Annotated in this window: 55 protein-coding genes (2 of these 55 only partly in view); 44 read left to right on the plus strand and 11 right to left on the minus strand. The window is 66.8% G+C overall.

Annotation, left to right across the window (positions count from 1 at the left end):
- Positions 1–4441 carry the final stretch of a filamentous haemagglutinin family protein gene (locus tag HAV18_RS00735; RefSeq protein WP_166951361.1) on the plus strand. 8435 nt of this gene lie to the left of the window's left edge, so only the last 4441 of its 12876 coding nucleotides appear in the window; its start codon lies beyond the left edge, outside the window; its stop codon occupies positions 4439–4441.
- Between the two features lie 103 nt (positions 4442–4544).
- Here the strand turns inward: HAV18_RS00735 and HAV18_RS00740 are convergent, their stop codons facing one another.
- Both HAV18_RS00740 and HAV18_RS00745 read right to left on the minus strand, forming a co-directional pair.
- Positions 4545–5876, minus strand: a complete 1332-nt coding sequence (locus HAV18_RS00740) for a substrate-binding domain-containing protein (RefSeq protein ID WP_166951364.1) — start codon at positions 5874–5876, stop codon at positions 4545–4547.
- Between the two features lie 168 nt (positions 5877–6044).
- Positions 6045–7388, minus strand: a complete 1344-nt coding sequence (locus tag HAV18_RS00745) for a substrate-binding domain-containing protein (RefSeq protein ID WP_166951367.1) — start codon at positions 7386–7388, stop codon at positions 6045–6047.
- Positions 7389–8029: 641 nt separating this feature from the next.
- Here HAV18_RS00745 and gspF point away from each other — a divergent pair.
- A complete protein-coding gene (gene gspF / locus HAV18_RS00750) occupies positions 8030–9247 on the plus strand; it encodes a type II secretion system inner membrane protein GspF (protein WP_166951370.1) in 1218 nt (405 codons plus the stop codon).
- A 13-nt stretch (positions 9248–9260) separates the two neighbouring features.
- On the opposite strand, the gene HAV18_RS00755 is transcribed toward gspF, so the two are convergent.
- On the minus strand, positions 9261–9707 hold the full coding sequence (locus tag HAV18_RS00755; protein ID WP_166951373.1) for a type II secretion system protein N: 447 nt from the start codon (positions 9705–9707) through the stop codon (positions 9261–9263).
- A 64-nt stretch (positions 9708–9771) separates the two neighbouring features.
- On the opposite strand from HAV18_RS00755, the gene gspG reads away from it, so the two are divergent.
- From gspG to HAV18_RS00785, 6 genes are all read left to right on the plus strand, one after another.
- Positions 9772–10251, plus strand: a complete 480-nt coding sequence (gene gspG, locus HAV18_RS00760) for a type II secretion system major pseudopilin GspG (RefSeq protein WP_279573888.1) — start codon at positions 9772–9774, stop codon at positions 10249–10251.
- Positions 10252–10270: 19 nt separating this feature from the next.
- Complete coding sequence (gene gspH, locus HAV18_RS00765; RefSeq protein WP_243771511.1) at positions 10271–10768, plus strand: type II secretion system minor pseudopilin GspH; 498 nt, start codon at positions 10271–10273, stop codon at positions 10766–10768.
- A 172-nt stretch (positions 10769–10940) separates the two neighbouring features.
- The gene (locus HAV18_RS00770; RefSeq protein ID WP_166951379.1) at positions 10941–11687 is read left to right on the plus strand and encodes a TonB C-terminal domain-containing protein; all 747 of its coding nucleotides are present in this window, start codon (positions 10941–10943) and stop codon (positions 11685–11687) included.
- A 6-nt stretch (positions 11688–11693) separates the two neighbouring features.
- Positions 11694–12242 carry an RNA polymerase sigma factor gene (locus HAV18_RS00775; protein WP_043177401.1) on the plus strand — a complete coding sequence of 183 codons (549 nt, stop codon included), beginning with the start codon at positions 11694–11696 and terminating at the stop codon, positions 12240–12242.
- Positions 12243–12253: 11 nt separating this feature from the next.
- The gene (locus HAV18_RS00780; RefSeq protein WP_166951382.1) at positions 12254–13249 is read left to right on the plus strand and encodes a FecR domain-containing protein; all 996 of its coding nucleotides are present in this window, start codon (positions 12254–12256) and stop codon (positions 13247–13249) included.
- A 257-nt stretch (positions 13250–13506) separates the two neighbouring features.
- Positions 13507–13758 carry a DUF4880 domain-containing protein gene (locus HAV18_RS00785; RefSeq protein WP_243771512.1) on the plus strand — a complete coding sequence of 84 codons (252 nt, stop codon included), beginning with the start codon at positions 13507–13509 and terminating at the stop codon, positions 13756–13758.
- 272 nt (positions 13759–14030) lie between these two features.
- Here HAV18_RS00785 and HAV18_RS00790 read toward each other — a convergent pair whose 3' ends face one another.
- Positions 14031–14855, minus strand: a complete 825-nt coding sequence (locus HAV18_RS00790) for a hypothetical protein (RefSeq protein ID WP_166951388.1) — start codon at positions 14853–14855, stop codon at positions 14031–14033.
- A 164-nt stretch (positions 14856–15019) separates the two neighbouring features.
- Between HAV18_RS00790 and HAV18_RS00795 the strand changes: the two genes are divergently transcribed.
- The gene (locus HAV18_RS00795) at positions 15020–16687 is read left to right on the plus strand and encodes a type II toxin-antitoxin system Phd/YefM family antitoxin (protein ID WP_166951391.1); all 1668 of its coding nucleotides are present in this window, start codon (positions 15020–15022) and stop codon (positions 16685–16687) included.
- A gap of 28 nt (positions 16688–16715) precedes the next feature.
- On the opposite strand, the gene gspK is transcribed toward HAV18_RS00795, so the two are convergent.
- Together gspK and HAV18_RS00805 are read right to left on the minus strand one after the other, a co-directional pair.
- Complete coding sequence (gspK, locus tag HAV18_RS00800) at positions 16716–17711, minus strand: type II secretion system minor pseudopilin GspK (protein WP_166951394.1); 996 nt, start codon at positions 17709–17711, stop codon at positions 16716–16718.
- Between the two features lie 33 nt (positions 17712–17744).
- Entirely contained in the window at positions 17745–18311 is a 567-nt protein-coding gene (locus HAV18_RS00805) for a hypothetical protein (protein ID WP_166951397.1), read from the minus strand.
- A gap of 806 nt (positions 18312–19117) precedes the next feature.
- On the opposite strand from HAV18_RS00805, the gene HAV18_RS00810 reads away from it, so the two are divergent.
- The 15 genes from HAV18_RS00810 (at position 19118) to HAV18_RS00880 (ending at position 33475) form a co-directional block, all read left to right on the plus strand.
- The gene (locus HAV18_RS00810) at positions 19118–20770 is read left to right on the plus strand and encodes a ShlB/FhaC/HecB family hemolysin secretion/activation protein (RefSeq protein ID WP_243771513.1); all 1653 of its coding nucleotides are present in this window, start codon (positions 19118–19120) and stop codon (positions 20768–20770) included.
- A 67-nt stretch (positions 20771–20837) separates the two neighbouring features.
- Positions 20838–22643 (plus strand): MotA/TolQ/ExbB proton channel family protein, encoded by a 1806-nt coding sequence (locus HAV18_RS00815; RefSeq protein ID WP_166951400.1) that lies wholly within the window; start codon positions 20838–20840, stop codon positions 22641–22643.
- 28 nt (positions 22644–22671) lie between these two features.
- Positions 22672–23082, plus strand: coding sequence for a biopolymer transporter ExbD (locus tag HAV18_RS00820; RefSeq protein WP_011354695.1), 411 nt, complete (start codon positions 22672–22674; stop codon positions 23080–23082).
- 4 nt (positions 23083–23086) lie between these two features.
- Entirely contained in the window at positions 23087–23785 is a 699-nt protein-coding gene (locus tag HAV18_RS00825) for an energy transducer TonB (RefSeq protein ID WP_166951403.1), read from the plus strand.
- Between the two features lie 92 nt (positions 23786–23877).
- Complete coding sequence (locus HAV18_RS00830; protein ID WP_166951406.1) at positions 23878–25689, plus strand: putative porin; 1812 nt, start codon at positions 23878–23880, stop codon at positions 25687–25689.
- Positions 25690–25701: 12 nt separating this feature from the next.
- Entirely contained in the window at positions 25702–26385 is a 684-nt protein-coding gene (locus tag HAV18_RS00835; RefSeq protein WP_166951409.1) for a hypothetical protein, read from the plus strand.
- A gap of 52 nt (positions 26386–26437) precedes the next feature.
- Positions 26438–27025 (plus strand): YbjN domain-containing protein, encoded by a 588-nt coding sequence (locus tag HAV18_RS00840; protein WP_166951412.1) that lies wholly within the window; start codon positions 26438–26440, stop codon positions 27023–27025.
- Positions 27022–27456 carry a hypothetical protein gene (locus HAV18_RS00845; RefSeq protein ID WP_166951415.1) on the plus strand — a complete coding sequence of 145 codons (435 nt, stop codon included), beginning with the start codon at positions 27022–27024 and terminating at the stop codon, positions 27454–27456. The genes HAV18_RS00840 and HAV18_RS00845 overlap by 4 nt, the downstream gene beginning before the upstream one ends.
- 44 nt (positions 27457–27500) lie before the next feature.
- Entirely contained in the window at positions 27501–28391 is an 891-nt protein-coding gene (locus HAV18_RS00850) for a peptidylprolyl isomerase (RefSeq protein ID WP_166951416.1), read from the plus strand.
- Positions 28392–28399: 8 nt separating this feature from the next.
- Positions 28400–29230, plus strand: a complete 831-nt coding sequence (locus tag HAV18_RS00855) for a hypothetical protein (protein WP_166951419.1) — start codon at positions 28400–28402, stop codon at positions 29228–29230.
- A gap of 46 nt (positions 29231–29276) precedes the next feature.
- Positions 29277–29660 (plus strand): hypothetical protein, encoded by a 384-nt coding sequence (locus HAV18_RS00860; RefSeq protein ID WP_166951422.1) that lies wholly within the window; start codon positions 29277–29279, stop codon positions 29658–29660.
- A gap of 76 nt (positions 29661–29736) precedes the next feature.
- Entirely contained in the window at positions 29737–31164 is a 1428-nt protein-coding gene (locus HAV18_RS00865) for a Do family serine endopeptidase (RefSeq protein WP_166951425.1), read from the plus strand.
- A gap of 64 nt (positions 31165–31228) precedes the next feature.
- Positions 31229–31708, plus strand: coding sequence for a YbaB/EbfC family DNA-binding protein (locus tag HAV18_RS00870; RefSeq protein ID WP_166951428.1), 480 nt, complete (start codon positions 31229–31231; stop codon positions 31706–31708).
- A 44-nt stretch (positions 31709–31752) separates the two neighbouring features.
- Positions 31753–32289 carry a type 6 secretion system effector deamidase TecA gene (gene tecA, locus HAV18_RS00875; protein WP_243771515.1) on the plus strand — a complete coding sequence of 179 codons (537 nt, stop codon included), beginning with the start codon at positions 31753–31755 and terminating at the stop codon, positions 32287–32289.
- A gap of 292 nt (positions 32290–32581) precedes the next feature.
- Positions 32582–33475: an IclR family transcriptional regulator gene (locus HAV18_RS00880; protein ID WP_166951431.1), complete on the plus strand. Its 894-nt coding sequence runs from the start codon at positions 32582–32584 to the stop codon at positions 33473–33475.
- A 66-nt stretch (positions 33476–33541) separates the two neighbouring features.
- Here the strand turns inward: HAV18_RS00880 and HAV18_RS00885 are convergent, their stop codons facing one another.
- The gene (locus HAV18_RS00885) at positions 33542–33844 is read right to left on the minus strand and encodes a DUF1330 domain-containing protein (protein WP_166951436.1); all 303 of its coding nucleotides are present in this window, start codon (positions 33842–33844) and stop codon (positions 33542–33544) included.
- A 144-nt stretch (positions 33845–33988) separates the two neighbouring features.
- Positions 33989–35068: a porin gene (locus HAV18_RS00890; RefSeq protein ID WP_166951438.1), complete on the minus strand. Its 1080-nt coding sequence runs from the start codon at positions 35066–35068 to the stop codon at positions 33989–33991.
- Positions 35069–35512: 444 nt separating this feature from the next.
- Between HAV18_RS00890 and HAV18_RS00895 the strand changes: the two genes are divergently transcribed.
- The 15 genes from HAV18_RS00895 (at position 35513) to HAV18_RS00965 (ending at position 49588) form a co-directional block, all read left to right on the plus strand.
- Complete coding sequence (locus HAV18_RS00895) at positions 35513–35830, plus strand: non-heme iron oxygenase ferredoxin subunit (RefSeq protein ID WP_166951441.1); 318 nt, start codon at positions 35513–35515, stop codon at positions 35828–35830.
- A gap of 1 nt (position 35831) precedes the next feature.
- A complete protein-coding gene (locus HAV18_RS00900) occupies positions 35832–36143 on the plus strand; it encodes a recombinase-like helix-turn-helix domain-containing protein (protein WP_166951443.1) in 312 nt (103 codons plus the stop codon).
- Between the two features lie 54 nt (positions 36144–36197).
- Positions 36198–37268 (plus strand): aromatic ring-hydroxylating dioxygenase subunit alpha, encoded by a 1071-nt coding sequence (locus HAV18_RS00905; RefSeq protein WP_166951446.1) that lies wholly within the window; start codon positions 36198–36200, stop codon positions 37266–37268.
- Positions 37261–38031: an SDR family oxidoreductase gene (locus tag HAV18_RS00910; RefSeq protein ID WP_166951449.1), complete on the plus strand. Its 771-nt coding sequence runs from the start codon at positions 37261–37263 to the stop codon at positions 38029–38031. The genes HAV18_RS00905 and HAV18_RS00910 overlap by 8 nt, the downstream gene beginning before the upstream one ends.
- A gap of 33 nt (positions 38032–38064) precedes the next feature.
- A complete protein-coding gene (locus HAV18_RS00915; protein WP_166951453.1) occupies positions 38065–38592 on the plus strand; it encodes a cupin domain-containing protein in 528 nt (175 codons plus the stop codon).
- Between the two features lie 18 nt (positions 38593–38610).
- On the plus strand, positions 38611–39522 hold the full coding sequence (locus HAV18_RS00920; protein WP_166951457.1) for an alpha/beta fold hydrolase: 912 nt from the start codon (positions 38611–38613) through the stop codon (positions 39520–39522).
- Complete coding sequence (locus HAV18_RS00925) at positions 39519–40376, plus strand: IclR family transcriptional regulator (RefSeq protein WP_166951459.1); 858 nt, start codon at positions 39519–39521, stop codon at positions 40374–40376. Before HAV18_RS00920 ends, HAV18_RS00925 begins: the two co-directional genes overlap by 4 nt.
- Positions 40373–41170 (plus strand): SDR family oxidoreductase, encoded by a 798-nt coding sequence (locus tag HAV18_RS00930; protein ID WP_166951462.1) that lies wholly within the window; start codon positions 40373–40375, stop codon positions 41168–41170. Before HAV18_RS00925 ends, HAV18_RS00930 begins: the two co-directional genes overlap by 4 nt.
- Positions 41163–42830 carry a thiamine pyrophosphate-binding protein gene (locus HAV18_RS00935; RefSeq protein WP_166951465.1) on the plus strand — a complete coding sequence of 556 codons (1668 nt, stop codon included), beginning with the start codon at positions 41163–41165 and terminating at the stop codon, positions 42828–42830. The genes HAV18_RS00930 and HAV18_RS00935 overlap by 8 nt, the downstream gene beginning before the upstream one ends.
- Entirely contained in the window at positions 42823–43650 is an 828-nt protein-coding gene (locus tag HAV18_RS00940; protein WP_166951467.1) for an aspartate dehydrogenase, read from the plus strand. Before HAV18_RS00935 ends, HAV18_RS00940 begins: the two co-directional genes overlap by 8 nt.
- A 72-nt stretch (positions 43651–43722) precedes the next feature.
- The gene (locus tag HAV18_RS00945; RefSeq protein WP_166951470.1) at positions 43723–45213 is read left to right on the plus strand and encodes an aldehyde dehydrogenase; all 1491 of its coding nucleotides are present in this window, start codon (positions 43723–43725) and stop codon (positions 45211–45213) included.
- An 18-nt stretch (positions 45214–45231) separates the two neighbouring features.
- The gene (locus HAV18_RS00950; protein ID WP_166951473.1) at positions 45232–46194 is read left to right on the plus strand and encodes a VOC family protein; all 963 of its coding nucleotides are present in this window, start codon (positions 45232–45234) and stop codon (positions 46192–46194) included.
- Positions 46191–47435: an NAD(P)/FAD-dependent oxidoreductase gene (locus HAV18_RS00955; RefSeq protein ID WP_166951476.1), complete on the plus strand. Its 1245-nt coding sequence runs from the start codon at positions 46191–46193 to the stop codon at positions 47433–47435. Before HAV18_RS00950 ends, HAV18_RS00955 begins: the two co-directional genes overlap by 4 nt.
- 30 nt (positions 47436–47465) lie before the next feature.
- Positions 47466–48866, plus strand: a complete 1401-nt coding sequence (locus tag HAV18_RS00960) for an MFS transporter (protein ID WP_166951481.1) — start codon at positions 47466–47468, stop codon at positions 48864–48866.
- Between the two features lie 170 nt (positions 48867–49036).
- Positions 49037–49588 (plus strand): GNAT family N-acetyltransferase, encoded by a 552-nt coding sequence (locus tag HAV18_RS00965; protein ID WP_166951483.1) that lies wholly within the window; start codon positions 49037–49039, stop codon positions 49586–49588.
- 15 nt (positions 49589–49603) lie between these two features.
- Here HAV18_RS00965 and HAV18_RS00970 read toward each other — a convergent pair whose 3' ends face one another.
- Positions 49604–50002 (minus strand): RidA family protein, encoded by a 399-nt coding sequence (locus tag HAV18_RS00970; RefSeq protein WP_166951486.1) that lies wholly within the window; start codon positions 50000–50002, stop codon positions 49604–49606.
- A 95-nt stretch (positions 50003–50097) separates the two neighbouring features.
- On the minus strand, positions 50098–51024 hold the full coding sequence (locus tag HAV18_RS00975; RefSeq protein WP_166951489.1) for an ADP-ribosylglycohydrolase family protein: 927 nt from the start codon (positions 51022–51024) through the stop codon (positions 50098–50100).
- Between the two features lie 515 nt (positions 51025–51539).
- Between HAV18_RS00975 and HAV18_RS00980 the strand changes: the two genes are divergently transcribed.
- The 5 genes from HAV18_RS00980 to HAV18_RS01000 all read left to right on the plus strand — a co-directional run bounded on the left by HAV18_RS00980 (position 51540) and on the right by HAV18_RS01000 (position 55896).
- Positions 51540–51773: a DUF3079 domain-containing protein gene (locus HAV18_RS00980; RefSeq protein ID WP_166951491.1), complete on the plus strand. Its 234-nt coding sequence runs from the start codon at positions 51540–51542 to the stop codon at positions 51771–51773.
- Between the two features lie 194 nt (positions 51774–51967).
- On the plus strand, positions 51968–53635 hold the full coding sequence (gene hcp / locus HAV18_RS00985) for a hydroxylamine reductase (protein ID WP_166951496.1): 1668 nt from the start codon (positions 51968–51970) through the stop codon (positions 53633–53635).
- Between the two features lie 13 nt (positions 53636–53648).
- The gene (locus HAV18_RS00990; protein ID WP_166951498.1) at positions 53649–54671 is read left to right on the plus strand and encodes an FAD-binding oxidoreductase; all 1023 of its coding nucleotides are present in this window, start codon (positions 53649–53651) and stop codon (positions 54669–54671) included.
- Between the two features lie 222 nt (positions 54672–54893).
- Positions 54894–55307 (plus strand): PPC domain-containing DNA-binding protein, encoded by a 414-nt coding sequence (locus HAV18_RS00995; RefSeq protein WP_166951500.1) that lies wholly within the window; start codon positions 54894–54896, stop codon positions 55305–55307.
- Positions 55308–55383: 76 nt separating this feature from the next.
- The gene (locus tag HAV18_RS01000; RefSeq protein WP_166951503.1) at positions 55384–55896 is read left to right on the plus strand and encodes a DUF4274 domain-containing protein; all 513 of its coding nucleotides are present in this window, start codon (positions 55384–55386) and stop codon (positions 55894–55896) included.
- 122 nt (positions 55897–56018) lie between these two features.
- On the opposite strand, the gene acnB is transcribed toward HAV18_RS01000, so the two are convergent.
- Positions 56019–57021, minus strand: partial view of a bifunctional aconitate hydratase 2/2-methylisocitrate dehydratase gene (gene acnB / locus HAV18_RS01005; RefSeq protein ID WP_166951506.1) — the final stretch only. 1583 nt of this gene lie beyond the right edge of the window; 1003 of the gene's 2586 nt are visible here — the last part of the coding sequence; its start codon lies beyond the right edge, outside the window; its stop codon occupies positions 56019–56021.

Genomic DNA, 57021 nt, shown 5'->3' on the forward strand with positions numbered 1-57021 from the left:
AAACAACGCGACTGGCGCGCAGGTGACATTGACGGGCAGCGACGCGGACCAGGCCTCGCTGTATAACGGCGTCACGGCGATCGGTTTCCCGGGGATGAGCAGCGCGTACTTCGTGCCGACGACCGCGAACGCCGATCATCAGAATTTCTACGGCGGAGAGATCGTCAAGGCGAGCGACGGTACGCTGTCGATGACGCCCGGCACGCTGATGGGATTCATTCAGAGCGGGCTCGGCGCCAACGGGCCGACGCTGCAGGGATCGACGGCGAATATCGCGAATTTCCGCGTGGCGCCGGGGATCGAGTTCGACAATCCGAGCACGGCGATCAACGGCGGCAACATCTCGATCCTGTCGAACTGGAATCTCGGCGCAGGGCTGCCGAACAACAACGGGGTGATCGTGCCTTCGTATCGCTACAACGGAACGATCGCGCCGATGCTGACGTTCCGGGCGACGAACAATTTCGATGCGGAAGCGAGTATCACCGACGGTTTTTTCCAGAGCCAGGTCGCGACGATTCTGGGGGCGGCGGGGAATGCGTCGGCTACAGGGACGTATGCGGCGGCGCTGGCGTTGTACAACAGCTTGATGTCGCTGGATGATCCGACGTCGATCACCGTGCAATTTACCGATGGATCAACCCAGTCACTGACGTCGATCAGTAAAGATTCGACGAATCCGCTATACGACCCGAACGTTGCATTGACTGCGCCACTCCAGAATCAGGCGCCTCTGTACTACTCCGACTATCTGCAGTACGGCAATTCATGGGGTTCGTATTACGGATACTGGGCAAGCGGAAACTATGCATTTCACATCATGCCTTATGTCCCGCTGCGTGTCGCCGCTCCGGTGCTATCGAACTATGCGTCATACCAGGATTATGCGAACGCGTACTTTGGTCCAGGTTCCTGGTTGTCTGGGTATGGAAATAACACCGTTGCCGGAATAGTGCGAAACGGCGTGGTTTTCTATGAGAAATTTGGTACGCCGACGCCGCCGGTCATGTCGTCAAAGCCTGACGATTACGGACAGTACATCGCTTTATACGGGAACTATCTGTCGCGATTGACTTTCACGAAATCGCCCAATTTTGCGTTCGTTGATCCAAGGAACGCGTATAGCTTCTTCTATGCGCCTGCCTCTCCGCTGTCGATCCCTAACACGGGCGTCAACATCGGCGCATTGCCAGGCAATACGACGGCCAACGTTGCAACGAAAGACAACCCGCTGCCGATCAGCTATGCCGCATTGCTGGGTGGTCAAAGCACGGCATATCGCATCGTTGGCGGCGCAGATCTGGCAAGTGCCAATCCGCTCGCCGTACAGCCGGCCGCCGCATTGAATGTCGGCGGCACGCTTGCCGGAAACGTAATCCTGAACCAGCACACTGCTTACGTCGATTCGAATGGACTGACGTTGCTTCAGCCGACGACGATCCGGACGGGAACGGGGTCGATCGACATTGCGGCAGGCAACGATTTCACGCTGGCAGATGCCACTGCACCGGGGGTGGTGTATACCGCGGGGGCGCCTGCACAGGGTTCGCCGGCATTGGGACTAGCTTCGGCGGTGATGCACGGTAACCAGCCGGGTCTGCAAGACATTCTGGTCACGCCTGCAGTGAACCCGGATTCGGCCGGCGACATTTCGATTCGTGTGCAGGGTGACATCAATGGCGTTCAGAACGTTACCGACGCGAATGGCGCAGTGACGGGCAGGGCGGGTAACAGCATCGGTCAGTACTGGTGGCAGTGGATGCAGATCACTGCGGGACACACCTCGGATGGCTTTTCCGTCCAGGCTCCGCTGTCACGGACTTCGATCGATTTCGGCGCATTCGACCAAGGCGTGATGAGCGTTGGTGGCAATGTATCGATCAGCGCTGGCGGCAACATATCGGACCTGGCCGTGTCGGTGCCGACTACGTGGTACCTGAACGGCAGTGGCAAGCCTGTTACTGTTGGCGGTGGAAATCTGACAGTGCGAGCTGGCGCCGATATTCTCAGTGGTGACTACTTTGTCGCAAAGGGAACGGGGACGATATCGGCTGGCGGAAGTATTGGTTCGGATATCACAACCGCGTCCCGGGCGCTTGGCTGGACGTCGATGGCAGTATCGACAGTGCTTGCGGCGCAGGACGGAGTATTCGACGTTGTTGCGCGCCAGGGCGTGGATATCGGTGCCGTATTGAATCCGTCTTATGCGAGCAGCTATACGCAGAGCGGTGGGCAACCGACACCTATCGTCACACTCGCCAATTACGGCCAGTATCCTGACGGCCAGGGCTATTCGCCGACTTCAGCGGTCAATGTGATCTCCACGACCGGTGACGTCCGGCTCGGCACTCTTGGCGATATGTGGACCGGCGCGAATGGTGTGCTGCCCGCCAGCGTGAATCTGACCGCGTTCGGCGGCGCGATCGATATCCAATCCGGAGGCGCGCTTTATCCGTCGGCCGTTGGCCAGTTGAATCTGGTCGCGAACCAATCGGTTTACCTGTCCAATGTAGCGGCCAAGCGGACCAACTCCACATTGCCCAATACGTTTGGTCTGTCCGACGCCGATCCTTTGCAGATGCCGTCGCCGACGAACCCACGAGTGAATTACGCCATTCCGGCGTTGACGGACGTGACGCTTGCCGCGCATGCGACCAGAGCACTTCACAGCAACGATACACTTCCCGCGCGGATCTACGGCCTGAATGGAAGCATCATCAACGGCGGGATCGATACGTCGGGTATTGGCGACGGCTTTTACCAGAATCTCGTCACGCTTGCGATCGACAAGCCCGCGCTTCTGCAGGCGGGGCTGGATATCGTCAACCTGGCGCTCTGGGGGCAGAACCTGCGTAATTCCGATGTGACACGTGTCGTTGCTGGGCGGGATATTTACGACACACCGATTTCGACGATTGGCGGCGCAGTGCCGGTACTTGCTATTGGAGGACCGGGCTGGTTCGATGTGCAGGCTGGGCGCAACATTGGTCCATTGACGAGCCAGGGCGAGTTGTACAACAGGAAAGCGAACACTGGAGCGCTCACGCATCCGTTCACAGGCATCGATGCAGTCGGCAACTCGAACAATCCGAACCTGCCGCACGAGAGCGCGAACGTCAACGTGCTGTTTGGCGTCGGCCCCGGCGTCGATCTGCCGGGGTTCATCTCGACCTATATCGCGCCGGGCAGCTCGGTTGCCGGCGTGCCGAATGCGACGCCCGCGTTGATCGCTTTCATGGAGCAGTACGATGCGGGGCTTGGCGTTGATACGGGACTGCAGGCGGACAAGGACGCCGCGCTTGCCAGGGTCGGACGGTTGACAGCCGGCGACGCGTGGAAGCAATTCAAGGCATTGCCGTCTTACGTACAGCAGCTTTTTGCGGAAAAGGTACTGTTCGGCGTCCTCGCGCAAGTCGGTGCGGACTTCAATGATCCAGCGAGCCGGTACAACGGCCAGTATTCGCGAGGTTATCAGGCAATCAACACGCTGTTCCCCGCTTCTTTTGGCTACACGGCGAACAATCTGGGCGGCGGTTCCAACGGGGCGAACAAGTCGGCGAACACGGGCAACCTCGACATTCGTAGCACGACGATCCAGACGCAGCAGGGCGGCGACGTGACGATCCTCGGCCCGGGCGGGCAGGCGCTCGTCGGCAGTACGACGGCGCCGCCGCAGATCATCAACAGTGACGGGGCGGTGGTAGCGGGCCCCGGAACGATGGGAATCTTGACGCTCGAAAAAGGCAACGTCGACATCTTCACCGATCAGAGCGTGCTGCTCGCGCAGAGCCGGATCTTCACCGAGCAGGGCGGAGATATGACGATCTGGAGCTCGAACGGCGACATCAACGCGGGCAAGGGCGCGAAGACGTCGGCCGATACGCCAGCGCCGCAGTATGTATGCGATGCGAATCATTACTGTACGGTCGATTCGCGTGGTCAGGTGACGGGAGCGGGTATCGCAACGCTGCAGAGCATACCGGGTGCGCCGAAAGGCACGGTCAATCTGATTGCGCCGCGCGGCACCGTCGATGCAGGCGACGCGGGCATTCGTGCAGGCAACCTGAACGTCGCCGCGTTGCGTGTGGTGAATGCCGACAACATCCAGGTGACGGGGAAGGCGACGGGTATTCCGCTTGTTCAGGCGGTGAATACGGGCGCGCTCACCGCTGCGAGTTCCGCTGCGTCGGCGGCGAGTCAGGTCGCGCAGGACATCGCGAGAAACAATGCGTCGGGCGTTGCCCCGCGCCGCTGGACGATCAGCGTGCAGGTCGAAGGTTTCGGGGACAACGGTCCGGACGGTGGGTCCAAGCGGCGCAAGTCGGAGCAGGTTGGCTACGATTCGTCCAATGCGGTTTCGCTACTGGGGTTTGGTGCGGCGGGTCCGACTCAACGGACACTGCTCAGCAAGGACGAGCTCGGGAAGCTGGACCGGTTCTGACCAGGCTGAATCAATATCGATCTAACCGGACGGAATTAGAATGCCCCGCCTCGAACGCTTGAGGCGAGGTCAACAGGACACGTCGAATCAGTGATGTTTTGGATTAACGGCCGGTGTACAGAAGAGGGCAAATCGATGTGTTGCCGATGTCAAGGTAGTTCGCGTTCGTGTTGCCCAGGATGTTCGCATAGATCGCGGTCGTGATGTTTGACGGCACGGTATCGAAGCCATTGCCATGCACGACCGATGCGTAGCTGGCGTTCGTGTAATGGTTGTTCAGGAAGCTTTGAACATTCGACGTCACCGTCGGATCGGAATAGCACTGGCTCAGGATGATCTGGCTCGTGCCCGATACCGGATAGCCGGAGGCGGGGTTGGCCAGCGCATTGTACGCGGGGCCGGAGACCGGCACCCACGCATTCGGATCGGCAGGGTTCGACGGTGCCGAGATCGTGCCGAGTGCCATTGTCGCGTTCGCGTACGTCGGTGCGTAGTACACGCTGTTCAAGGAGTTGTACAAGCTGGCGATCGGAAGCTGCAGCGCGCCCGACGACGTCACGACCGTGCTTTGCGACGCGAGGAACGTGTTCGTATAGGCCGGGCTCAGGTACGCGAAGGCGGCCGTGCCGGCCGACCACAGCGATCCGAGTGATCTGCGAATACCGCTGTCACCCGACGCAGCGACGAAGTTTGATGGCACGCCGGAGGGGAAAGCCCATGTGTTCGCGAACGTCAGCGAATCAACGAAGGTAACACCCCTCGCCGTATATATGTTGTTCTTGCAGACAGCGGCGAGGTGGCGGGTCAGTAGTTCGGTCGTGCCGCTACTATCCGAGCGATAGACGACCGTTATTGGCGTACGGGCCGTCGTGTAAGGCGTGCCCGTTTCCGGATTGATTACCTGTCGCCAGTCTGTGAACTGGCCCGAGAAGATGCCGCATAGGTCGTTGTCGTTCAGCGCAATGCTGTGCGCCTGCCCCGGCGTCGTTTGCGGCGTCCTCGTGCTCGTCACGGGCGGGCCGTTGACGACCGGCACCGTGATGGCCGTGACGATGTAAGGGATCTGGATCAACGGGCCGTCCGTCGGTCCGCGCCCGGTGTTGTCGTATGACTGGACTTGCGCCGTTGTCAGCGGAGCTTCGCTGGTAGCAAAGTGAACCGCGCCCGTGGCGCCCTGGCCGAAGAATGTCGGCTGGTTATTCAGGAACGCGTTCTGGCCGGCGTCCAAGCCTACGGCGTAGTACGTGAATGTCCCTCCGGCCGTGCCGAATAATCCTATCTCGCTTGCAGGATTGCTGGTGCTGCCGAACAGCGGCGCGACAAGCGAAGATCCTCCGCCTTGAACGATCGGTCCGGCGGCAGCGGCGAGCGACGATCCGGCGATCGGAATGATCCCGGCCAGAATGCGGCAGATTGCACGTTTGGTGAAATTCATAAGGATTCCAGTGTTGTGGTATCGGGGAAGCCGGCGAGAAGCGCGTTCGACAAGAGTCAACCTCGCGCCGTTGGTATCGAGCGCCCTGAAACGACGAATAAAAAAAACGACCTCGATTGCTCGAGGTCGGTGCACTGTAGTGCCGTGTATTGCAGGATCTGCTGTCGATTACCGACCGGTGACGAAAGTGCAGACCGATGCGTCGCCGATGTCCAGGTTGTTCCCGCTCGTGTTGCTCAGGAAGTTCGCGGAGATCGCGGTCCGGAAGTTCGACGGCACGGTATCGAAACCGTTGCCGTGAACGATCGACGCGTAGTTGGCGGCCGTGTAGTGGTTGTTCAGGAAGGACTGAACATTCGAAGTCACCGCCGAGTTTGCATAGCACTGGCTCAGGATGATCTGGCTCGTGCCCGAAACCGGATAGCCGGCAGCCGGGTTGGCCAGCGCAACGTATGCCGGGCCGGAAACCGGCACCCACGCATTCGGATCGGCAGGGTTCGACGGTGCCGAGATCGTGCCCAGTGCCGTCGTCGCGTTTGCGTACGTCGGCGCGTAGTACGTGCTGTTCGACGAGTTGTACAGGCTGGCGATCGGAAGCTGCAGCGCGCCCGACGACGTCACGACCGAGCTTTGCGATGCGAGAAACGTGTTCGTGTAGTCCGGGCTCAGGTATGCGACGGCGGCCACGCCGGCTGACGACAGAGACGCGAGCGAACCGCGGACGCCGGTCACGACACCGTTGACGATCGGGCCGCTGCCCGAAGCGCCGATGAAGTTGCCCGGCACCCCGGACGGGAATGCCGACGTGTTCGCGAACGTCAGCGAATCGACGAACTTGACGCCAGACGCCGTGTTGCTGGTCGTACAGACTGCGGCCAGGTGGCGGGTCAGCAGTTCGGTCGTGCCGCTGCTGTCCGAGCGATAGACGACCTTGATCGGGGCGTTCGTCGAGTAGAGACCGCCTTCCGGATTGGCGACCTGGTTCCAGTTCGTCAGCTTGCCCGAGAAGATGCCGCACAGGTCGTCGTCGTTCAGCGCGATGCTATGCGCCTGACCGGGCGTCGTTTGCGGCGTCTTCGTGCTCGTTACCACCGGGCCGTTGACGACCGGCACCGTGATGGCCGTGACGATGTACGGGATCTGGATCAGCGGGCCGCTGTTCGAACCGACCGTGCCGGCGTTGTACGCCGTGACTTGCGCCGTCGTCAGCGCGGCATCGCTGTTCGCGAAGTCGACCGTGCCCGTGACGCCTGCGCCGAAATACGTCGGCTGGTTGTTCAGGAACGCGTTCTGGCCGGCGCCCGAGCCGACCGAGAAGTACGTGAACGTGGCGTTGTTGACGCCGTACAGACCGATTTCACCCGAAACCGGCGAATTGGCACCGATCGTCGGCGCGACGAGCGACGAACCGCCACCTTGAATCAGCGGGCCTGCGGCCATCGCGAGGGATGCACCCATGCCCGAAACGACGAGAGCGAGGACTTGACAGATCTTGCGCTTGCTGGATTTCATGAGAAATTTCCTTGGACGAAGATAAACGGAACCCCTGCTACTGCGGTTTGAATACTTGTGGACCGCCGGGTAAATGTAGGGGGAATTCCTTATGACGCGTGTGAATTTTTAATAACGAATGGTACGGAACATTTTTGGCGATATTGCCAACGCGTTATCCGGATTGGAGGGCGCGAAATCGAGATCGATTCGCGTAACGAGCGATTCCCAGATGGTGGGAAGGCGGCGGCCTGATGTGGCGCCACGCCGGCCCCGCTGGCGTGTTTGTTCACACGACAGCGCTATCTCAACATCAAGTCGGTTTCGTGGCAGATGCTACGGAACATTTCTTCCAGAGGCGAATCGATCATTCGGTTGAGATATTCTTGAAATTGATCGAATTTAATTATTCGAAAATCATTGGATCGTGATCGCTGGATGGTTAACGATCGAATAATTGATGTCATCTCTCAGAATGAAATCGTTTATCCAATATAAGAACAGCGACCGGAAGTAATAAAGCCCGCCAAACCCCAAAAAAGGTAGCCCAACATCCGTCACAAATCTGCGCCGGTTCACTCCTTAGTCTTCCCCGACGACTCCGTCCGACTCGTTGCACGACGTCGCCGGGAAAGTCGCACACGTGACCCGAGGGCAGTGACATGTCGGCATTCCGCTACGAAGCGATCGATCCCACCGGCCGCACGCTGAAAGGCGTGCTCGAAGCCGACAGCGCACGCGCCGGGCGCAGCCATCTGCGCACGCAAGGCCTCACGCCGCTCGTCGTCGAACTCGCCGCGCAGCGCCTGCACGGCGAACGTCATCAACGCCTGTCGCTCGGCCGCAAGCTGTCGCAGCGCGAGCAGGCGATCCTCACGCGCCAGCTCGCGAGCCTGCTGGTTGCGGGACTGCCGCTGGACGAATCGCTGTCGGTGCTGAGCGAGCAGGCCGAGCGCGAATACCTGCGTGAGCTGATGGCGTCGATCCGCGCGGAAGTCGTCGGCGGCCATTCGTTCGCGAACGCGCTCGGCCAGCATCCGCGCGATTTCCCCGACATCTACCGCGCGCTCGTCGCGGCCGGCGAGCACACGGGCAAGCTCGGCATCGTGCTGTCGCGTCTGGCCGACTACATCGAACAGAGCAATGCGCTGAAGCAGAAGATCCTGCTGGCGTTCACATATCCGGGCATCGTCACGCTGATCGCGTTCGGCATCGTCACGTTCCTGCTGAGCTACGTGGTGCCGCAGGTGGCGAACGTGTTCACCAGCACGAAACAGCAGTTGCCGACGCTGACGGTCGTGATGATGGCGCTGTCCGATTTCGTGCGGCACTGGTGGTGGGCGTCGCTCGCGGGAATGGTTGCGGTTGTGTTCGCGATCCGCAAGGTGTTGTCGCAGGAAGGGCCGCGACTGAGGTTCGATCACTGGCTGCTCACCGCGCCGCTCGCCGGCAAGCTCGTGCGCGGCTACAACACGGTGCGCTTCGCGAGCACGCTCGGCATCCTGACGGCCGCCGGCGTACCGATCCTGCGCGCGTTGCAGGCGGCCGGCGAGACGCTGTCGAACCGCGCGATGAGCGCGAACGTCGACGATGCGATCGTGCGCGTGCGCGAAGGCTCGGCACTGTCGCGTGCGCTCGCCCACACGAAGACGTTTCCGCCGGTGCTGGTGCACCTGATCCGCTCGGGCGAGGCAACCGGCGACGTGACGACGATGCTCGACCGCGCATCGGAAGGCGAATCGCGCGAGCTGGAGCGCCGCACGATGTTCCTGACGAGCCTGCTCGAACCGCTGCTGATTCTCGCGATGGGCGGCGTGGTGCTCGTGATCGTGCTCGCGGTGATGATGCCGATCATCGAGCTGAACAACATGGTGCAGTGATGCGCGGTTCGGCTCAGCGCACGAACGCGTTGGCCTTCTCCGTGGCGGGCAGCGCGATTTCGCGTTGCAGGCCGTGGCGATCGACGACGATCGAGCGCGCGCGAACCTCGGCGAGCTTCGCGGCTTCACCGACCGCCGCGCCGAGCGACACGACGCGCGCCGCTTCGCCGCCGACGCTGACGATCGCGGCCGCACGGCGCGCGTCGAACGCGAGCACGCCGAGCAACTGGATCGTGTCGCGGTTGTCGTCGGGTTTCGCGCCGAAGAGTTGCGCGCTCGCGGTGACGTCGATCGGCGCGGGCACTGCGACGGGCGCGGGCACCGATGCGTCGGGCACGGTCAGCAGCCGCACGGCCCATAGCGAGACGGCGACGAGCGCCGCGCCGGAAGCGAGCGTCGCGACGAGCGGCACGAGATCGGCGCGGGATGGAACGATGCGGTGCAGGGCGAACGGTTTCATGGCGAAGAGTCGGTGCGATGGACGAAAGACGATTGCCATTCTTTGATGAAAGGGTGAATGCATGATGACGGGCCCGAATGAAACCCGCTTGTCGCGCGCAGGCAAGCCGCAGGAACCTGCACGTCGACGCGCGCAACTCGGCTTCACGCTGATCGAGATCATGGTGGTCGTCGCGATTCTCGGGATTCTTGCGGCGCTGATCGTGCCGAAGATCATGAGTCGTCCCGACGAAGCGCGCCGCATTGCCGCGAAGCAGGACATCGGCACGATGATGCAGTCGTTGAACCTGTATCGACTCGACAACGGCCGATATCCGTCGCAGGAGCAGGGGCTCACCGCGCTGATCCAGAAGCCGACGACCGACCCGGTGCCGAACAACTGGAAAGACGGCGGCTATCTGGAGCGGTTGCCGAAGGATCCCTGGGGCAACGCGTATCAATACCTGAACCCGGGCGCGCACGGCGTGATCGACGTGTTCAGCTACGGCGCGGATGGCAAGCCGGGCGGCGAGGGGAACGATGCGGACATCGGTTCGTGGCAGTAACGGCAAAGGCATGGCGCCCATGAAGCGCACGAACGCGCGGCCGCGATCGCGTCGATATCGTCAATCCGGCTTCACGCTGCTGGAAATGCTCGTCGTGCTCGTGATCGTCGGGTTGCTGGTCGCGGTCGTGACGCTCGCGCCGTCGCGCAATCGCCGCACGGATCTCGCCGAGGAAGCGCAGCGGCTCGCGAACCTGCTCGAATCGGCCGGCGACGAAGCGCAGGTGCGGTCGATGCCGATCGCGTGGCAGCCGGTGGGCGGTGGCTACCGGTTCGTGCAGCGCACCGAGAGCGGCGCGTGGGCGCCGATGTCCGACGACCTCTATCGTGCGCGCCGCTGGGGCGCCGAGGTGACGGGCGTGTCGGTGCGTTACACCGGCGGCGGCGAAACGCCTTCGCAGATCGTGCTCGGCAGCGAAAGCATCGACGTGCCGGTGACGATTACGTTGTGGTCCGGCGACGTGCGGATGGCGGTGGTGGGTACCGGCATCGGCAACTTCGTCGTGCGCCGGCCGTGAACCGCATGCGACGCCGGCGAGCGTGCGGCGAGACGGATTGAATCGCATTGCGACATGGTTCACCTGACTGTCATAGTGCCCGCGCAGAATCAGATGTTCGTTTGCTGCGGAACCGCTCACGGGGGAGCAGGTTTCGCCGGCAACGTGCAACTCCACTTCCGTCCAGGGATTCATGACTCGTTCACGGGCGCCGACCGGTGTCCTGGCGCTCGTTGCGTGGCTGGCGTTCGTCGTGCCGTGCATGCACGGCATACGCGCGCAGGAGACCGGTTCCATCGTCCGCCAGCCGGGCAGTGCGGTGCGATTCGATCTGCCCGCGCAGCCGCTCGCGAAGACCTTGCAGGACTTCGCGCGGCTCACCGAGCTGATCGTGCTGGCGCCGGCGCCGCTGCTCGACGGGCGCACGAGTGCGCCGGTCCAGGGCGAATTCGTGCCGCGCGCCGCACTCGAGCGGATGCTGGCCGGAACGGGGTTGCGTGCGGAATTCTCGCGTCCGGACGAAGCGATCATCGTCGCGCAACCGGCCGCCGAGCAGGCGCCCGCGACGGCCGACACGCCGGCGGATGCGGCCTTGCCGATCGACGGGATCGGCGATTCCGGCGAGCGGCACACGTTCGCGGGCCTGCTGCAGGCGCATCTGATCGATGCGCTGTGTGCGCAGCCGGCGGCGGTGCCGGGCAGCTATCGACTCGTCGCGCAGGTGCGCATCGACAACAGGGGGGCGGTGGTGGCGGTCAACATGGTGGCATCGAGCGGCTCGGCCGCCCGCGACGCGGCGGTGATGCGCGCGCTGCGCGCACTGAAGCTGGACGACGCGCCGCCTGCGGACCTGCCGCAGCCGGTCACGATCCTGCTGCGGCCGGCCGGCAACGGCGTGCATTTCCGCTGTCCGGCGCCGCAGCCGGCCGTTCGGGGCTAGGCCGCGATGACCGACAGCAATCGCACCGGGCTCAGGAAGCTGCTGGCGACGCGCTACGCGTACCTCGTCAGGCGCCTCGAGCGCGTGACAGGGTCGAAGGACGGCGCCGCCGACGCGCTGCACGAAACCTGGCTGCGTCTCGAGAACGCGAACGTCTCCACGCAGGTGACGAACGCGGACGCCTATATACTTGGGATGGCGAACAATGTCGCAATCGACCAGCATCGCCGCGAACGGCGCCATCTGCACGACGACGATGTCGAGACGCTGCTCGAGATGCCCGACGAACTGGCCGATCCCGAGCGCATCGTCGCGGCGCGCCGCAAGGTCGAGACCCTGAAGGACGTGCTGCGCGGCCTGCCGCCGCGACGCCGCGCGATCCTGCTGGCCGCCCGCGTGGACGGCCTGCTGAACCGCGAGATCGCCGAGCATTTCGGCATTTCGCTGCGGCTCGTGGAAAGCGAGCTGAGTGCGGCAATGAAGTACTGCCTGCAGCGCATGCAGGAAGACGGTGATCCGTACACGGGCACGCGAGGCGGCCCGCGTAAATTTTGAGCTTCAGGACGATGACGAAAGCCCAGGCCCAACCTGCCCACGACGAACCCGACGAAGCGAGTGCGTGGCTGCTGCGTCTGCGCTCGGGAGAAGCGAGCCAGGCCGAAGCCGATGCGTTCGAGCGCTGGTGCGCCGATCGTCCGCAAGCCGCCGATCTGCTGCGCGACACCTGGAGCTCGCTGCGCACGGCGGCGACCGAACTCGCGCACGAGGAACGCGCGGCCGCTGCCTGGGCAAACGTTGCAAAGCGCGAGCGCACGATGCGCACCGGGCGGCGCGCGTTCATCGGTTTCGCGGTCGCAGCCGGCGCGTCGTGGCTCGCGGTACGCCCGCCGCTGCAGTTGTGGCCGTCGCTCGGCGAGCTCGCGGCCGATTACCACACGGGCACCGGCGAGCAGCGCAGCGTCGCGCTGTCGTCGCGCGTGACGGTCGAACTGAATACGCAGACGCGCCTCGACGTGCTGGCCGCGAGCGATGCCGCGCACGGCGTCGAAGTCGTCGCCGGCGAAGCGGAGATCGACGCGGCCGCGCCGCCGGCCGACCGCGCGACGCCGATCCAGCCCGTCACCGTGGTGGCAGGCGGCGGCCGCATGCAGGCGACCGTCGCGCGCTTCAACGTGCGGCGCACGGGCGCACAGGTCTGCGTGACCTGCCTGTCGGGCACGGTCGCGCTCCAACATCCGCGCGGCGCGCGCACGCTGAACGCCGACGATCAGGTCGTCTACGACGATCGCGGCGTGCAGCCCGTATCCCGGATCGATCCGGGCGCCGTCAGCGCATGGCGGCGCGGCATGCTGGTATTCAACGGCGTGCCGCTGTCGGACGTCGTCGACGAGATCAACCGCTACCGGCGCGGCAAGGTCATCCTGCGCAGCGCGTCGCTCGGCGAGAACCGGATGCAGGCGCAGTTCCCGATCACGCGGCTCGACGACGTGATCGACATGGTCGGCCGCCTGTATGGCGCACACATCACGCGCCTGCCCGGCAACATCGTGCTGCTGAGCTGACCGGCTTCCCGCGTTTTATTTCCCCGTCTTCCTCCCGCACGCGATGCGTTCGCGACGCTTGCGGCCGTCCGCGCACTGCGGGTTACGGCCGTCCGATACGACTTGATCAATGAGGGCCGGCAAACGCCGGGCCGTCCTTCGTGGCGGCCCGGTGTGACGTCGTCGGACCCGAGGCGTGGGTGGCAAGCGCCCCGGCCGCGCAGCGATGCGCGGTGCGGGGGATGTGTGTCGATGGAGCTTCGGGCGGTGGCGTGATCATGAACGAATCGCAACGGGACACGGATCCCGGCGACGCGAATACGCGCGCCGACGCGATCCGCGAGGGCGCCGTGCGCTGGCTGCTGTGGTTGCGCGCCGGCGACACGACGGAGCAGGAACTCGACGCTTTCGGGCGCTGGCGCGCGCAGAGCGACGAGCACGCGCGCACGGTCCGCGAGCTGATCTGGATGTGGGCCGTGCTGGAGACGGTCGGCCGTCAGGAGCCCGGCGGGTCGACGCGCACGCATTGACGCGATGGCGATTCGAGCACGCACCGGTGTGGTGCGCGATCGCGTTCGCGCCTGGTCCACGAGCGTCTGAAGAAAGTCTGCGGGTTATACGAGCCCGCTTCGACCTTGTATATGAGAGAGCGAGGGGGCCGTGTAGCAGGACCGTGAAGAGGGGCGGTAAAGCGGAGACCGGGGAACGGGGGCCGAGAGGGCTCCCGGATCACCGTTCACGTACGGCGGCGCGCGTGTGGCGAGTAGGTGCCGGCCGCGTCACGGAAACACGGCTTCACGATTCAGGATGGCGACCCGGGCCGCAGGCCGGCGCGTGCGCCGTTCCATGCGGCATCGAGCGGATCGCCGGCATCGCGCAGCGGCTCGCGCAGAAAGGGAAAGCGTTCGACGAACGGTGCGGATTCTTGCAGGGCCACGATATGGTTGACCATCCATTGCAGCAGTTCGCCGCCGTGCCGGACCTGTTCCGGGCGCCAGTCCGGCATCGTCGAGAAGAGGGCCGCGAAGCCGCTCCAGCGCGACGGCCGGTCGTTGTCACCCGGCCGGAAATAGGTGTTCATCGAGACGTCTTGCGCGTCGGTCAATGCGCCGACGAACAACCCGTGCGGCGTCGGCACGCCGATCTGCTGCCAGCCTTCCGCGAGGGCGAGCGAGCGCATCACGCGCGCCGCGACGAACGCGATGCGCGTTTCATGTTCGATTTCCGCAAGCGACATCACGCCGTTGCGCTGCATGCAGCGTGCGACCGCGTGCGGCCGGATCACGTTCGACGCGAAGCTGCGCAGCACGAGGTCGGGCACCGTCAGTTGCAGCTGGAATTCGCGCAGGCCATGCTCGGCGCTCATCGTCGAGAAGTTGACGAACAACCCTTCGGCATGACCGAGCGCGCCGACGTACGGCTCGAGCCCGAGGCGCACGAGCTTCGGGGCGATCTGGCGTTCGAGCAGCCGCATCAGGTTGCGGCGATTGCGCACGCCCGTGAAATCGTCGAGGCCGCGTGTGACCACGTCGCTGATTTCCCAGCGGCGCTCGTCGGCGACGAGCCGCGGGGAGCCGCTCAGGTCGAACCGGGCGCGGCCATGGGCCACGCGGGGATCTACGTACATGCCGGTGCCTCGTGCATCGATTGCGGGTGGACCGTCGCAACGGCGCGTCGTCGCACGGGTCCGGTCGCACACGATGCTGCGGCGTCGCGGGCGGCCCGTCAAGTGCGATTGCGCCGCGACGCAGGCTGGCGGGTGCACCTGGCCGAACAAGGTGGAGTGACCGGATGATGCGCACGATTGTGGAACGCTTCGTCGAGCAGAGCCCGATGACGATCATGGCGCGGCTCGTGCTGCAATGCGCGCTGCACGACGACTGGATCGACACGGCGGCCGAAGCGGACGAAGAACCCGATGACGAATCGATCCGCGAGACGCTGTTCGCGCTGGCGGTCGACGCGATCGCGGCGATTGCCGCGCAGACGCAGATGCCGACATCGCAGATGCCGCACGGTGTGGCCGGACACGCATCGTCCGTGCCGGGCGCCGCGGTGGCCGCGCTTCACGACGGCATGAGCCGATGGCGTGCCGGCTGGGGGCGTGCGCTCGTCAGGGACAGCGTCGATCTGCTGTTGCCGGTGGCGGCGGCGCGGGCCGACGAACGCGGGCGCGCGCTCGGCGGAATGCGGCTGCGCGTGCTGGACGGCACGGGCGACGGTTGTGCGCACGGCGGTGCCGGTTGCGACTGCGGCCGCGCGTGCGACGACCCGGTACGTGACGCGGCGCTGGGTCCGACCGGCGCACGTGTGCTGCCGGTCTACGATCCGGAGCTTGCCATGATCGTCGATCTGCTACCGGTCGAGCGCGGCCGTTCGCACGAACGCGCATTCGTCGGCGCGCTGCTGGAAGCGGTTCGGCCCGGCGAGATGTGGATCGTCGACGGCCGTTTCGATATCGACGCGATCGTGTCGGGCTGGCCGCGCCGCGGCGCTGCCTTCGTGTTGCGCGACGATGGCGGCGCGGCGACATGCCGGCCGCTCGGCGGCTGGCGCGATGCCGGCCCGCTCGACGGCGGTGAGGTTCGCGAGCAGTCGGTTGTCATCGCGGGCGACGGCCAAGTGGCCGGCACGCTCAGGCGGATCGAATGGCGCGGTCACGTGCCTGGCGGCCACCCGGGCACGAGGGTCGCGGTGCTGACGAACCTGCCGGTCGAGCCGTTCGACGCGTGCCAGGTGATGCAGCTCGCGCGCCAGCGCTGGCGCGAAGCGCTGCCGTTTCCGCTCGACCCGGTACCCGGTGGCACGTTGTTCGGCAGCGTGCCCGCGCGCGCGTCGCTGCTCGCGAGCGGCATCGCGGCGCTCGCGTACAACGCGTTCAGCGTGATGACGCGCGTCGTCAGTGGCGCGCTCGGCCTGGACGAACGCGACGCGCAACGCGTGCCGTCGCATATCGCCGAAGGCGTCACCGCCACCTATGCCGGGATGATGATCGCGCTGCCGCCCGACTGGTGGCGGCGCTACGACCAGCTGCCCGCGGCGACGCTCGGCCAGATCGTGCGGATGCTCGCCGTGCACGTCGATCCGCGCAGCGAGCGGCGCAGGCGCCGCGACAACCGGCTGTCCGCGAAGTCGCAGGCGCTGCTGCGCGCGGCGACGCTCGAACGCCTGCTGCATGACGACGGCGGCGACCCGGCAGCGAGCGTGTTCAGCCTGCGCACGATCGCGATGGCGACGCGCGACTTCAGCAGCAATCCGTCGAAGGCGCTGCGGCACGCCGGCGAGGCGCTCGTGATGGTCACCAAATACAACCGGCCGATCGCGTTGCTCGTGTCGATCGACGACTGGAACCGGCTGCTCGGCGAAGTGCGCGAGACGAGCCTCACGCGGCTGTCGTTCGACTGCGCGGCCGCGCAGGGCATGCGTTCGGTCGCGTTGAGCGAATCGTCGCTGAACTAGCGGGCGTAGCGGCGCGCAGGCGCCGCGTTCAGCTCGTCAGCCGGCGGACCCAGATCACCGACGTCCACGTGAAGTTGCCGCTGCCGTAGCGCGCGATCAGCGTGTCGACGCGTGCGTTGATGCGCGCCGAATGCACGCGGCAATGCACGATGAAGTAAAGGCTGTTGACGCCGACGGTCGAACCGTCCGGCAGCGTCGAATTGCCGCCGCTCGCGGGCAGCAGGTATTCGGCGATGTCGCCGGTGCTGACGAAGTACGCCGTGCCGCGCCGGTCCACGAGCCGCCTGGCCTGGCTGGCCGATAGCGTCGGGATCGCGGCGACGAGCACGGGCTCGGCCGCGGTATTGGCGTTGACGGTGGTCAGGTCCGGCAGGATCGTCGTGAACGGCGCCAGCGTGTCGATCGCATGCGCGTCGTAGCCGGGAATGCGCGCGAGATCGTCGATGGACACGAGCTGAAGGGGCCAGCCGTCGGGGCCGTTCGTGTCGCGCAGCGAGCGCAGCATGTAGTCGGCCGTCGGTTGCGCGAGCGCGGGATCGAGCGACAACTGGCTCAGCAGCCGCCGGTACGCGAGCACGCCTTCGCCGTTGGCCTGCCACGGCTTGCCGGGCGCGATGCGCATCACGAGGTTCGTCAGGTTGAAGCGCGCCTGCGCATCCTCGACATGGCCGGAGATCCACGCACGCGACAGCTCCGCGTTGACCGCCGCGGCTTCGGGCGGCAGCAGGTCCGCAAGCTGCACGTCGGCGGCCGGCGACGACCACGGCTGGCCGACGAACGTGACGTTCGACGTCGCGCTCTGCGCACGCAGCGTCGCACGCGCCCATTCGACCGCTGCGCGTTCGACCCACATCGTCTGCGTCGCGAGCCGCTGATTCTCGACGTCGCGCGTCGCGACCTGCTGGCGCCACAGCACGCTCGCCGCGAGCGTGGCCGCCAGCGCGACGACGAGCAGCACCGTGACGATCGCGATGCCGCGTGCGCGCAGCGGCCGCGTGCGGCCGGATCTTCCGTATCGATGCATTCGCAACCTCCTGCAAGGGCGGTGGGGCGGCGCTCAGTCCTCGAATGCCAGCCACGCATGGACGATGCTCGCATGCGCAGATGACGTGACGCCGAACATCGCGGTGAGTCCGGCCACCCAGAACGCGAGCGTCGCGGGATGCGTGCCGTCGGTCGTCAGCGCCAGCGGGCCGACCAGCGATGCGATCGCATGCGAGCGCCACAGCAGCAGCACGAACAGCGTGCAGCCGACGGCCATCGCGACGAAGAACAGGTAGAGCGCGACCGTCGAGCGGCGCGTGAACGGCGTGCGGTGATGGCGCTGGTTCGTCGCGACGATCGCGGCCCCGTTCGCGACCGGCACGATCGCCATCGCGAACATCCAGAACAGCGGCTGGTCGCTCGACGCGTCGATCAGCAGCAGCGTGCCGATCGTCCAGATCGGCGGCGCGAGCAACGTGAGCACGATCCATGACAGCAGGTGCCAGACCAGCCAGGGCGCGCGCCAGCGCAACGGGCGCCGCGCCGCGGCAAAGGCGGCGGGCGGCCGCCGGCCCGCGGTCTCGGCGTGGCCGGACAGGCGTTCAGCGAGCCACCGTACGAACATCGTCGCGAATGACATGGATGGATCCGGTCGTTGATGTTTTTACCCAATAGCTAGGACGAAGCGAACGGCCGCAAACCGCAGGATTTCTCGTCGCGGGGACGCTTGTCCCGGCGCCGCACGGCGTGTGCGCTGCGCGGAAGGAAACGGCCTCGCGCGCATCTCGTGCATATCTTCAGCGGAATGTCACAAAAACTTCCCGGTTGAAACCCGAGGATTGTCGGGTTGCCCGCACGGGGGCGATGCGCGTCGCGCGTTGTCTTCGGGGCCGCAACACGTTTGCCGGCGATCTCGCACGCACGCGATGTCCGGAAGCCCTGGCAGCCACGGCAGACGATACGCACACGAAACGGGGGCCACGCACATTCCTGCGCAACGCGCCGCGCGATTCGCGCCGGCTGTCGTTGCGCGCGCATTGCAGGTCGCACGCTGGCGGCCGCGTCCTGCTTCCGGCGTCGCGTCGGACGGCCCGCGAAAAAAAGTTTGCGGCAATGCGCGCCCGGTTCCGTCTAGGTAGGTGAGAGCGGCGACTCGTGCGCCGCACACGATGGTCGTTGCCGATCGACGCAGCAGTGCCGATGCGTCGTCAGGCGGCTGATCGCGACGATGCGCGCCGGAGGTTGCGGGTTTTCCGGATTCGCTTCGTCCTTTCCGGTAGATGCGGTTGAACGCATCGGGTACGGAAATCGGGAAAAGCATTGCACATGTCATGCTAAGGATGACGAATAAATCGTCATCAAAGTGAAACAGGCAACTGATAGCGGAGCGAGCGGCTGGTGCAGTGCGGCTTCGCTTCGATCCGGAACAACAAAGGGGAATGGCGCATGCCGCCGAGAGTAGACCGCAAGTCACGCGAACGATGGCGGCTGAACTGCCGATGCCTGGCGGGTGTCGTGCTGGCCGGAGGGCTGGGCCTCGCGCCGGGCGTTCATGCGCAGGAAGCCGCGCCGGCCGCAAAGGCGGCACCGGCTGCACCGCAGTCGTTCGACGTGAATGCCTTCGTGGTGCGCGGCAACACGACGTTGCCGACGCTCGAGATCGAGAAGGCCGTGTATCCGTTCGAAGGGCCGGGCCGCACGCTCGCCGACGTGAACGCGGCACGTGATGCGTTGCAGAAGGTGTACCAGGATCGCGGCTACCAGTCGGTCGTCGTCGAGCTGCCGCAGCAGCAGGTGAAGAACGGCGTGATCCTGCTGCAGGTGACCGAAGCGAAGGTCGGGCGCTTGCGCGTCGACGGCGCGCAATACAACTCGCCGCAGAACATCCGTGATGCGGTGCCCGCGCTGGCCGAGGGCCAGGTGCCCGATTTCAACCAGGCCCAGCAGCAGCTCACCGATCTGAACCGCTCGGCGGACCGGCAGGTGATTCCGATCCTCAAGCCGGGCGCCCTGCCGCAGACGGTCGACGTCGACCTGAAGGTCGACGATCACAGCCCGTTGCACGCCTCGCTTGAGCTGAACAACGACAACAGCCCGGGCACGTCGACGCTGCGCACGACCGCGAACCTCAGCTACTCGAATCTGTGGCAGCTCGGCCACGTGATTTCCGGCACCTACGTGATCGCGCCGCAGCATCCGAACGATGCGCGTGTCTACGCGTTCTCGTATCTCGCGCCGATCAAGGATTCGCGCTGGAGCTTCCTCGCGACGGTCGTTCATTCGGACAGCAACGTCGCGTCGGTTGCGAGCACCAACGTGCTCGGCAAGGGCACCACCTACGGCTTGACCGCGATCTATGCGCTGCCGGCGACGGAGACCTACGCGCACTCGGTCAGCATCGAGATCGACCGCAAGCACTTCGACGAGAACGTGTCGATGCCGGGCCAGGCGAGCTCGACGGCGCCGCTCACGTATGTGCCGGTGACGCTGTCGTACAACGGCCAGTTGAGCCTGAAGAATTCGCAGACGTCGTTCTCCGCGTCGGTGACGACGAACATCCGCGGCCTCGGCAGCGACTGGGGCGCGTGGGACAACAAGCGCTACAACGCGACGCCTGATTTCGTGTACGGCAAGTTCGATGTCAACCACACGCAGCGCTTCGCGAACGACATGCAGGCCAACGCGCACGTGAATGCCCAGATCTCGAACTCGCCGCTCGTGTCGAGCGAGCAGTTCGCCGCGGGCGGGATGAACAGCGTACGCGGCTACATGCAGGCCGAAGACACGGCCGACAGCGGCGTGATCGCGTCGATCGAGCTGCGCAGCCCGTCGCTCGCGAAATGGCTCGGCGGTGCGGTCGGCAGCCGCGTGAACGAGTGGCGCTTCCACGCGTTCTTCGACGCGGCGCACCTGTGGCTGCTGAGCCCGCTGCCGGAGCAGACGTCGCGCTTCAACCTGATGAGTGTCGGTGTCGGCACGCGGGTGCAGATCATGAAGTATGCGAGCGCGGATTTCGAGGCCGGCTGGCCGTTGAAGGCGGGCGTCTATACGCGGCAGTACAGCCCGCGGTTCGATTTCTACGTAAGGCTGGGGTTCTGACGGATTTTTTTTGATCGTGCCGGGGCGATGCGACGAGCGCGGCGCCCGCACATTCGGGGAGTGGATCGTGAAGCGAGTCTTGTTTTTCCTGTTGGCGGTGATGCTCGGCGTGCTGCCCGGCATCGCGAACGCGTGGTGGCAGAACGACTGGTCGTACCGGAAGGCGATCACGATCGATGCGAGCGCGAAAGGCGCGAACCTCGCGGAGTCGGCCGGCCGCGTGCCGCTGCTGATCCGCCTGCACTCGGGCAACTTCCAGTTCGACGGGCTGGCCGACAACGGCGCCGACATCCGCTTCGTCGCCGGCGACGACAAGACGCCGCTGAACTACCACATCGAACAATACGATCCGGTGCTCGGCGTCGCGCTGATCTGGGTCGACGTTCCGAAGATGCCGGCCGGCGCCGCGGAGTCGATCTGGATGTACTACGGCAACAAGAAGGCGCCGGACGGCAGCAAGCCGGCCGAGACGTTCGATGCCGACTACACGCTCGTCTATCACTTCAACGGCGCGGCGGGTGCGCCGCCGAAGGACCTGACCGCGTACGGCAACCACGCGCAGAACGCGTCGTTCCAGACGGTCGAGGACGGCATCGTCGGCAAGGGTGCACGGTTCGACGGCAACGGGTCGCTGACGCTGCCGGCCAGCCCGTCGCTGAACGTGGCGGCCGGCGGCAGCTTCACGTTCAGCGCGTGGGTGAAGCCGTCGGCGCTGGCGCCGAACACGCTGCTCTACAGCCGCCGCGACGGTGCGAATGCGCTGCTGATCGGCCTCGACAACGGTGTGCCGTTCGCGGAAGTCCAGGGCGCAGCCGGCAATCCGGCACCGGTGCGCACGCCGGCCGCCTCGCCGGTCGACGCGAACCAGTGGACCTATCTCGCGGTCACGGCCGACGGCAAGAACCTCACCGTCTACGTGAACGGCAAGCAGGCTGCGCAAGTCGCGGCGACGCTGCCCGCATTGAACGGCGCGGCGACGGTCGCGGCGGACGCCACGGGCGCGCCGGCCGGGTTCGCCGCGTATGCGGGCGCGCTCGACGAACTGCGCCTGTCGAAGATCGCGCGCTCGCCGGCCGCGATCGCGGTCGACGCGCTCGCGCAGGGTTCGGAATCGAAGCTCGTCGCGTACGGCGCCGACGAGAAGCAGTCGGGCTTCGGCTTCGGCTATTTCGGCGTGATCGTGCAGTCGGTGACGGTCGACGCGTGGGTCGTGATCGCGATCCTGCTCGGCATGGCGGTCGTGTCGTGGGTCGTGATGTGGACCAAGGCGCGCTACGTCGGCACCGTCGACAAGGCGAACCTGTATTTCGTGCAGCGGTTCCGCGAAGTGGCCGGGCGCCACCTGGTCGGTCTCGCGCATGTCGACGAAGCGAGCACCGACGGCCGCCGGCTGTACCAGTCGTCGCTGTACCGGCTGTACAAGGCCGGCGTGCATGAAATCCACAGCCGCGTGGACGGCAACGGCCGCACGGTGATCACGTCGGAGTCGATCGAGGCGATCCGCGCGTCGATGGACGCGACGCTCGTGCGCGAAAACCAGCGGCTGTCGAAGTCGATGGTGCTGCTGACGATCGCGATCTCGGGCGGCCCGTTCCTCGGGCTGCTGGGCACGGTGGTCGGCGTGATGATCACGTTCGCGGCGATCGCGGCGGCCGGCGACGTGAACGTGAACGCGATCGCGCCGGGTATCGCGGCCGCGCTGCTCGCGACGGTCACGGGCCTGTTCGTCGCGATTCCCGCGCTGTTTGGCTACAACTACCTGCTGATCCGCAACAAGAACGTGACCGCGAACATGCAGGTGTTCGTCGACGAATTCGTCACGCGCCTTGCCGAAGCGCACCGCTCGCCCGATCACGCGGTGCTGGCCGACTGACCGCATCGAACGCACGCAGGAGACCACCATGCAGGTTCAGGACGACGACAAGCCGTACGACGACATCAACATCACGCCGATGCTCGACCTCGCGTACGTGCTGCTGATCATCTTCATCATCATGACGACCGCGTCGGTGCAGGGCATCAAGGTCGATCTGCCGAAGGCGAGCTCGTCCGCGAGTCTCGCGAAGCCGAAGACGAAGGCGATCACGGTCGCCGATTCGGGGCAGGTATTCCTCGACGCATACCCGGTGACGATGGACGAACTCGAGAGCCGGCTGCGCACCGAGAAGGCGACCAGTCCGGAGTTTCCGATCGTGCTGAAGGGCGATGCGGGCGTGCAGTACCAGAAGGTGATGGACGTGCTGGACCTGCTGCGCCGCCTCGACCTGTCGCAGGTCGGCCTGGTGACCGGCAAGGCGAAGCAGGGCGGCTGACGCGATGGAAATGACCTACAACGGCGGCCCGCCGGACAAGGGCCCCGGCCGCTACGTGAAGCCTGTCGCAATCGCACTGGTGCTCGCGGGCGTGGCCGCGCTGATCTGGCGTTTCGCGAGCGATACCGCGGGCGTGAAGCGCGTGAGCGCGCCGCAGGTGACGACGGTGATTCCGTTGCCCCCGCCCCCGCCGCCGCCGAAACAGAAGCCGCCGCCCGAGAAGGTGAAGGAAGAGGTCAAGACGCCGGTCGACCGGCCGACGATCGCGCCGAAGCCTTCGGAGGCGCCGAAGCCGTCGGACAACCAGCCGAAGCAGATGACGATGAATGCCGACGCGCAGGCGGGCACCGACAACTTCGGCATCGGCGCGGGCGACGGCTCGGGCTTGCTGGGCAGCGGCGGGGGCGGCAAGTTCGGCAACGCGAGCTACGCGCAATACATGGTGTACGTGCTGCAGCGCGCGATCGAGCAGGACAAGGGCGTGCAGGAGGCCGGCGGCGCGCGTTTCGCGGGCAGCCTGAACCTGTGGATGGATGCGTCGGGGCGGATCACGAAGGTGACGATCGCGCAGTCCACTGGCGACGCGAAGATCGACACGGCTGTCGTCGCGGCAGTGGAAGCGCTCGGCAGGGTCGATGAAGTCCCGCCGCCGGCGACGTCGTATCCGGTGCTCGTCAAGCTTCAGGGGCGCAAGCCGGCATGACGATGCGCGCGCGAAACGACGAAAGAATCATGGGGTGGCGCCGTCGCACGGATGCTGCCGGAAAAGCAACGGATATTGTTCGGAGTCCTTTGATGAAGCGGAAGATGAACGGACGGGGTGGGGTACCCCGCAACGGCGCGCTGCCCGCGCGCCTGTCGCGCGTCGGCGCGGCGGTGCTCACGCTCGGGCTGGCCTGCGCGTCCGCCGCGCACGGGCAATCGCTCGAGGCGCAGGCGGCATCGGGGAAAGCCGCGCCGACCGAGAGCGTGGTGATCAACCTGATCAACCTGCTCGTGAAGCGCGGCGTGCTCACGCAGCAGAACGCGAACGAGCTGATCAGCGAAGCACGCACGGAAGCCGTGCAGGCGCGGTCGGCGCGCGCGTCGGGCGCGCCGGTCGTGGCGGGCGGCGTGGTCAACCCGCCGACGCAGCCGGGCGATGTCGCGGTGCCGTACGTGCCGCAGCTCGTGCGCGACCAGATCCGCGACCAGGTGAAGCAGGAAGTGATCGCGCAGGCGAAGGCCGAGAACTGGGCGCAGCCGAACACGTTCCCCGACTGGGTGTCGCGTATCAAGCTCGACGGCGACATGCGCGTGCGTGACGAGTATCACTTCTACGGCGGCGGCAACACGAACGGCGTGACGAATTTCGCGGCGATCAACCAGGCCGGCGGGTTCGACGTCAACCAGAACACCAACAGCACGCAGATTCCCACGCAGAACACGCGGGAAAACCGCAACAACCTGCTGCGCTACCGCGCGCGGCTCGGCGTGACGGCGACGCTGTCCGACGACATGATTGCCGGCCTCCAGCTCGCGAGCGGCAACGACAACGGCCCCGTTTCCACGACGGGAACGGCCGGGGGCGGCTGGGGGAAGAAGAACATCTGGCTGAACAAGGCGTTCTTCGCGTACAAGCCGACATCGTGGCTGAACCTGACGGCCGGCCGTTTCGACAATCCGTTCTTCAAGTCGGATCTCGTGTTCTCCGACGACCTGATGATGGACGGGCTGGCCGCGAACCTGCGTCATGCGCTGCCGTGGAATCCGGATGTCACACTGTTCGGCACGCTCGGTGTGTTCCCGATCCAGTACACGAGCGAGAACTTCCCGTCGAACAGCACCGAAAAGGCCGGCAGCGACACGAAGTGGATGTTCGGCGCGCAGTTCGGCGCGGACTGGAAGATCGATGCGAAGAACCGGCTGCGCGGTGCGGTCGCGTACTACGACTTCCAGAACATGCGCGGCACGCTGTCGTCACCGTGCGCGCTGTATCTCGGCGCGACGAGCTGCAGCACCGACAACGAGGCGCCCACGTTCATGCAGGGCGGCAACACGCTGATCGCGTTGCGCAACATCGTGCAGAACCCGAACCTCGCACCGGGAATGACGCCGCAGCCGCAGCTCTTCGGGCTCGCGTACAACTACCGGCTGCTCGACCTGAAGGCGCAGTGGGATACGGTCGTGGCCGACCGCTTCAAGCTGCGTCTCGACGGCGAATACGTGCGCAACCTCGCATACAACGACAACAAGGCGTTCGCGGCGGCGTCGCTGCCGGTCAACAACTACGATTCGACGTCGGTGAACGCGACGCGCGCCGACTACCGCAGCGGCCCGAATGGTTTCCTCGCGAAGGCGACGTTCGGCGAGCCGGAGCCGCGCGAGAAGGGCCAGTGGAACTTCTCGGTTGCATACAAGTACCTGCAGCCGGACGCCGTGCTCGACGCGTTCAACGATCCCGACTTCCATCTTGGCGGCACCAACGCGCGTGGCTACGTGCTCGGCGCCGCGTATGCGGTTGCACGGGACACGTGGGTGTCGGCCCGTTACCTGAGCTCGAAGGAAGTGTACGGGCCGCCGGTATCGATCGATGTGCTGCAGATCGAGCTCAATGCTCGCTTCTGACCGGAGCCGCGGATGAACATGATCACTCGCACGATGCTCGCGGCCGCCCTGTCCGGCACGCTGCTGCTCGCGGCCGGCGGCGCGCACGCGCAGAGCATCGAGGACAAGCTGCGCAGCCAGTTGCGCTCGACCGTGCAGGAGCTGCGTCAGTTGCAGGACAGCCAGGCGCAGTTGCAGAGCGACAAGGCCACGGCCGAGAAGCAGCGCGACGACGCGCTCGCGCAACTGAAGGCGATGCAGGGGCAGCTTGCGGCCGCGCGCGGCGACTCGGGCGCCGAGGCGGCCGCGAAGCGCGCGCTTGCGCAGGAGCGGGCGGGCCGCGAGCAGGACGCGAAGTCGCTGGCGAAATACAAGTCGTCCTACGAGGACTTGCTTGCCGTGTCACGCGGCCGCGATGCGCAGCACACGCAATTGCAGAAGGACGTCGCCGCGCGTGACACGCAGCTGAAAACCTGCCAGGCACACAATGCCGAGCTGTATCGCGTGGGGCACGAGATTCTCGACGCGTACGAGCACGTCGGCATCGGCACGCTGTTCGCGTCGCGTCAGCCGTTCGCACAGTCGGCGCGCGTGAAGTACGACGACCTCGCGCAACGCTACGGCGACGCGCTGTATGCGGGCAAGTACGATCCGGCCGCGCGGCCGGTTGCCGCTGCACCGGCACCGGCGTCGGCTGCTTCGGCGAACGCGCAGTGAGCGCGCAACCGGGATTGAATCGATCGATTCGTTGAATATGGGGAAGACAGACATGCAAGAGAACAAACCGAACGCCGGCGACGAACGCGCGGCACACGACGCGCCGATCGAATCGATCAGCGCCGACCGCCTCGCCGACGTGCTGCGCCGCGCGGGCTACCGCGTGACGGCGGCCGAGCAGAACGGCACGGTGCAACTGATGAGCGCGAGCCAGGGTATCGGCTTTGCGGTGCGCTTCGGCAACCCGGCTGCCGTGCTCGCGCCGCAGGGCGCCGACGCACAGCTCGCCGCGCTGCCGTACATCGATTACACGCTGTCGTGCGTGCTGCAGGTGCAGGGCGAGCTGCCGCTCGAACTCGTCGCGGACTGGAACCGCACCAAGCGCTTCGCGCGTCTCGCGAGCCACGGGCAGTTTCTCGCGCTGGAAATGGACGTGGTCGTCGCGGGCGGGGTGTCCGAGCGTTACCTGCGCTCGACGATCGAGCTGTGGGATCGCCTGATCCAGGAATTCCTGCTGCACCTGCGCAACCGTCCCGCGATGGCCGAGCAGGAGGCGGCGGCGCGTGCGGCGGCCGGCGATCAGGCAAATGCGTCGACTGCCGAAGCGACCACGGTAGCGGTCGAGGCCACTGCGCAGTGACGCGCGCCGGCAGCCGGATCGGCGCCGTGCTGCGCGGGTGGTTGCCGGGCCGCGCGCGGCACGAGGCGAAAGCCGCGGCCGCGGACGATGCGCCCGCCGCGTGGAGCGCATACGCACAGCGCATCGCGCAGTGGCTGCAGGCGACACTCGACGGCGAAAGCGACGACGCAGCGGTGTGCCGCCTGCGCGCCGGCATCGAGCGCTGGGCCGGCGAACAGGCCGATGCGGGCGACGATGGCCCCGTGCTGCCGGTGCGCGCGTGGCTCGACCGGTACGGGCACGTGACGCGCATCGACAGCGGTGCGGCCGCGCAGCCGGTGCTCGACGCGGCGCTGCACGCCGCACTCGTCGGCCGGGCAGTCGGCGCGGCGCCACCGCGCGGGATGGCGCAGCCGCTCGTCCTGCGCATGACGCTGACGGACGCGCGCTGACGCGGCGTCCGCATTTCAAGAACGATCGAGAGGGCAGTCGGACAATGATGACGAAGATGAAGTTGCTGGCGACGGTGGCAGGCAGTCTCGTGCTGGGCGCACCGTTCGTCGCGTACGCACAGGACGACGTGATCGCGAATGCCGCGCAGGCGTCGGTCACGCAGGCCGATATCGCGGGGCTGCTGAAGTCGGTGAGCCCGGAGGGGCGCGAGCGTCTCGCGGCCGATCCCGCGGCGCTGGACCAGGTCGTGCGCTCGACGCTCGCGCAGAAGGCCGTGCTGGCCGAGGCGAAATCGAAGGGCTGGGACAAGCAGGCGCAGGTGCAGGCGGCCGTCGAACAGGCGCAGCGCGAGATCGTCGTGCGCAGCTACCTGGCGTCGGCGAGTGCGCCGCCGGCCGACTATCCGTCGGACGCGGAGCTGCAGTCCGCGTATGACAAGAACCGCGCCGCGTTTACCGCGCCGCGCGCACTGCACGTCGCGCAGATCTATATCGCGGTGCCGCCGAACGCGGATGCCGCGACGCTCGACAAGGCGCGCAAGCAGGCGGCCGATCTTGCGAGCCGCGCGCGCGGCGGCGATTTCGCGGCGCTCGCGAAGGCGAACTCGCAGGACAAGGCGAGCGCCGCGAACGGCGGCGATCTCGGTTTCGTGCCCGATCAACTGATGGTGCCGGCGGTCCGTCAGGCGGCCGACGCGCTGAAGCCGGGCCAGGTCTCCGCGCCGATCCAGACGCCGGCCGGCTTTCATGTCGTGAAGCTGATCGACATCCGTGCGGCCGCGCCGCGCCCGCTGGCCGACGTGAAGGAGCAACTGCGCGCGATGCTGCGCGCGCGGCGCACGCAGCAGAATGCGCAGGCGTATCTCGCGAAGCTCGCCGCGAATGCGCCGATCAACGAAGACGCGCTGAAGAAAGCGCTCGCGTCTGCCCGGTAGGCGTGCCCATGGCAACCGTCCGTTCGACGCCACGCGTCCACGCCCCCGACGCACGCACGCCGGGGCGACGTCGCCCGGCCGCGGCCGCCGACCGCCCGCGCATGCCGAAAGCGAACCCGTGGCCGGGCCTGCCCGGCGAGTGGCCCACGCATTGCCCGTTGTGCTTCGGCGCGCTGGAGCCGTTGCCTGGCGTGGGCGGCTATGCACGGCACCGGAGCGCGCGGTGCTCCGCGCAATGCGTGCTCACGACACGCCAGTATCAACCGGAGGAACTGACGATTCGCGGCTCGCGCGACGTGCAGGTCGCCGCCGGGCATCGCGAGCGCTTTGTCGCGCACTGGGCACGTCATTACACGCTGATGCGGCGCGCGTGGCCCGCGCTCACGATCGGGCGCTTCATCGCGGTGATCGCCTGTGTCGACGTCGCGGATCTCTGGTCGTACCGGATGTTGCGCGACGACGATCTGGCGGCCGTGCTGCTCGTGCTGGCCGGTTTCCTGCGCGTGCCGGATGCGTCGGGCACCGATGCGCCCGGCGCCGATACGCGCGCGCCGACGGTGCGCTGGGCGCGGTTCTGGTTCGACGCGAGCGTGCGCGACGTCGGCGATCTGTGGACGGCCGGCAACAGCGCGCCGCCGCTGTTTCGCGTCGACTATCGCGAACCGCTCGTCACGCCGTATCCGACCGGTGCGCAGGTGCAAGCGTGGCAGCCGGTCGACGGCATGCGCGACGCCTGGACGCAGCGGGTCGATGTGCAAGAGCCGGCCGTCGAAGAATCCGATCGCGCGGCGTTTGCGCGTTTCCTGGCGCGCGCATCGGCACCGGGCGCGAATCTGTGAGCGCGGCAACGCTTGTGCCATGGAGCCATTTCGGAAGGAGGCGCGCATGAAGATGCGAAAAAGCGGAATCGCGACGATCGTCTGCCTGCTGCTGGCAACCGGCGCGCACGCGCAGGGCGGCCGCGCGGTGGCGAGCGCACCCGCGCCAGCGGCGGCCAGTCCGGGTTCGGCCACGAAGCCGGTGTGCGTCGACGCGGAAGTCGACGGCAGGCGTGCGCTGTCGTACGACTGCCTGAGCCAGCAACTGAAGCCGAAGGCCGATCCGCAGGCGGGCGCGTCGCAAACGGATTCGGAGCGGCTGTCGAAGCAGCCGTCGAACCGTCTCGGCACGTTCAACCTGTCGACCGAGCGGAACCGCTTCGGCTCGAACTGGGGCCGCTCGACGACCCCGCAGCGGCCGGATGCACCGGTCGCGGTGCCGCCGAAGTGATGCGTGCGGCCGAGCGGGCGGCGTGCGTATCGACGAGCCGGCGGCGTTCCGGCGCGAACCGACGAGGAACAGCGACATGAAGGCGGGCAGGCACACGAAGCGGGCGGTGGCGCTGCGAGCGATGGCCGGCGGGCTGGCGCTGGCCTGCGCATGCGTTTGTTCAACGGCATCGGCCGCCGAGCGGCCCGTGCCGCCAGGTGCCGCAACGCCAACGCCAACCATCGCGCTGCCGAACTTCGCCGCGCTGGTGCGGCGCGTCGGCCCGGCCGTCGTCAACATCAGCGTCACGCGCGAAGTCACGCAGATGGGCATCCAGTTGCCGCCGGGCATCGCGCCCGATCATCCGCTCGCGCCGTTTCTCGCGCGGCGCGTGATCGGCAACCGCGAGGAAGTGAGCCTCGGCTCCGGCTTCATCGTCAGTGCGGACGGCGTGATCCTGACCAACCGGCACGTGGTCGGTGACGCCGTTGCGATCGACGTGAAGCTGACCGACAAGCGGCAGTTCAAGGGGCGTGTGATCGGCAGCGACCCCGTCTCCGACGTTGCAGTCATCCGCATCGACGCGCACGACCTGCCGGTCGTCGCGACCGGCGACCCGGCGCGCACCGAAGTGGGCGACTGGGTGATGGCGATCGGTTCGCCGTACGGGTTCGCGAACACGGTCACGCAGGGCATCGTCAGCGCGAAATCGCGCTCGTTGCCCGGCGAGCGCGCGATTCCGTTCATCCAGACCGACGTGCCGATCAACCCCGGCAATTCGGGCGGCCCGCTGTTCGATCTCGGCGGCCGCGTGATCGCGATCAACTCGATGATTTTCTCGAAGACGGGCGGCTATCAGGGGCTCGCGTTTGCGATCCCGATCGATATCGCGCTCGACGTGAAGGACCAGTTGCTGCGAACCGGCAAGGTCACGCGCGGCCGGCTCGGCGTCGCCGTCCAGGAAGTGAGCCAGGCGCTTGCGCGCTCGTTCGGCCTCGCGAGCCCGGATGGCGCGCTGATCACCGTGGTTGAGCCGGATGGCCCGGCCGCGCACGCGGGCCTGCAGCCGGGCGATGTCGTGCTCGCGGTCGACGGCAAGCCGGTCGCCGAATCGTCGGACCTGCTCGGCACCGTTGCGGGCATGCGGGCCGGGCGGCAAACCGATTTGCTCGTATGGCGCGCGGGACGGGCGATGCACGTGATCGCGACCGTCGCTGCGTTCGACAGCGGGGCGGCTCCGGCGAGCAGCGAGCAAGGGCCCGCGCGGTTCGGGCTCGCGCTGCGCGCGGCGACGGAGCAGGAGCGCCAGCGGCTCGGTGTCGGCCAGGCGCTCGTCGTCGAGCAGGCGAGCGGTCAGGCCGCGCGCGCGGGGTTGCAGCCCGGCGATATCGTGCTGTCGGTCAACGGCACGCCGGTCGCGAACATCGGCGCGCTGATGGCCGAGATCGACGCCGCGCACGGCAACGTCGCGCTGCTCGTCCAGCGCGGCGGAACACGGCTGTATGTGCCGATCGAGATCGGTTGAAGGTCGCAGGACGAGCGGATGACGCGACGCGGCAGGGCCGCGCATCGTCGAAACGGGAGGCGGGATGAAGCGAATGCAGCAGTGGGGCGTATCCGGAGGGTGGCGGGCGATCGTCGTCGCGTGGGCGCTGGCCGTGGGCGTCGCACCGGCCGTCGCACAGACGGCCGACGTGCCGCAGGCGTGGATCCGCTACGGCCAGCTCGCCGGGCAGCAGTTCCAGACGTGGCTCGAAGCCGACGGCGACGCGGCCGATCGTCTGCACCGCTATCTCGAGGCGCGCGTGCTGAACGCGAGCGCCGCTGCGCCGCCGCCCGCGATCGTCGTGCGCGCGTGGATCGGTACGAACGGAGTCGTCGCGCGTGTCGAATTTGCGTCGCTCGGCGATCCCGACGCGGACGCGACGCTGCGGCAACTGCTCACGGCCAGCCCGCTGGCGGAGCCGCCGCCGCCCGACATGCTGCAGCCGTTGCGCGTGCGCCTGCGGCTCGCGCCGAATCCCGAGGCGGCCGCCGCCGCACCGGCATCGGCTGCGCGCCTGCCGTGACGCCCGGGGCCGGGCTTCGACGTCGCCGGATATCGTAATAAGATATGAGGTTATTGCGTTGGCGGGACGATGACGCCTCGCTTCTTCAACAGGAGCCACCCATGCAACTGACCCCGTTGGGCGCGCATGTCGCCCAGTTCGGTTTCCCCGAGCGGCAGAGACACGTGCAGGCGCTGATTGCCGGCACGGCCGACATCAACACGTATGTTTCCGCCGGCGTCTGCTACGACGCCGCGGCCTATGTGCGGTACCTGATGCGCGCTGATGCGATGATTTCACCCAACACGCTGCTCGACACGATCGGTCAGCACTGGCGGCCGCGATTCAACTTCGAGAACGGCGGCGAATGGGACGGGCACGCGCAGATTCCGGCCGGGACCGCCGTCGGCTTCTCGCGTGGCGGCACGGTCTTTCATGCGGCGATCGCCATTGGCGGCACCCGGATCCGGGCCGTGAACGGCGGGCTTCTCGGCAGCGGATGGCGGTATGCGGTCGACCTGGCAAGCGTGCTCGAACCTGACGCGGCCGGCGGCTTCACGTATGACCGCGCGAATATCCGGGTTCATCTGTCCCACCTGTAGCCTGCGGGCGTCTCGGCGGAGCGTGCCACGCCGGCCGCGATCAGTCGGCGGCTCGCCTCGCACACGGCCGGGCGGCGGCGGTCCCGCCCTCCGGCGATTTGCGCATGGCGTCGCGCCGGCCATCGCTGCTATCCTCTCGACCGTGAATGACTCTTCCTGGAGTCGTGGCGGCGCATGCTGCGTCGCGGCGAAGTGCGCGGTCGCAACTGCGTGCGCGCCGGGGCGGCATGACCGGCCGTCCACGACGATCCATGACCTGTTTCGTGATTGATTTCCTTCCGTCCATGTCCACATGGCCAAGGCAACGATGAGCAACGCACCCGACCAAGCGGCGCCCGGCGACGACGAATCGTCCGGCGGCGCATCGTCCTACCTGGTGCCGGGGCTCGAACGCGGGCTGCGGATTCTTGCCGAATTCTCCGCGCGCGAGCCGGTGCTCGGCGCGCCCGAGTTGTCGAAGCGCATCGGCATTCCGCGCACGACCACGTTCCGCCTGCTGCAGACGCTCGAAGCGCTCGGTTTCCTCGAGCGCGTGAACGGCGACCGTTATTTCCGGCTCGGCGTCGGCGTGCTGCGGCTCGGCTTCGAATACCTGAATTCGCTCGAACTGACCGATCTCGGCACACCGGTGCTCGAACGGCTGCGCGACGCAACGGGCCTGTCGACGCATCTGCTGATTCGCGACCAACGCGACGTCGTGTTCGTCGCGAAGGCGCAGAGCAACGCGTCGATGTTCGGTTCGGTGAAGGTGCACGTCGGCACGCGCCTGCCCGCGCATGCGACCGTGCACGGCCACGTATTGATGGGCGACCTGACCCGCGACGCGCTGCGCCAGCTCTATCCGGAAAAGCGGCTCGAGCAGTTCACCGAGCGCACGCCGGGCACCGTCGATGAGCTGTACGAACGCGTGCGCCATTACGCACGGCTCGGCTACGCGGTCAGCGAGGCGGCGTTCGAGAGCGGCATTTCGGCAGTCACCGCGCCCGTGCGCGATCATTCGGGCTCGATCGTCGCGGCGATCACCGCGACGGTGCCGCGCTCGGAGATCGGCGAGGCCGGCGAGAAGGAGCGGCTCGTCGAAGCCGTGTGCGGCGCGGCGGTCGACCTGTCCCAGCGGCTGAACTATCGTCCGCTCGAAAGCGACCCGACGTTCGCGCACGCGCGCCACAAGGTCGCGATGTTCTGACACGCGGGCCGGCGCTGCGCCGCTGCTTGCGAGCAAGGGGCGGCGCGTGCACGGCCGCCGTCGTCCTCAGGCGCCCGGCGCGGGCAGGCCATGCACGAGCAGCGCGAGCGTGTCCGCGCCCGCGTGGCGATCCTCGGAAATCTCCCGGTACTCGGGCGACTCGACGAACCGGCGCGCCGACGCCTCGTCGGCAAACGACATCAGCACCACCTTGTCGCGATCCCATTCCCCTTCGAGCGCCACCGGCGCACCGTCGGCGGCGAGCAGGCGGCCGTCGAACCGGCGGAATACATCCATGAAGCGCGCCTGATACCGGTCGTATGCGTCGCGGTGCGTGAAGCGAAGTTGCGCCAGCAAATAGACTGCCACGGTCGTCTCCGTTCGTCGGAATCCGCTGATGCTACCCGTTGCCGGTGCAACGCGTACGGCGGGCGGGCAAATGCTGCGCGCGAACCAACAAGAGCGGCCCGCGGGCCGCTCTTGTCGTTTCAGGCGGCGAATGCCTGACGTCGTTCAGAACGAGTGGTGAATCCCGGTGAGCACGACCACCTGGTTGGCGGTGCTCGACACGCCTGCCGTGAAGAACGCGGCCTGTGCGCCGCCCGAACCGTGCTCGTACAACACGTTCGCATAAAGCTGCGTGCGCTTCGACAGCGCATAGATGTCGCCGAGCTCGACCTGCGTCCAGCGGCGGCCGGCCAGCGTCGTGGTCGCCGCGCCGCCCGCGATCGTGTTGAACGCGCTGCTGCGGTAGTTCACGCCCGCGTCGTAGCTCTGGAACGTATCCGAAAAGCCGTTCGACTGCATTTTCGTGCGCGTGTAGAGGCCATGCACGAGGAAGTCGCCGAACTGGTAGGACGCGCCCGCGCCGATGTTCTCGACCTTGTTCGCGGTGTAGCCGTTTGCCGTGTTCTGCCCCTGGAACGACGTGATGCCGGTCGTGCTGATCAGGATCGAGCGGTCGTGCTCGTTCGAGTACACGGCCGACGCCTTGAACGGCCCGTTCGCATAGTTCAGCGCGACGCCGACCGACTTGCCGGTCGAGAAGTTCGTCGTGTTGCCGAGCGCCATCGTCGCCGCGGCCGAGAAGCCCGCGAAGGTCGGCGAACGATACTTGACCGCGTTGTTGTACGGCACGTTGCCGGTCGCGGCGAGCCCGTCGATGTTGCCGGGGTGGAACGCGTACCAGCTCATCGCGAGGTAGGCCGTGCTGAGCGGATCGAGATAGTCGAACGACAGCGGCGTCTGGCGGCCGAGGGTCAGCGTGCCGTAGCGTTCCGAGCTGAGGCCAACGAACGCCGCGCGGTTCCAGATCGTGTTCGCGGTCGCGAACTGGCCGTTGTTCGTATAGAAGCCGTTTTCGAGCTGGAAGATCGCCGACAGGCCATCGCCGAGGTCTTCCTTGCCCTTCAGGCCCCACCGGTCGGGCTGCGTGTTGCCCTGAATCATCGCCCACTTCGCATGGCCGCCGACGTTGTTCACGTACGCGATGCCCGCATCCAGGCTGCCGTACAGCACCACGCTGCTCTGCGCCCACGCGCCCGACACGGCGCCCATCCCGATCACTGCTGCTGCTACCGCATGCTTGACCATTTGATCTCCTGAATCTCCAACCTGATGAAAACGTGCCGTGGCGGCATGCGCAGGAACGGCCGGCCGTTGCGCGTTTTCGCCATCGAACGGGCATTTGTATGTTCCATATAAGGAACAGTGTGCCTCTGATGGAATGGAGTATAGGGGCGTCGAGCGTCTGGTCAAAAATAATTTTTTCGGGACGGATGGGGGCCGGGGCGATGCTCGTGACCGGTGCGCAAAGCCCGCAAAAAGGGCATAACTCCCCGTCACACAACAAAAAATTACATTTGATAAGGCAGGCGAAAGCGATCTCCAACCCGATGGTCGGTGTTTTCCCTAGGACATGCAGCTTTTTGTTTTACTCGTGAAAAGTCGCTCCTATAATCACCATCCATAAACTGCTGTTCCGAGTATGGAACAAATCGGAGCAGACCGAGAGTCGATCAGAAGGAAGGGTGTGAGATGTCTGAACAATGGGTTTGCGCCGGTCACGCCGGCGCGCTGTCGGAAGACACGCCGATCGAGTTCAAGCGGACCGACGGCGCGGAAATCGGGATCTACCGCGTCGGCGACGACGTGTATGCGCTCGAGAACGTGTGCCCGCATGCGTACGCGCTGCTGACGCAGGGGTTCGTCGACGAAGGCACGGTCGAATGCCCGCTGCACGAGGCCGTGTTCGACATCAGGACGGGCGAATGCCTGAAGGGCCCGGGCGGGCGCGCGCTGAAGCAGTACGCGGTGCGCCTTGCCGGCGAGGAAATCCAGATCAAGGTGGAATGACATGAAAGAAGCGACCGTCAACTTCAATCCCTTCCTGAAGCCGTGGGTGGCGCCGCAGCCGAACAACGTCGCGGGCAAGGGGCAGATCGAGATCCCCGGCCAGGTCGAGAACCAGGTCTGGCAAAACCGCAAGGCCGCACCGACCCAATACGAAAACGACCTCGGCGATGCACTCGAACGCGTGTTCGAAGCCGGCGCGATCGAGCTGGACGATGTCGTCGCGGGCCTGAACCGCATCGGCTTCCGCGCACCGGACGGCACGGCGTGGACCCCCGAGCGCTTCCGCGCCGAAATGGCCTCGCTCGCGGAATGACCGCGCCGAGCGCGTGACCGCCGACCCGACGACAACCGCATCCGGAGCACACTGATGACGTCCCCCGTACAACACGCAGTCCAACACGACCCGGTCCGTGACTATCTCGACCGCGGCATCAAGAACTACTGGTATCCCGTCGCGCCGAGCTGGCAGGTGTCGAATGCGCCCGTCGGCCTCACGCGCCTGTCCGAGCAGATCGTGCTGTGGCGCGATCACGAAGGCAAAGTCCATGCGCTCGAAGATCGCTGCCCGCACCGCGGCGCGCGCCTGTCGCTCGGCTGGAACCTCGGCGGCAACATCGCCTGCTGGTATCACGGCGTCGAAATCGACGGCGGCGGCACGGTGAACCGCGTGCCGGCCGTGTCGAACTGTCCGCTTGAAGGCATGAAGTGCGTGAAGTCGTATCCGGTCGAGGAGAAGGCCGGCGCGATCTTCCTGTGGTTCGGCGACGAAGCGCACGGCGAGCCGGCGCCGCTGAACCTGCCGGAAGAACTGGTCGACGACGAGTACGGCCACTTTCTGTGCGTGTCGAACTGGAAGTGCAATTACCAGTACGCGATCGACAACGTGATGGACCCGATGCACGGCGCGTACCTGCACGCCACGTCGCACTCGATGGCCGAAGGCGACAAGCAGGCCGACATGCGCGTGCGCAAGACGGAAACGGGCCTGATGTTCGAGAAGATCGGCCAGCGCGACGTGAACTTCGACTGGGTCGAGCTCGGCGAAACGGGCTGCCTGTGGATGCGCCTCGCGATTCCATACAAGCAGAAGTTCGGCCCCGGCGGCAACTTCGGGATCATCGGTTTCGCGACGCCGGTCGACGGCGACAACTGCCAGGTCTACTTCTGGCGTACGCGCAAGGTCAGCGGCTGGCAGCGCGACGTGTGGCGCTTCATGTACCGCAACCGCCTCGAGGGCCTGCACTGGGACGTGCTCGAGCAGGACCGCTACGTCCTCGAAAGCCTCGCGCCGAACGCACGCGATCACGAATACCTGTATCAGCACGACGTCGGCATGACGCGCGTGCGCCGGATGCTGCGCACGCGTGCGCAGGAGCATCTTTCCGCGCTCGACACGCATCGCGCGGCGCAGGCCGCAGCGGAGCCCGCGAATGGCTGAGCTCGCTCCGGTCGTGTCGCTGCCGGGGCGCCGTGTGCTCGTGACGGGCGGTGCGCGCGGGCTCGGCGCGGCGTTCGTCAAGGCGCTGGTCGCAGCGGGCGCGCAGGTCGCGTTCGGCGACGTGCTGGTCGAAGAGGGCCGCGCGCTGGCCGCGCAGCTCACGCAAGCCGGCCACACCGCGCATTTCTTCGCGCTCGATCTCGCCGATCCGGCCAGCATCGACGCGTTCGTCGCGCAGGGCGCGGCAGCACTCGGCGGCATCGACGCACTGATCAACAACGCGGCGATCACGAACTCGGGCGGCAAGCTGTCGACGGAGCTGGACGTGTCGACCTGGGACGCCGTGATGAACGTGAACGTGCGCGGCGTGTGGCTCGTCAGCAATGCCGCGCTGCCGCACCTCGCGCAGTCGGGCCGCGGCGCGATCGTGAACCTCGCATCGGACACCGCGCTGTGGGGCGCGCCGAGGCTGCTCGCGTACGTCGCGAGCAAGGGCGCGGTGATCGCGATGACGCATGCGCAGGCACGCGAGTTCGGCGCGCACGGCGTGACGGTCAATGCGATCGCGCCGGGGCTGACCGAAGTCGAGGCGACGGCCTACGTGCCGGCCGAGCGCCATGCGTTCTACATGCAGGGCCGCGCGCTGACGCGCGCGCAGGTGCCCGACGACGTGACGGGCCCCGTGCTGTTCCTGCTGTCGGACGGCGCACGCTTCGTGACGGGTCAACTGCTGCCGGTGAACGGCGGCTTCGTAATGAATTGAATTGAAGTTTTCACTCTGATGAAGGAGAGGACGATGGCGGACGCCGATCTCGAACGCAAGTCGTGGGACCAGCCGGAAGGCGCAAGCTTCAACGACTGGATGGAAGGGCGCGTCGCGCGCTACGCGACGCGGCGCTACGACTGGGACGCACTGAAGTTCCAGGCCGACTACGACCCGAAGTACCGCCGCGCGCAGATGCGCTATGTCGGCACGGGCGGCACGGGCGTCGCGAAGGACGTCAACACGGTGCCGGCCGGCGGCTTCACGTTCTCGACGATGGTCATCCCGGCCGGCAACATCGGCCCGAGCCACATCCACATCGACGTCGAGGAAATCTTCTTCGTGCTGCGCGGCAAGATGAAGGTGATCTGCGAGCGCGACGGGGAGACCTGGGAAGCGATCCTCGGCGAACGCGACCTGATCTCGGTGCCGCCGGGCGTGTATCGCACGGAAATCAACATCGGCGAGGAAGACGCGCTGATGTGCGTGATGCTCGGATCGTCGAAGCCCATCACGCCGACGTATCCGCCCGATTCGCCGCTCGCGAAGATCAAGCGTTGAGACGGAGCCGGTAAAGCAATGAGTGTCATCGACAAACGTGAACGCGACCGCACCGCGGCGTTCGCCGCGCTGCTCGGGCAGTTTCCTGAGCAGCGTTGCGCGGCCGGCGCGGCGGGCACGATCGGCTACCGTGAAGCTGGCGCAGGCGAGGCCGGCGCGCAGCATGCGGGCCGTGCGCTGCCCGTCGTGCTGCTGCACGGGATCGGCTCGGGCGCCGCATCGTGGGTCCGCCAGATCGACACGCTCGGCGCGTCGCGCCGCGTGCTCGCGTGGGATGCGCCCGGTTACGGCGTGTCGACGCCCGTGCACGGTGCGTCGCCGGCCGCCGCCGATTACGCGGCATCGCTGAACGCGTGGCTCGAGGCACTCGGCATCGAACGCTGTGTGCTGGTCGGTCATTCGCTCGGCGCGATCATCGCGGGCGGTCTCGCCCGCGTGATGCCCGCGCGGATCGCCGGCCTGCTGCTGGTGTCGCCCGCGGGCGGCTACGGCAGCGCACCGGCCGAAACCCGCGAATCGCGCCGCGACGCGCGGCTCGCGATGCTCGCCGAACTCGGCCCGGCCGGGCTCGCCGAACAGCGCAGCGGCAACATGCTGTCCGGTTTCGCGAACGAGGAGGCACGTGCGTGGGTGCGCTGGAACATGGCGCGCATCGTGCCGGCCGGCTACGCGCAGGCCACGCATCTGCTCGCGAACGCCGATCTTGCGGCCGATCTCGCCGGTTTTCGCGGTCGCACGGCAGTCGCCGTCGGCGCGAACGACGCGATCACACCACCCGCCGCGTGCGAACGGATCGCCGCGGCCGCGCACGTCGGGCTGCAGGTGATTCCGCAAGCCGGTCATGCCGGTTATGTCGAAGCACCGGCCGTTTATTCCGCATTGATCAACACGTTCTGCCGTCAATGCGATACGCAGCGAGGGCTGGCATGAACGAACCGCTGCAACAACAAGACGCAGAGAACGCGAAAGCCGAAGCCAGCTACGTGGTGCCCGGCCTCGAACGCGGGCTGCGGATCCTCGCCGAATTCTCGCCGCGCGAGCCCGTGCTCGGTGCGCCCGAGCTGTCGAAGCGGCTCGGCATTCCGCGCACGACGGTGTTCCGCCTGCTGCAGACGCTTGAATCGCTCGGCTTCCTCGAGCGCGCGGACAAGGATCGCAACTACAAGCTCGGCATCGCCGTGCTGCGGCTCGGCTTCGAATACCTGAGCTCGCTGGAGCTGACCGATCTGGGCCTGCCCGTGATCGAGAGCCTGCGAGACGCCACCGGCTTCACGACGCACATCGTGATTCGCGACGGCCGCGACGTGGTGTTCGTCGCGAAGGCACAGAGCCAGGCACCGGTGTTCAGCTCGATCCGCGTGAACGTCGGCACGCGCCTGCCCGCGCATGCGACGACACACGGCCACGTGCTGATGGGCGACCTGTCGTTGAAGGAACTGCATGCGCTGTATCCGGAGGGCACGCTGAACCGGATGACGAACGCGACGCCGGAAACGGTCGACGCGCTGTACGAAGTGATCCGCGAGGATGTGCTGCGCGGCTACGGCGTCAGCAATTCGTCGTTCGAGCGCGGCATCTCGGTGGTCACGGCGCCGGTGCGCAACGAGACGCAGAAGATCGTCGCGTGCATCACGGTGACGGTGCCGCGGCCGGAAATCGATGCGGCGCTGATCGCGGACGGGCTGATCGACAAGGTGCAGCGCGCGGCGGCGGAACTGTCGCGGCGGCTCAATTACCGCTCGGATGACGAGCATACGTTTCTGAAAGCTTTAGGACTCCGATGATCCAGATCGATCTGACCGGGCAGGTGGCGGTGGTGACGGGCGGCTCGTCCGGCATCGGCCTCGCGACCGCCGAACGGTTCCTGCAGGCAGGCGCATCGGTCGCGATCTGCGGCCGCGACGGCGAGCGCCTGGCGCGTGCCGAGGCGATGCTCAACGAAAAATACCCGGGCGCGCAGCTGCTCGCCGCGCGCTGCAACGTGCTCGACGAGCATGACGTCGCCGCGTTTGCGCAGGCCGTGTCCGCGCGCTTCGGCCGCGCCGACATGCTGGTCAACAACGCCGGTCAGGGCCGCGTGTCGACCTTCGCCGACACGACCGACGATGCGTGGCGCGAGGAGCTCGAGCTGAAGTACTTCAGCATCATCCGCCCGACACGCGCGTTCCTGCCGCTGCTGCGCGACGCACAGGCACCGACGATCACCTGCGTGAACTCGCTGCTCGCGCTGCAGCCGGAGCCGCACATGGTCGCGACGTCGTCGGCGCGCGCCGGTGTGCTGAGCCTCGTGAAGTCGCTCGCGACCGAACTCGCGCCGCAGCGCATCCGCGTGAACTCGATCCTGATCGGCATCGTCGAGTCGGGCCAGTGGCGCCGCCGTTACGAAGCGCAGGCGCAGGCCGGCGAAAGCTGGGAGGACTGGACGGGCGCGATCGCCCGCACGAAGAACATTCCGCTGAACCGCTTCGGCAAGCCCGACGAGGCCGCCTGGGCACTTTTTTATCTCGCAACGCATCTGTCGTCCTACACGACGGGCAGCCATATCGACGTTTCTGGAGGCTTTGCACGCCATGTCTGAAAAAACCACGGTTGGCGAGCTGATTGCCGCCTTTCTCGAGCAGTGCGGCGTGAAGACCGCATTCGGTGTCATCTCGATCCACAACATGCCGATCCTCGACGCGATCAACTCGCGCGGCAACATCCGCTATGTCGGTGCACGCGGCGAAGCCGGCGCATTGAACATGGCCGACGGCCTGGCCCGCGTGTCGGGCGGCCTCGGCGTCGCGTTCACGAGCACGGGTACGGCCGCAGGCAACGCGGCGGGCGCGATGGTCGAGGCGCTGACGGCCGGCACCGCGCTGCTGCACGTGACGGGGCAGATCGAGACGCCGTATCTCGACCAGGATCTCGCGTATATCCACGAAGCGCCGGACCAGTTGTCGATGCTCGACTCGATTTCGAAGGCTGCATTCCGCGTGCGCACCGTCGAAACCGTGCTGCCGACGATCCGCGAAGCCGTGCGCATCGCGCAGACGGCGCCGACGGGCCCTGTTTCGGTCGAGATTCCGATCGACATCCAGGCGGCCGAAATCGAATGGCCGGACGACCTCGCACCGGCACACGTCGCGGTGCGCGAGCACGACCCCGCACGCGTCGCGAAGCTCGCCGACGCACTGGCCGCCAAGCGCCGCCCGCTGCTGTGGCTCGGCGGCGGCGCGCGCCACGCACGCGAGGAAGTCGAACGCCTCGTGAAGCTCGGCTTCGGTGTCGTGACGAGCGTGCAGGGCCGCGGCGTGCTGCCCGAGGATCACCCGGCGACGCTCGGCGCGTTCAACGTGCACGCGTGCGTCGAAGCGTTCTACAAGACCTGCGATGCGCTCGTCGTCGTCGGTTCGCGCCTGCGCGGCAACGAGACGCTGAAGTACAAGCTCGCGCTGCCGCAGCCGCTGTTCCGCGTCGATGCCGAAGCACTTGCCGACAACCGCGGCTATCGCAACGAGCTGTTCGTGCATGGCGATTCGAAGCGGGTGCTGGCCGAGCTGGCCGACCGCCTCGAAGGCCGCCTGTCGGTCGATCCGCAATTTGCAGCCGATCTCGCGGCAGCCCGCGAGCAGGCAGTGGCCGACGTGTCGAAGGGCCTCGGGCCGTACAAGAAGCTGGTCGACACGCTGCAGGGTGCGGTCGGCCGCGACTACAACTGGGTGCGTGACGTGACGATCTCGAACAGCACGTGGGGCAACCGCCTGCTGAAGATCTTCGAGCCGCGCTCGGGCGTGCATGCGCTCGGCGGCGGCATCGGCCAGGGCATCCAGATGGGCATCGGCGCGGCGCTGGCGGATGCGGCCGCGAAGACGGTGTGCCTCGTCGGCGACGGCGGCCTGATGGTCAACGTCGGCGAGCTCGTGACGGCCGTGCAGGAAAACGCGAACGTGATGATCGTGCTGATGAACGACCAGTGCTACGGCGTGATCCGCAACATCCAGGACGCGCACTACGGTGGCCGACGCTGCTTCGTGCAGCTGCACCAGCCCGATTTCGCGCAGTTCTGCGCGAGCTTCGGCCTCACGCACTACCGGATCACGTCGCTCGACGACGCCGAAGCGATCGTGCGCGAAGGGATGGCGAAGGAAGGGCCGGTGATGGTCGAGGTCGACATGCTGTCGGTCGGCTCGTTCGCATCGCAGTTCGCGGGCCCGCCGGTGAAGAAGGAAGCGCCGACGGAGCGCCAATATGCTTAACGGGCAAAAGCGGGCCCACGCACCCGTCGACGTCGCGATGATCGGCTTCGGTGCGATCGGCGCGGCCGTGTACCACGCGGTCGAGCACGATGCGTCGCTGCGCATCGCACACGTGATCGTGCCGGAACACCAGCGCGCGGCGGTGCAGGGCGTGCTGGGCGGCGCGGTGGAGGTCGTGTCGTCGGTCGACGCACTGGCCCGCCGCCCCGAGTTCGCGCTCGAATGCGCGGGCCACAGCGCGCTCGTCGATCACGTCGTGCCGCTGCTGAAGGCCGGCACCGACTGCGCGGTCGCGTCGATCGGCGCGCTGTCCGACCTCGCGCTGCTCGACGTGCTCGCGCAGGCGGCCGACGAAGGCAACGCGACGGTCACGCTGCTGTCCGGCGCGATCGGCGGTATCGACGCGCTGGCTTCCGCGAAGCAGGGCGGCCTCGACGAAGTGCTGTACGTGGGCCGCAAGCCGCCGCTCGGCTGGCTCGGCACGCCCGCCGAGGCACTGTGCGACCTGCGCGCGATGACCGAGGCAAAGGTGATCTTCGAAGGCACCGCGCGCGATGCCGCGCGCCTGTATCCGAAGAACGCGAACGTCGCGGCCACCGTCGCGCTGGCGGGCCTCGGCCTCGACGCGACGCACGTGCGCCTGATCGCCGATCCGGCGGTCGAGCGCAACGTGCACCGCATCACCGCGCGCGGCGCATTTGGCGAGATGTCGCTGGAAATGAGCGGCAAGCCGTTGCCGGACAACCCGAAGACGTCCGCGCTGACGGCGTACTGCGCGATCCGCGCGCTGCGCAACCGCGCGGCCCGCTGCGTGATCTGACCGGGCCATTGAATGTCCGCCCGCGCCACGGCGAGGGCGGACGTGCAGAGACAGATTTGTGGGACTTGTGACATGACTCCTTTCGATACGAGCCTCGTACCCGACGGCAACATCCTGATCGGCGGCGAATGGCGGCGCGGCCGCGGCGCGCCTTACGCGAGCATCTATCCGGCCGACCAGTCGCTGAACATGGAAGTGTCGACGGCGAACGCGGAAGATGCGGCCGAAGCCGTCGTGGCCGCCGACGCCGCATGGCGCCGCGCCGACTGGGCCGGGCTGAAGCCGCACCTGCGCGCGCAAGTGCTGTACCGCATCGCCGACCTGATCATGCAGCGCCATGAAGCGCTCGCGAACCTGCAGCGTCGCGACAACGGCAAGCCGATCAGCGAGACGCGCGTGCTGGTGGCCAGCGCCGCGAACACGTTCCGCTATTTCGCGGCGTGCCTCGAAACGCTCGACGAGGAACTGACGCCGTCGCGCGGCGACTACCTGACGATGAGCGTGTACGAGCCGATCGGCGTGATCGCGGCAATCACGCCGTGGAATTCGCCGATTGCGTCCGATGCGCAGAAGCTCGCGCCGGCGCTCGCCGGCGGCAACGCGGTCGTGCTCAAGCCGGCCGAAGTCACGCCGCTCGTGTCGCTCGCGCTGGCACGCATCTGCGAGGAAGCCGGCGTGCCGAAGGGCGTGCTGAGCGTGCTGCCGGGCAAGGGTTCGGTGATCGGCGACGTGCTCGTGCGTCATCCGCTGGTGAAGAAGGTGTCGTTCACGGGCGGCACCGAAGTGGGCCGCGGCATCGCGCGCATCGCGGCAGAGAAGCTGATGCCGGTGTCGCTCGAACTGGGCGGCAAGTCACCGACGATCGTGCGCGACGACGCCGATCTCGATCACGCGGTCAACGGCGTGCTGTACGGCATCTTCAGCTCGTCGGGCGAAGCATGCATCGCGGGTTCGCGGCTGTTCGTGCAGCGCTCGGTGTACGACGAATTCATGAAGCGCCTGGTGGCCGGCGCCCGCAAGCTGCGCGTGGGTGACCCGACGCGGCCCGACACGCAGATGGGGCCGCTGATCACCGCGAAGCATCGCGAATCGGTGGAGCGCTACGTCGCGCTCGGCCTGGAGGAGGGCGGCCGTCTGCTGTGCGGCGGCGAGCGGCCGTCGGGCGACGGTCGCGAGAACGGCTTCTTCTACCAGCCGACGATTCTCGAAGGCTTGCCGAACAGCGCGCGCATCTGCCAGGAAGAGATCTTCGGCCCGGTGCTCGTCGCGATGCCGTTCGACGACGAAGCATCGCTGATCGCGCAGGCGAACGACAGCGTGTTCGGCCTGGCCGCCGGCATCTGGACGCGCGACTACAAGCGCGCATGGCGCATTGCGCGCGCGCTGGAAACCGGCACCGTCTGGATCAACACGTACAAGCTGTTCTCGATCTCCACACCGTTCTCGGGCTGGAAGGAGAGCGGGATGGGCCGCGAGAAGGGGCGTCTCGGCATCCGCGAGTACATGCAGCAGAAGAGCCTCTACTGGGGCTTGAACGACGCGCCGCTGCCGTGGGCGAACTGACCGAAGGGGAAAAACGCAATGAGCATTTTGGGAATCGAGCAGATCACGTACGGTGTCGACGATCTCGCGACCTGCCGGCGCTTTTTCGCCGACTGGGGGCTGAAGGAAGTCGAGCACGACGACACGCAAGCACGCTTCGAGACGATGAACGGCTGCACCGTGCTGGTCGTCAAGGCCGACGATCCGGCGCTGCCGCCCGCGTTCGAAGCGGGCCCGACGCTGCGTGAAGTCACGTGGGGCGTCGCGACGCAGCAGGAACTCGACGCGCTGCGCGGCAAGTTCGCCGGCCAGCCCGGGTTCTACGCACGCAAGGATGCACTCGGCTGCACCGACCCGAACGGGATGGCGATCCGCGTCGAAGTCACGCGCAAGCGCGAACTCGGCATCACGGGCTCGCCGTCGAACGTGTGGGGCCAGACGCTGCGCGTCGACCAGCCGAGCCCGATCTATGCGCGTGCGGAGCCGGTCGAGGTCGGGCATGTCGTGTTCTTCACGAACTGCCTCGACGCGCAGGAAAAGTTCTATCACGAGCTGCTGGGCTTCGAGACGTCGGACCGCTACCCGGGCCGCGGCGCGTTCATGCGCTGCGCGCCGCACGGCGGCCACCACGACCTGTTCCTGCTCGCACTGCCGAATGGCAAGCGCGGCCTGAACCACGTCGCGTTCACCGTGCGCGACATCCACGAGGTGTTCGGCGGCGGCATGCACATCGACCGCTGCGGCTGGGAAACGCAACTCGGCCCGGGCCGTCACCCGGTGTCGTCCGCGTACTTCTGGTACTTCCAGAACCCGGCCGGCGGGCTGATCGAGTATTACGCGGACGAAGACATGCTGACGCCCGAGTGGCAGCCGCGCGAATTCGAGCCGGGCCCGACCGTGTTCGCCGAGTGGGCGGTCGACGGCGGCCTCGACGGCAACACGCGCCGGCAGAAGAACGCGAAGGCGCCGGAAGGCAAGTTCATGACGGAGCGCAAATCATGAGCGAAGAGAACACACAGGCGCAGCCCGCGCCCGGCACGGTCGTCGTGATCGGCGGCGGCCAGGCCGCCGGCTGGGTGCTGAAGACGCTGCGCGCGGAAGGCTTCGCGGGCCGTCTCGTGATGATCGCCGACGAGCCGCATCTTCCATACGAGCGCCCGCCGCTGTCGAAGGCCGTGCTGGCCGGCGACGCCGACATCGAAACCGTGCGCGTCGTGCGTCCCGACGAATTCGACGCGCTGAACGTCGAAGCATGGCAGCCGGAACGCGCCGCATCGATTGACCGCGCGCGCCGCGTCGTGACAACCGAAAGCGGCCGCGAGATCGAATACGACCGTCTTGTGATCGCGACCGGCGGCACGTCGCGCCGCCTGCCGGACGCACTCGTGAGGACCCCGAACCTGCATTACCTGCGCACGCTCGACGAAGCGGCCGCGCTCGGCGAGAGGCTGCGCGCGAGCCGGCGCGTGCTCGTGATCGGCGGCGGCTGGATCGGCCTCGAAGTCGCGGCGACCGCGCGCAAGCTCGGCGTCGAGGCGGTCGTGGTCGAAGGCGCGCCGCGGCTGTGCGGCCGCTCGGTGCCGCAGGTCGTGTCGGATTTCCTGCTCGACCTGCATCGCTCGAACGGTGTCGACGTGCGTCTCGGCGCGGCGCTCGCATCGCTCGACGCGCAGCCGGACGATGCATCGAAGGTACGCGCGACACTCGCTGACGGCACGACGATCGATGCCGATTTCGCGGTGGCCGGCATCGGCCTCGCGCTGAACGCGTCGCTCGCGAGCGATGCGGGGCTGGCGATCGACGACGGCATCGTCGTCGACGAATTCGGCGCGACGAGCGACCCGGCGATCTTCGCGTGCGGCGACGTCGCGAACCATCACAACGGCTGGCTGAAACGGCGCGTGCGGCTCGAATCGTGGGCCAATGCGCAGAACCAGGCGATCGCGGCCGCGAAGGCCGTGCTGGGCGTGCGCGCGCCGTACGCGGAGATTCCGTGGTTCTGGTCCGATCAGTACGACGTGAACCTGCAGATCCTCGGCGACTTGCCGGCCGATGCGCGGCTCGTCGTGCGCGGCGAGCTTGCCGCGCGCCGCGCGACGCTGTTTTTCGTGGGCGAAGGACATGTGAGAGGTGTCATCGCCGTGAACAACGCGCGTGAGCTGAAGCTTGCGCGCAAGTGGATGAACCAGGGCCGGGCAGTGGATACGGAAGCGCTGGCAGACACGAGCAAGCCACTGGCCTGACCGGGCGACGAGACATAGGAGACACCCCGCATGAGCACTTTCGACAACGTCGTGGCCGGTCGCGCCACGATGGAAGCTGCCGCCTCCACGCCCGGCGCGATCATCGCGCGGCTCGAGCGGCTTCCGGCCAACGCGATGCAGCTCCGCGCCCGCCTGCTGATCGGCACCGCGACGTTCTTCGACGGCTTCGACGTGATCACGATCGCGGCCACGCTGCCGCTGCTGATTCACAAATGGGGGCTGTCGCCGACGCAGATCGGCCTGCTGATCGCCTCCGGCGCGATCGGCCAGCTGATCGGCGCCTTCCTGTTTCCGGCGCTGGCGGAGAAGCACGGCCGCGTGAAGGCGATCGCGTGGAGTTCGGCCGTGATCGGCATCACGAGCATCGCGTGCGGCTTCGCACCGACGTTCGAGATCTTCGTGCTGCTGCGGATCCTGCAGGGCCTCGGCCTGGGCGGCGAGCTGCCGGTCGCCGCGACGTACATCAACGAGATCACGCGTGCACATGGCCGCGGCCGCTTCGTGCTGTTGTACGAGATCGTGTTCCCGATCGGCCTGCTCGTGTCGATGGCGCTCGGCGCGTGGCTCGTGCCGCGCTTCGGCTGGGAGATCATGTACTTCGTCGGCGGGCTGCCGCTGATCCTGTCGCTCGTGCTCACGCGCCTCGTGCCGGAGTCGCCGCGCTGGCTCGCATCGCGCGGGCGGCTCGCGGAAGCCGGGCGTGCAACAAGCGTGTTCGAAGCGTCGGTGCGCGGTGAACTGCCGCCCGTCGCGCAGGTGGCCGCGTTCGACGAGATGGTGCGCCAGCACCCGAAGCGCCGGATGAGCGACCTGTTCAGCGCCGCGTATCGCAAGCGCACGCTCGCGGTGGCGACGTTGTGGGCAACCTGCGGGTTCATCCAGTACGGGCTGTCGACGTGGCTGCCGACGATCTACAAGAACTTCTATCACGCGCCGTTGCAGCTCGCGCTGAACCTCGCGGTGATCGGCTCGGTGATGGGCGTGCTCGGGTCGCTGGCGTCGGCGCTGCTCGTCGACAAGCTCGGCCGCAAGCCGGTGATCGTGTGGTCGTTCGTGCTGTGCGCGCTGTCGCTGGCGTTCGCGGGTGTCTATCACGCGTCGTCGGTGTATGTCGTGTCGATCTTCTGCTCGCTGTCGCTCGGCTTGATGGCGTCGGGGTTCATTACCGCGTACGTCTATACGCCTGAGCAGTATCCGACGAGCATCCGCGCGTCGGGCTGCGGGCTCGGCAGCGCATGGCTGAAGATCGCATCGTTCGTCGCGCCGATGGTGGTGCCGCACGCGATCATCGGCGGGAACCTCGCGCCGGCGTTCTACCTGATCGGCATCGTGCCGCTGATCGCGGCGGTGACTGTGCACTTCGTCGGGATCGAGACGAAGGGGAAGGTGCTCGAAGCGCTTGAAGCGTAAGCGCGGCCGGCGGTAACGGATGAGTAGGGGAGGCCCGGGCAATGCCCGGGCCTTTTTGTTATGCGGCGATCCGGTTGCCGCGGCGTGACGGCGCGTGCAAGCGCGCGCGATGGCCGACTTGCGGCTTGCATGTTCTAATTCACGATCCCGCTTTCCGACCGACTGTCGCCATGCCCTTGTTCGAACCTGTCACGCTGGATACTTCCCGCCTCGTGCTGCGGCCGCTACGCGAAGCCGACGCGCACGCCTTCTTCGAGATCTGGTCGGATGCGGAAGCGATGCGCTATTTCTCGTTCTCGCCGATGACGCACATCGAACAGGCGATCGAGCGCGTTACGCGCAACCTGAACACGTCCGCGAGCGGGCAGGACCTGATCTGCGTGCTCGAACTCCGGGAAACCGGCGAAGCGCTGGGCGAATGCGTACTGTTCCATGCGAACGAGCAATGCCGGCGCGCCGAGATCGGCTTCAGCCTGCGGCGCCGGTACTGGAGCGGCGGCTACATGCGCGAGGCGGCATCGGCGGTGATCGAACACGCGTTCGGCACGCTGCGGCTGAACCGGATCGAAGCCGATATCGATCCGCGCAACGTCGCGTCGGCGCGGCTGCTCGAACGGCTCGGCTTCGTGAGGGAAGGGTTGCTGCGCGAGCGCTGGATCGTCGGTGACGAAGTGTCGGACAGCGCGCTGTACGGGCTGCTGGCGAACGACCGGCGCGCGTGATGCGCGGGAGCCGGATCACTTCGCCGCAGGAACGATCGCGAACGCGTCCACTTCAACCAGCACGTCGGGGTGGAAGAGCGAAGCCACGCCGACGAGCGCGCTCGCGGGCGGACAGGTGGTATTGACCCACCGGTCGCGCACCTCGCGAATCTGCGGCAACAGGCTCGAATCGAAGTCGCGGACGTAGAGCGTGAGTCGCGCGACGGATTCGAAGCCGACGCCCGCGGCACGAAGTGTAGCGGCGATGTTCCGGAACACCTGATCGAGCTGCGTCGCGTGATCGGTGCCGACCACGGTGCCGTCGGTGTCGAACGGAACGTGCCCGGACAAGTACAGCGGTTGGCCGCCTTCCACGAGTATTGCTTGCGAAATACCGGGAATCGTGGCGCCGGGGGGATTGATTGCACGCAGCATGCGACTGTCCTCTCAGGGTGATGCGGTGGTTCGGTGCGGTCGGGTTCGACTCGCCGCGTCTGATTCACCGGTTGACCGGCGATTGCGCGATGCGCTCACGATTTCGCGAGCCAGCCCTCGACCTGTTCTTTGCCGTGCAGCGCTGCAGTCCACCGAGCGGGTAACGCGTGCTCGCCGTACAGCGCGCCGGCGAGGCTGCCGGCGATGGCCGCTGTCGTATCCGTGTCGTTGCCGAGCGCGATCGCGCGTTTCACGCAGTCTTCGTAACTGCGCGTCGACAGCAGGCAATGGATCGACGACCAGAAGCTGTCGACCACGTAACCGGACCCTTGCGGCGCATCGAAGCGGCCATCGAGCACGATCTTCAGTTCGATCTCGTCGGCCGCGCCCGCGTAGCGTGTCAGCAATTCGTCTTCCGCCGCGCGCACCGCATCGGGCGCCGGCTGGCCTTCAAGAATGCCCATTGCCGTCAGGCCATAGAGCGCACAGCACAGCTGCGAGCGCACGTGGCCGTGCGTGACGACGCTCTGCCTGCACGCGAGCCGGATCGCTTCGTCGTGCGATGCGGCGACCATCACCACCGGAAAGCAGCGCATCAGCGAGCCGTTGCCGTTGTCGCGCTCGTCGTCGGGGCCGGCAACGGCCGGCGCCGCGCCGGCCGCCAGCGCGTGGAACGCGCGCTGCGTCTGCAGGCCGACGTCGAACACGCGGCCGTCCGGCGTAAAGGCGCCGCGATGAAACCAGTCCTGCAGGTTGCGGGCGAACGTATCGAGATTCAGGTCGCGGTCATCCGACAGCGCGTCGAGCAGTGCGAGCGCCTGCGCGCCGTCGTCGCTCCAGGTGCCGGGCGGCACGCCGTCGTGTGCGCGCGCAAAGCCGGGGGGCGGCGTCATGTCGATTTCGGCGGGCGGCGGGATCGACGCCGCGTCGTGGAATTCGTACGGGACGCCCAGCGCGTCGCCGATCAGCAGGCCAAGCAGGCCGCCGCGCAGGCGGGATCGTCGGTTCGGAATGGCGGTCATCGGGCAGGGAGCGGGTGGGCGGCTCGTGCCGCGGAATACCGTGCAGACTAGACCAATCGCCTGCGCGTGCCTAGGGTCTGTTCACGCTAATAACGGGCTTGCGAACGTGCCTTGTCGGCTGTCCCCCAAGGGGACTACCTTCGGGCGCGTGCAAGGCGTAAGGAGCGCCGTTTGGCCGAGCCAAACAAGCGACGCGCGACGCCGCAATGCGGCCGACAAGGCACGTTCCCCTATTTGGAAAAATTCATTCGTGGGGCTGGCCCCCAGAAGGGCCGATCGCCGCGTCATGCTCCTCACGAATACGTCGAGTATTCGCTTCGTCCCACAGGGACTTCCGTTGGTCGTCGCAATCCTTGCGCTCGGCCCTTCTGGGGGCCAGCGCAAGCCCGTTATTAGCGTGAACAGACCCTAGCCGATGCAGCGCCGCCGGTGCGAACGAATGCCGCATGGCCCGTGTGCGCCGGTGAACTAGAGTCGACTGGTAGCGGATGAAACGACACCGGGAAGACAAGATCATGGCCAAGAAATTTCCGCTGCATCCCGTGCATCCGGAGCGGATCTGCTGGGGATGCGACAACTACTGCCCGACGCACGCGATGCGCTGCGGCAACGGCTCCAGCCGCACGCAGCACCCTAGCGAGCTGCTCGGCGACGACTGGTATCGATACGGCGACTGGGGCATCGAAGGCGCGGATGCCGACGATGAACACGAACACGAGCACGCAACCGCGGCCGGCGGGCAGTCGTAGCGACAAGTTGCCTCACCCGAGTGCGTCCGGATTCTTGATCTGCATCACGGTTGCGAAGCGCGTGCCGAAACATCATGAAAAAAGATGCATGCACCACGCATCTTGAAGCGGGCGGGATGCCCGGCGGCCAGGAACGCGCGTTCCGCCGCCGTTCGCGCCGACCCGCGCCCCCATGATCGAGAAAGGAGAGCACCGTGTTTTGCTATCAATGCGAACAGACCGACCGGACCGGCGCGCGGCCCGGCTGCGCATCGGCGAAAGGCAACTGCGGCAAGGATGCAACGACGGCCGACCTGCAGGACCTGTTGGTCCATGCGGTGAAGGGCATTGCGCAATACGGCGCGATCGCGCGAGCGATGGGCACACCGGATCGCGACGCCGACCGCTTTGTGCTGTACGCGATGTTCACGACGCTGACCAACGTGAATTTTCATGCGGCACGTTTCGTCGCGCTGCTGCGCGAAGCGGCTCAGGTGCGCGACCGTGTGAAGGCCGCCTGTGATGCGAGTGCGCGGGCGGCGGGAACGGTCGTCCCGGCGCAGCACGGGCCGGCGATGTGGCAGCCGGCGGACGATCTGGCCGGCCTGCTGGCGCAGGCCGCGAGCGTGGGTGTCGACCAGGGGCTCGACAACGTTGGGGCGGACATCGTCGGCCTGCGCGCGCTGGTGCTGTACGGGCTGAAGGGCGTGTGCGCGTATGCGCATCATGCGCGGGTGCTCGGCTACGAGCGCGACGATATCTACGAGGGGATCGAGGCGGCGCTCGCATTTCTCGCGCGCGACCCCGCCGACGTCAGCGCGCTGCTCGCGCAGGCACTCGAACTCGGCCAGCTGAACCTGACGGTCATGGAGGTGCTCGACAGCGCGAACACCGGCCGTTTCGGCGCGCAGCAACCGACTGCCGTGCGCGTGTCGCCGGTAGCGGGCAAGGCGATCCTCGTGTCGGGCCACGATCTCGGCGATCTGCACGCGCTGCTAGAACAGACGGCCGGCACGGGCATTCAGGTGTACACGCACGGCGAGATGCTGCCGGCCCATGCGTATCCGGTGCTCAACGCGTTCCCGCACCTCGCCGGCAACTACGGCGGCGCGTGGCAGGATCAGCAGAGCGACTTCGCGCATTTCCCCGGGCCGATCCTGATGACGTCCAACTGCATCATCGAGCCGATGCCGCCATACCGGCAGCGGATCTTCACGACCGGGCCGGTCGGCTGGCCGGGCGTGCGCCATCTCGAGCATCATGATTTCTCGATGCTGATCCGCGCCGCGCAAGCGCTGCCCGGGTTCCCGGCCACGGCGCCGGAGCAGACGATCACGGTCGGTTTCGGCCGGCACGCGGTGCTCGGTGTCGCGGACAAGGTCATCGACGCGGTCAAGGCCGGACAGATCCGCCATTTCTTCCTGATCGGCGGCTGCGACGGCGCGGCGCCGGGCCGCAACTACTACACCGAGTTCGCGGAGCAGGCCCCCGACGATACGGTCGTGATGACGCTCGGCTGCAACAAGTACCGCTTCAACCGGCACGCGTTCGGCGATATCGGCGGCATTCCGCGCCTGCTCGATCTTGGGCAGTGCAACGACAGCTATTCGGCGATCCGGATCGCGACGGCGCTGGCCGACGCATTCGAATGCGGCGTGAACGACCTGCCGCTGTCGCTCGTGATCTCGTGGTTCGAGCAAAAGGCGGCGGCCGTGCTGCTGACGCTGCTCGCGCTCGGCCTGCGCAACATCCGCCTCGGGCCGACGCTGCCGGCATTCGTGACGCCGGGCGTGCTGGCGGTGCTGGTCGAACAATTCGGCATCCAGCCGATCGGCGACGCCGGCACCGACCTGGCCGCGTCGCTGGCGCGCCGGGCCGCTTGAGCGGGATCGTTCGATGACGTATCGCATCGAGATCACGACACGCGACGGCGAGCGCTTCGGCTTTGGCTGCGACGCGGGGCAGGATCTGCTGTCGGCCGCGGCCGACGCCGACATCACGCTGCCGTCGCAATGCCGGCGCGGAAGCTGCGGCGCATGCCAGGCGACCGTCGTCGACGGCGCGTACGAGATGCTGCCCGACAGCGCCGGCGTGCTGCCGGCCGGCCAGCGCGGCGCGGTCCTGCTGTGCCGGACCACGCCGCGCGGCGATCTGCGGGTCGCCGCGCCGTACGACCGGACCAAGGTGCTGCTGCATCCGGTGCCCGTGCGCACCGCGCGGATCGCGGCGCTCGAGACGGTTGCGGCCGACACGATGCGTGTCGAGCTGCAGATCGAACCCGACGACACGTTCGGCTCGGCAGCGGAGTTCGAGCCCGGCCAGTTCGCGGAACTCGAGGTGCCGGGCAGCGGTGTGCGCCGCCCGTATTCGCTCGCGAACACGAGCAACTGGGACGGTCGCCTCGAGTTCCTGATCCGGCTGCGGCCGGGAGGGTGGTTCTCGACCTACCTGCGTGAGCGTGCGCGACCCGGCGATTCGCTGACCGTGCGCGTGCCGATGGGCGGCTTCGGGCTGTTCGCGGACAGCCTGCGGCCGCGCTGGTTCGTCGCGGGCGGCACGGGGCTCGCGCCGATCCTGTCGATGCTGCGGCGTATGGCCGAATTTCAGGAGATGGCCGACGCGCGGCTGTTCTTCGGCGTCAATCAGGAAAGCGAACTGTTCATGCTCGACGAACTCGCGCGCTTGCAGGTCGACCTGCCGCAATTGCGCGTCGATCTGTGCGTGTGGCGGCCGGGCGGGGAGTGGAGCGGGTTGCGCGGCACACCGGTCGATACGTTGCGTCTGGCGCTCGCGCAGCACGACGGGCTGCCCGACATCTACGTGTGCGGGCCGCCGCCGCTCGTGCAAGGCGTGCGGGAGGTGGCGATGACGGCAGGCGTGCCGGATGCGCAGTTCGCGAGCGAGCGTTTTACTGTTTGATGTCGATGTCGATGTCGATGTCGATGTCGATGTCGATGTCGATGTCGATGTCGATGTCGATGTCGATGTCGATGCCGATGCCGATGCCGATGTCGGGGCGATGGCGGGGGCGGGGGCGGGGCGACGCCGGCGCGCCATGCTCCCGGGCGCGGGTGACTTGCCGGAATCACGCCACAAACGTACCCTTGGTCGACCCCCACCACCATCGGCAGGTGCTCGACCATGCAAGCCCTCCCTTTGCGTCTTTCCCCCGGCGACGACCTGCGCGCGTCGATCGAGCACGCATTGCGTCAGCACGACGCGCACGCGGCATTCGTGATCCAGGGCATCGGCAGCCTGAGCGTCGCGCAGTTGCGCTTTGCCGGTGCCGACGTGCCGACCGAGCTGCGCGGCGACCTTGAAATCCTGACGCTGGCCGGCTCGGTATCGCCGCACGGCGCGCACCTGCACATGTCCGTTTCCGATGTGGTCGGCCGCGTATCGGGCGGCCATGTGGCCAGCGGCTGCATGGTGCGCACGACCGCCGAGATCCTGCTTGCCGTGCTTCCCGCGCATCGCTTTGCCCGTGAACCCGATCCGCACACCGGCTTCAACGAACTGGTGATCCGCCGCGAGCCGGGCGGCGAGGGCGCGTGAAGGTCGCGAAGCGGCGCTAGAATCGCCGGTCATTCGACGCGTTTCCGCCATTCATCCTTCCGCGAGGGCCCCATTCATGGATGATTCCGAAATCGAACAGAAGGCGTGGGATATCGTCCGCACCTGGCTCGAGGGCGCGACGCCCGAGCAATGGCACCGCTTCGCCGCGCGCTCCAACTACGACGGCAACGGCCGCGCGCTGCGCTGGCTGCTCGACAACCGCAGCATCGATCGCGCCACCGCGCTGCTGATCTACTGGAATCTCGGCGCCGCGTGGTTCGTGCAGTACGCGAACGAAAGCGACCTGGGCGATGCGTCGTATCAACTGGACACGTTCCGGCTGCTGCGCGAAATCGAGCAGCGTTACGCGGAAGGCTTTTACGCCGATCACGGGATCTGGTTCGATCCGCATGACTTCGAGGGCGCGGGCCCGGACGACTATCCGGACGTACCGGTCGCGCGGCCGGTGCCGGCGCTGATGCTGAAGCCGACCGACGGCCGCGAGTATGTCGATCTCGACGAGATGGAAGGGTACGACGAAGGCTTGCCGTTCGACGTCGCCGACCGGCTTTACGCGCTTTACGACTGACCGGGCCGGGCCGGAAATTCGTTCCGGCGCCGGATAAAAAAATGGCGCCGCGGGCATTCAGCCTGCGACGCCATTGCGTGGTGCCGTGACGTCAACCGCCCGTCACAGCCCGCTGCGCGTGCTTACAGCTGCACGGTGTCGGCCACTTCCTTGAAGTCTTCGATCTGGTCGAAGTTCATGTACTTGTAGATCTTGTCGCCGTTCGCGCTGAGCACGCCCATGTCGGCCATGTACTCGTCCTTGGTCGGGATCTTGCCCAGACGCGAGCAGATGGCCGCCAGTTCCGCCGAGCCGAGGTACACGTTCGTGTTCTTGCCGAGGCGGTTCGGGAAGTTGCGGGTCGACGTCGACATGACCGTCGCGCCTTCGCGCACCTGAGCCTGGTTACCCATGCACAGCGAGCAGCCCGGCATTTCGGTACGCGCACCGGCCGTGCCGAACACGCCGTAGTGGCCTTCTTCCGTCAGTTGCTTCTGGTCCATCTTGGTCGGCGGCGCGACCCACAGCTTGACCGGGATGTCGCGCTTGCCTTCCAGCAGCTTCGACGCGGCACGGAAGTGACCGATGTTGGTCATGCACGAGCCGATGAACACTTCGTCGATCTTGGCGCCGGCGACGTCCGACAGCGTCTTCACGTCGTCCGGATCGTTCGGGCATGCGACGATCGGCTCGTGGATGTCGGCGAGGTCGATCTCGATCACGGCCGCGTACTCGGCGTCGGCATCCGGCGACAGCAGTTGCGGGTCGGCCAGCCACTGTTCCATCGCCGCGATACGGCGCTGCAGGCTGCGCGGATCCTGGTAGCCCTGCGCGATCATCCACTTCAGCAGCGTGATGTTGCTGTTCAGGTACTCGATGATCGGTTCCTTGTTCAGGTGCACCGAGCAACCGGCGGCCGAACGCTCGGCGGACGCATCCGACAGCTCGAACGCTTGCTCGACCTTCAGGTCGGGCAGGCCTTCGATTTCGAGGATGCGGCCCGAGAAGATGTTCTTCTTGCCTTGCTTGGCGACCGTCAGCATCCCTTGCTTGATCGCGTACAGCGGAATCGCGTTGACGAGGTCACGCAGCGTGACGCCCGGCTGCATCTTGCCCTTGAAGCGGACCAGCACCGATTCCGGCATG

The organism is Burkholderia sp. D-99 (assembly GCF_011605345.1).
Lineage (GTDB): Bacteria > Pseudomonadota > Gammaproteobacteria > Burkholderiales > Burkholderiaceae > Burkholderia.

Coding starts and splice junctions, on each gene's coding strand:
- HAV18_RS00945 (WP_166951470.1), top strand. CDS start 43,723: ATGACTCCTTTCGATACGAGCCTCGTACCCGACGGCAACATCCTGATC.
- HAV18_RS00860 (WP_166951422.1), top strand. CDS start 29,277: ATGAAGATGCGAAAAAGCGGAATCGCGACGATCGTCTGCCTGCTGCTG.
- HAV18_RS00785 (WP_243771512.1), top strand. CDS start 13,507: ATGAACGAATCGCAACGGGACACGGATCCCGGCGACGCGAATACGCGC.
- HAV18_RS00870 (WP_166951428.1), top strand. CDS start 31,229: ATGAAGCGAATGCAGCAGTGGGGCGTATCCGGAGGGTGGCGGGCGATC.
- HAV18_RS00755 (WP_166951373.1), bottom strand. CDS start 9,707: ATGAAACCGTTCGCCCTGCACCGCATCGTTCCATCCCGCGCCGATCTC.
- HAV18_RS00920 (WP_166951457.1), top strand. CDS start 38,611: ATGAGTGTCATCGACAAACGTGAACGCGACCGCACCGCGGCGTTCGCC.
- HAV18_RS00950 (WP_166951473.1), top strand. CDS start 45,232: ATGAGCATTTTGGGAATCGAGCAGATCACGTACGGTGTCGACGATCTC.
- HAV18_RS00990 (WP_166951498.1), top strand. CDS start 53,649: ATGACGTATCGCATCGAGATCACGACACGCGACGGCGAGCGCTTCGGC.
- tecA (WP_243771515.1), top strand. CDS start 31,753: ATGAGGTTATTGCGTTGGCGGGACGATGACGCCTCGCTTCTTCAACAG.
- HAV18_RS00905 (WP_166951446.1), top strand. CDS start 36,198: ATGACGTCCCCCGTACAACACGCAGTCCAACACGACCCGGTCCGTGAC.
- HAV18_RS00855 (WP_166951419.1), top strand. CDS start 28,400: ATGGCAACCGTCCGTTCGACGCCACGCGTCCACGCCCCCGACGCACGC.
- HAV18_RS00995 (WP_166951500.1), top strand. CDS start 54,894: ATGCAAGCCCTCCCTTTGCGTCTTTCCCCCGGCGACGACCTGCGCGCG.
- gspH (WP_243771511.1), top strand. CDS start 10,271: ATGAAGCGCACGAACGCGCGGCCGCGATCGCGTCGATATCGTCAATCC.
- HAV18_RS00745 (WP_166951367.1), bottom strand. CDS start 7,388: ATGAAATCCAGCAAGCGCAAGATCTGTCAAGTCCTCGCTCTCGTCGTT.
- HAV18_RS00865 (WP_166951425.1), top strand. CDS start 29,737: ATGAAGGCGGGCAGGCACACGAAGCGGGCGGTGGCGCTGCGAGCGATG.
- HAV18_RS00805 (WP_166951397.1), bottom strand. CDS start 18,311: ATGTCATTCGCGACGATGTTCGTACGGTGGCTCGCTGAACGCCTGTCC.
- HAV18_RS00775 (WP_043177401.1), top strand. CDS start 11,694: ATGACCGACAGCAATCGCACCGGGCTCAGGAAGCTGCTGGCGACGCGC.
- HAV18_RS00965 (WP_166951483.1), top strand. CDS start 49,037: ATGCCCTTGTTCGAACCTGTCACGCTGGATACTTCCCGCCTCGTGCTG.
- HAV18_RS00900 (WP_166951443.1), top strand. CDS start 35,832: ATGAAAGAAGCGACCGTCAACTTCAATCCCTTCCTGAAGCCGTGGGTG.
- HAV18_RS00740 (WP_166951364.1), bottom strand. CDS start 5,876: ATGAATTTCACCAAACGTGCAATCTGCCGCATTCTGGCCGGGATCATT.
- HAV18_RS00970 (WP_166951486.1), bottom strand. CDS start 50,002: ATGCTGCGTGCAATCAATCCCCCCGGCGCCACGATTCCCGGTATTTCG.
- HAV18_RS00895 (WP_166951441.1), top strand. CDS start 35,513: ATGTCTGAACAATGGGTTTGCGCCGGTCACGCCGGCGCGCTGTCGGAA.
- HAV18_RS00850 (WP_166951416.1), top strand. CDS start 27,501: ATGATGACGAAGATGAAGTTGCTGGCGACGGTGGCAGGCAGTCTCGTG.
- HAV18_RS00925 (WP_166951459.1), top strand. CDS start 39,519: ATGAACGAACCGCTGCAACAACAAGACGCAGAGAACGCGAAAGCCGAA.
- HAV18_RS00820 (WP_011354695.1), top strand. CDS start 22,672: ATGCAGGTTCAGGACGACGACAAGCCGTACGACGACATCAACATCACG.
- HAV18_RS00955 (WP_166951476.1), top strand. CDS start 46,191: ATGAGCGAAGAGAACACACAGGCGCAGCCCGCGCCCGGCACGGTCGTC.
- HAV18_RS01000 (WP_166951503.1), top strand. CDS start 55,384: ATGGATGATTCCGAAATCGAACAGAAGGCGTGGGATATCGTCCGCACC.
- HAV18_RS00825 (WP_166951403.1), top strand. CDS start 23,087: ATGGAAATGACCTACAACGGCGGCCCGCCGGACAAGGGCCCCGGCCGC.
- HAV18_RS00915 (WP_166951453.1), top strand. CDS start 38,065: ATGGCGGACGCCGATCTCGAACGCAAGTCGTGGGACCAGCCGGAAGGC.
- HAV18_RS00830 (WP_166951406.1), top strand. CDS start 23,878: ATGAAGCGGAAGATGAACGGACGGGGTGGGGTACCCCGCAACGGCGCG.
- HAV18_RS00975 (WP_166951489.1), bottom strand. CDS start 51,024: ATGACCGCCATTCCGAACCGACGATCCCGCCTGCGCGGCGGCCTGCTT.
- HAV18_RS00770 (WP_166951379.1), top strand. CDS start 10,941: ATGACTCGTTCACGGGCGCCGACCGGTGTCCTGGCGCTCGTTGCGTGG.
- HAV18_RS00795 (WP_166951391.1), top strand. CDS start 15,020: ATGATGCGCACGATTGTGGAACGCTTCGTCGAGCAGAGCCCGATGACG.
- HAV18_RS00835 (WP_166951409.1), top strand. CDS start 25,702: ATGAACATGATCACTCGCACGATGCTCGCGGCCGCCCTGTCCGGCACG.
- gspG (WP_279573888.1), top strand. CDS start 9,772: ATGACGGGCCCGAATGAAACCCGCTTGTCGCGCGCAGGCAAGCCGCAG.
- gspF (WP_166951370.1), top strand. CDS start 8,030: ATGTCGGCATTCCGCTACGAAGCGATCGATCCCACCGGCCGCACGCTG.
- HAV18_RS00960 (WP_166951481.1), top strand. CDS start 47,466: ATGAGCACTTTCGACAACGTCGTGGCCGGTCGCGCCACGATGGAAGCT.
- HAV18_RS00935 (WP_166951465.1), top strand. CDS start 41,163: ATGTCTGAAAAAACCACGGTTGGCGAGCTGATTGCCGCCTTTCTCGAG.
- gspK (WP_166951394.1), bottom strand. CDS start 17,711: ATGCATCGATACGGAAGATCCGGCCGCACGCGGCCGCTGCGCGCACGC.
- HAV18_RS00890 (WP_166951438.1), bottom strand. CDS start 35,068: ATGGTCAAGCATGCGGTAGCAGCAGCAGTGATCGGGATGGGCGCCGTG.
- HAV18_RS00940 (WP_166951467.1), top strand. CDS start 42,823: ATGCTTAACGGGCAAAAGCGGGCCCACGCACCCGTCGACGTCGCGATG.
- HAV18_RS00790 (WP_166951388.1), bottom strand. CDS start 14,855: ATGTACGTAGATCCCCGCGTGGCCCATGGCCGCGCCCGGTTCGACCTG.
- HAV18_RS00930 (WP_166951462.1), top strand. CDS start 40,373: ATGATCCAGATCGATCTGACCGGGCAGGTGGCGGTGGTGACGGGCGGC.
- HAV18_RS00840 (WP_166951412.1), top strand. CDS start 26,438: ATGCAAGAGAACAAACCGAACGCCGGCGACGAACGCGCGGCACACGAC.
- HAV18_RS00980 (WP_166951491.1), top strand. CDS start 51,540: ATGGCCAAGAAATTTCCGCTGCATCCCGTGCATCCGGAGCGGATCTGC.
- HAV18_RS00880 (WP_166951431.1), top strand. CDS start 32,582: ATGGCCAAGGCAACGATGAGCAACGCACCCGACCAAGCGGCGCCCGGC.
- HAV18_RS00780 (WP_166951382.1), top strand. CDS start 12,254: ATGACGAAAGCCCAGGCCCAACCTGCCCACGACGAACCCGACGAAGCG.
- HAV18_RS00910 (WP_166951449.1), top strand. CDS start 37,261: ATGGCTGAGCTCGCTCCGGTCGTGTCGCTGCCGGGGCGCCGTGTGCTC.
- HAV18_RS00810 (WP_243771513.1), top strand. CDS start 19,118: ATGCCGCCGAGAGTAGACCGCAAGTCACGCGAACGATGGCGGCTGAAC.